The sequence below is a fragment of the Enterobacter cloacae complex sp. 2022EL-00981 genome, assembly GCF_028737495.1.
Classification (GTDB): domain Bacteria; phylum Pseudomonadota; class Gammaproteobacteria; order Enterobacterales; family Enterobacteriaceae; genus Enterobacter; species Enterobacter cloacae.
The window spans coordinates 1-42283 of the sequence record NZ_JAQZRK010000040.1 but is presented as its reverse complement, the minus strand read 5'-3'; the positions used below and the strand labels follow the sequence as shown (position 1 = coordinate 42283).

Genomic DNA, 42283 nt, shown 5'->3' with positions numbered 1-42283 from the left:
GATTACATCGAAATGTTTTATAACAGTAAGCGTCGGCATGGTTCTAGCGAACAGATGTCACCGACAGAATATGAAAACCAGTATTATCAACGGCTCGGAAGTGTCTAGATTATCCGTGGCGATTCACCGGGGCAAACAGGCCGATCAGGAACGACATAAGAAAGTTCTGTATTACCGACAGGTCAAGAAACTGAGCATAAGAGAAACTGCTGAAGCCACCAGTTACAGTACATCTCAGGTCTGCAGGGTTCAGGCCCTGTTCAGGCCTGAAAATTAAGCACATTTTCTGAGGCTGGAAATCAACTCATGCTGACAGCCTGAGCCTGTTGGCATGGTAAGCAATGTGCTCACCAATAAAGCTGGAAATGAAATAATAGCTGTGGTCGTATCCAGTATGATATCGGAACGACGCATTGAGGTTCATCTCATTGCATACTCTCTCAAGGATTTTGGTGCGCAGTTGCTCTTCATAAAAGGCGTCACTCAGCCCCTGATCAATGAAGATTTCTGGTAATTTTTCACCCTGTAAAATGAGGCTGACTGGATCGTAGGCTTCCCACGTTTTTCTGTTTTCACCCAGGTAAGCGCTAAATGCCTGTTGCCCCCATGGCACCTGAGAAGGCGATACTATCGGGGAAAATGCTGATACGCTCACATATTCACCAGGATTTCGCAGAGCCAGCACCAGAGCACCCAGCCCTCCCATAGAATGACCGGATATAGATTTTCTTGCCGTTGCAGGAAAATGATTCATGACGACATCCGGAAGCTCTCTGAGAATATAGTCATACATCCTGTAATGAACATTCCACGGCTGTTCCGTCGCGTTCAGATAAAAACCGGCCCCCTGGCCAAGATCGTAACTGTCGGCATCCGGGACATTATTACCCCGGGGACTGGTATCCGGGACAACAACGATGACGTTATGCCGGGCTGCATAATGCTGCATACCTGATTTGGTGATGAAATTCTGCTCAGTACAGGTCAGGCCCGACAACCAGTATAGTACCGGCAGTTTTTCTGTTACTGCTTTGGGAGGAAGATACACACCGAAATTCATTTCACAATTAAGGGATTGTGAATAATGCCGGTACACGTTTTGCCAGCCGCCAGAGCTGGCATGCTGCTCAATGAGTTCCATCAGCCGTTATCTCATGGTTATTTCCCCTGACCGAAGCCAGGGGAAGTATCTTTAAATCCGGACGTCAGATAAACGTATACGCCGTGATTTTGTTACCCGCCGGATCCCGCAGGTAGGCAGCATAGGCCCCGGGAAGGTGACCACGCGGGCCAGGTTGACCTTCATCAGCTCCACCGGCGGCAAGGCCGGCAGCATGGAAAGCATCAACCTCTTCCGGGGTGGCAGCAGCGAAGCCGACAGTCACCCCGTTAGCGGAAGGTGCTTCACCGTTGCCCGGACGGGCAATGATAAATGCCGGCTTTTCGCGGCCATAGAGTACCCAGCCGTTGCCAAACGGGCCGAGGTTATTGATACCAAGCGTGCCCAGGACGACATCGTAAAATGCGGAGGATTTCTCGACATCGGCTGCGCCAATGAACACATGAGAAAAGATGCCGTCACCAGAAATTACCGGAGTTGTCATTTTCCACTTCCTTCAGTTTGAGTTGATTAAAATTCTGATGGGATCAGTAATGAATCACTGTCCGGATAGATTTGCCTTCATGCATAAGCTCGAAGGCGTCATTGATTTCATCCAGTGTCATCGTATGGGTTACAAATGGCTCAAGGTCAATATCCCCCTTCATGGCATCCTCGACCATACCGGGGAGCTGAGTGCGGCCTTTTACTCCGCCAAACGCGGAACCTTTCCATACGCGCCCGGTGACCAGCTGGAAAGGACGGGTGGAAATCTCCTGTCCGGCCCCTGCGACACCAATGACAACGGACTGCCCCCACCCACGGTGAGCACTTTCCAGCGCTGCACGCATGACGTTAACGTTACCGATACATTCAAAGGTATGGTCAATACCCCACTTGTTGATATCCAGCAGAACATCTTTAATCGGTTTGTCATAATCATTCGGGTTAATGCAGTCAGTGGCCCCGAACTGACGGGCCAGGTCAAATTTTGTCGGATTAGTATCGATAGCGATAATACGTCCCGCTTTTGCCTGACGGGCCCCCTGTACCGCAGCCAGACCAATTGCCCCCAGACCAAAAATGGCAACTGAATCGCCCGGCTGCACTTTAGCCGTGTTATGGACGGCGCCAATACCGGTAGTCACGCCACAACCCAACAGGCAGACGTGTTCATGGTTCGCCTCCGGGTTAATTTTTGCCAGAGAAACCTCGGCCACAACGGTGTATTCACTGAATGTGGAACATCCCATGTAGTGGTAAAGAGGCTGACCGTTGTATGAAAAGCGAGTGGTCCCGTCAGGCATCAGTCCTTTGCCCTGAGTCTCGCGAACCGATACACAGAGGTTCGTTTTACCGGACTGGCAGAATTCACACTCCCCGCATTCAGCGGTGTAGAGCGGAATAACATGGTCACCCGGCTTCACACTGGTGACGCCTTCACCAACTTCAACGACGATACCGGCTCCCTCGTGGCCGAGAACCACCGGGAAAACGCCCTCAGGGTCATTCCCTGAGAGGGTAAAGGCATCGGTATGGCAGACACCTGTGTGGGTGTTTTTAATCAGCACCTCGCCTTTTTTAGGCGGAGCAACATCAATTTCAACAATCTCCAGGGGCTTCCCTGGTGCAAATGCAACAGCGGCACGTGATTTCATACGTAATATATCCTCAATGTAATAATGGCCTCACCTATTTAAGATAGGCACGAACCAGCTCAATCGTATCGTCAACTGATTTACTGACTTCATGACTGTAGCTGTCATTCTGGTCAAAGGTTTCCCGTATGTGGCTCTCCAGCACCTCTGCCATCAGTCCGTTAGCGGCGCCCCGGACGGCGGCGATTTGCTGGAGAACGGAACGGCATTCAGCGCCACTTTCAAGTGCTCTTTCCAGAGCATCAATCTGACCCCGGATACGGCGAACCCGGGTTAGGACCTTTTTTTTCTCTTCAGGAGTACTGGGCATTGCTTACCTCACTGCTCTGTATTTCTTATACTATAGGGGAGTATTACATTAAGATCAACACATACCCCACTATAGTATAATAAATATATCAGAGCACCGGTAATGACTCCAACTTACTGATAGTGTTTTATGTTCAGATAATGCCCGATGACTTTGTCATGCAGCTCCACCGATTTTGAGAAAGACAGTGACTTCCTGCCCAGCCTTGCCAGATGCTGCCTCAGATTCAGGTTATGCCGCTCAATGCGCTGCGTATATCGCTTGCTGATAACGTGCAGTTCTCCCTTCAGGCGTGATTCATAAAGCGGCCAGCCATCCGTCATCCATACCACGACCTCAAAGGCCGACAGCAGGCCCAGAAGACGCTCCAGCGTGACCAACGTGCGTTCACCGAATACGTGCGCCACAACCGTCCTCCGTATCCTGTCATACGCGTAAAACAACCAGCGCTGGCGTGATTTAGCGCCGACGTAACCCCACTGTTCGTCCATTTCCGCGCAAACAATAACGTCACTGCCCGGTTGTATGCGTGAGTTTACCGACTGCGGCCTGAGTTTTTTAAGTGTCGTAAAATCGTGTTGAGGCCAACGCCCATAATGCGTGCACTGGCGCGACATCCGACGCCATTCATGGCCATATCAATAATTTTCTGGTGTGTACCGGGCTGAGAGGCGATGTAAGTGAACTGTAGCTGCCATGTTTTACGGCAGTGAGAGCAGAGATAGCGCTGATGTCCGGCAGTACTTTTACCGTTACGCACCACGCCTTCAGTAGCTGAACAGGAGGGACAGCTGATAGAAACAGAAGCCACTGGAGCACCTCAAAAACACCATCATACACTAAATCAGTAAGTTGGCACCCTTACCCTGTATAGGTACTCTCTGTTTTTCGTGGCCTGCCTCGCCCACGAATTTCGCCAGTCATGACTTTGCTCCTGCATTTTATTAACGGAAAAGAATAAGTGATTTTGCGCGGAGGCTTCAATCAGTTTATCCCCGGCGGTGACGAGGTGGCCACCTATGCCGACTGGACAGGGGACTGACTATTGCCATAACGCCATCGCAGGTTGCTTCAGTAAACCTGCTAATCCCGTACAATGGCGAATTCGCTATATCCGCTTCTCGCACTTAGCTGCCATAAATCGGCCAGGCAATCACAGGTCATTTCTGTCTCGCAAAGAAGGTGCCGTTTCTGCTTTGCGTTGACACCCCTAAATATTAGAATTAAAAGGAGAGAGTTACTGGAAAAAGGCAGCGGAGGCAGTGACAATCGTGGCTTGAAGCCACTACTCGATGGATGCGGACATGTAGTTGGCGTCATTCGACAAAACTAGCAAACTTCTAATAGTCACCATTTCTCCCGTCTGGCGGGAGTGCTGTCAAATGCCCCCCTCATCTCTGTGTGGGAAATGAAGGGTGAAGGGGAAATAGATGACAGCGTTATTTCTACGCCCAGAATACTGAATACCTTGTACAGACGATCAATACTGGCGCTAGCAGGGTTTGCTTCCAGGCGGGCATAGGTTTGCTGCGTTACGCCAAGCCTCTCAGACACATCTTTTTGCGTGAAGCCCTTGATTTTGCGAAACCCGATTAGCACAGGTCTGAGCTGGTTCAGCGTTTTTATCGGGAACTGATTATTCATAAGTGACCTGCCTCGCAGACTGAGTAGGGAGTACCGCCCTGTAATACAGCAGGTAAGGTGTATTTTGTGTTATACAGACTATAGGCTGTAAAACCTTTATTGAAAAGATGCTGATGTTCCAGGGGCATGCCGAGCATGGACGATTTTCTGCGGGGCGGTATTTCGCTACGGGGGAGATTGCGTTCGGGCAATGTACCGGTGTAAAAAACGTCAATTTTTCAAAACCGCTGTTATCGGGATAAGCTGAAAACTCCGAAGGCAGACACAGCCACGAATAATGTCAGACTTAAGCTCTGTAGCTGTCTTCTTTTGCCTGTAAATAACGTCTAGTTTGACTCTGATGAAGGCTGTACCAGGCAGAGAACATGTCACTCTCGGGGCCGGATGATAAAATGTGTTCAACTGGCTGGGCAGGGTAATAGCGAAGAACGTTCTCTGAAATTCGATTCAGCTCAGCGTAACGTGCGCTGTAGGTATGTATAATCCATTGCATCAATTTTGCATCCGTATTATTCGCAGATTACACACAAGAAGCTTAACAATGGCTGAAAGAGTGAGCAGGGATATGTAACAAAAACAAGGGCTTCAAGATGAACTGGATAAAACCGGAGCAGAGCAAGCCCTGTTCCGGTTTGTCAGGCTTTGGAATTTCTTCCAGGCCCCTGCAGCTAGTCACAACAAACACATTAATGTTTTCATTGCTTCAATTCAATATTATTGTGTGAAAGGGATTCCATCGAAATCGGCTTATGCATGCTTAAAACTAAACTGCCCCGGCTGCAGTCATTTGGTTGCTGTGGGCTCTGTACTGTGTCTAATAGTGAAAGAATCTTACGTTATAACGAAGGAAATTGCTGAATGACTCTACGATTGCAGACGGAATCACCCGCTGACCAGGATATGTTTAGAGGCAGCAGTCATGAAAAAGTTGCAGAGAATGTGGCTCAGATCATCAGGACACCTGATGTCAATATTATTGGTCTGGAAGGTGAGCTGGGTTCAGGTAAGTCAACAATATTGAAGTTCCTGCAGAAAAAGCTTAAAGATGATTTTACGTTCATTAACTTTGATGCAGAACGTTACCATCATGGCTCAACTAAAAAAGCGCTTATCGATGTCATCCACCACGGGGTCAGCCTACAATGTCCGGGCTCCCGGGATGTGTTGGATAAGTATAAAAATCTGGCTCTGGGTAACATCGTTGAATACGACAAGAGGGTCAGCAGCAGGCTAAGCTGGTTGACCGTCGTTTTTATTTTACTGTCATTGCTTTCCGTGCAGATGCTTCGTTATGTGCTAACAGACCTTAATCAATATTTTACTAACAAGGAGTCATTATTAGGGTGGCTTTTTTATGTTGAGGTGGCCGCGTTTCTTTCTCCTGCCATTATGGTCGCAGGACTGGCATGCCTGCAGAACATGGAATGGTACAGAAAGAAAGGGTATTCGAGTATTGGTGATTTGTTCAAACGCAACAGTACTGACAGGATTGAAGAGACTTGGCTAGTTAATAAGGAGGTCGGAGCTATTGAGCCGGCTGAAGCTCTGCAGGGATTTACCTCCAAAGAGGTCATTTCCCATGGAGATCGCTTCATCCTTATCATTGATAATCTGGACCGAATCAGTGCAGACAAAGTGAAAGAGCTCTGGAGTGATATGGAGCTTATTGCCGGAGCCACTCATGAACACTTCAGGATAGTGGTGCCCTATTCGGCAAGACAGGTTTCAGCCTCACTTTCTGTGGCGGGTTTCAGCGGGCGTGAGTTTATTGCAAAGCGGATTCCTGTAAGTTTTCAGGTTCCTCCTCTTATTTCGGCAGGATGGCAGGAAGCGTTAAGGCAGTACTGGAAAGAAACAGTAAATGAGGATGCAGGGATAGCGTGCCGGGAAGCAACGGTGTTGCTTGAGCGCTGGAAACCCTCTGAGTATCCTCGTATCACACCGCGATTAATGAAGAAGTTTGTTAATGATATTCATATTCTGAACCTTACCGTTCCTGCAACAGAAGATCATCGCCATATTCTTATTGCTCTCTACTTACTGGTGGTCAGATACGGGGAGCGAGATATTAAAGTATTACTTCGCGATCCCAAAGCTAGTCAGACCGAACCCGGTATTGCTCCGGATGATTTTGACGAGATGCTCTCGCTAACTTATCAACAAATATCCCGAATTTTTAATAACGATACAGAAAGATGGAGCGAATTTCTGATGAGCATCCACTATCAGTCCACGGTGGAGCTTGCCAGGAGCGAGTTGCTTGATACGCCTCTTAAAGACGCGATTGGTGCTATAAATATCCCACGGCTTGAAGAACTGACGGCCTTGTGGGGTTTCGCTGAAGCATGGCAGCGAGTGGCACCACATATTCAGATGCGAGACTGGCTGGTTTCTTATAGCCGGATGGATGAGAAGTGTCAGGCTCTCGCCGAACCGCAACTCAAAGTCGCAGTGCAAATGCTGAATCAGAGTTATGCTGTTTCACTCAGAGAAAAGAATGATGAAGGTTTCGTATTGAGTCTGCAGAAACTGATGGCTGACGGGCGGATAAGCCTAGAGCCTTTCGTCGAAAGGCAAATATCGTTTATTGTGAGTAAACTTGATGAAATTCAGGATTCAGAAAAATTGGAGGCTGAATCCACGAAGACGTTGCTGCAGGAAGCTGATTCATACTCTGTTCTGGCCGGTGAATCACTACTGAATAAAATGGAGAATTTTGTAGATGGCGTATTTTATGTGGAATACCTTGTCAATAATGAAGAGACCTTGTCAAACCTGAAAATTGGCACACTAGATATCGGAAATCACGGTCGGGAGGAGATGTTACGCTATGGAGCTGAGCAACCTCAGATAGACCTTTTTAATCCGGGAATTATCCGGCATATCAATATTGCATCGAAGGCGGTACAGAACGTAATTGGAAAGAATGATGGTACAGGTGGGGCTCAGGTTAGCTCTGCAATAATGACGCTTAAAAATCGTCAGGTTGTTGAGGACGTTATCCATTTCAGAAAAATTGTTCTGAGCCCGGACTGGAATAATAATGTTTTAAATCAATATTATCTTAATAATACGGCGACGAGGAATCTCTTCCCTGCGGAATTTGCTGCACAGGCTGTTGCTCACATGGTGCTCCATGGTAACTATGCCGGTATCGAGTCGTACAGTGAACATATTGGTGAGGAACGGTTTGACCTGGCTTTGGCTGCATATCTTCGTTATCTACGTACTGCCGAGAGTATCTTTATAGCACTTAAGGATAAAAATGTTCTGCCGTACATCAAAAATGCTGTTGGCAGGATTGTTGATTTAGGTCTTCTGGTGAATATACCTGTCCTGAGCTTTGTTAAAGGTCAGTATGACGTCATCAAAGAAGCTACAAATGCAACCTCTCTTTTAATATTTGTGCGAGAGCGTCAAAAAGCACTGTCAGAGAAAATAATTGAGTCTGATGTGAATGCTATGGGTCCAGTATTTCTCCATGACGTATATCAGTCAGGTGAGCAGTTTGATATTTTGAAGAAAAAGCTGAACGCCCTGGCATGTGGAGTATTTAGTTCTTCTGAAAGGCTTATTGAGTGTTTTACGGTTCTTCCTGTGAACATGCGCTTTATCCTTGAACAAATGCAACTTCAGGGGCAGCATATCCGGATGGAAGGTAGTGTGGGTATCTTTGCATCATGGTTCCGTGATGCAGAGCCAGACGTTGTCACAAATGCCGAGAACATTCATTTTCTGTGGTCTTGCCTCGACGATACCCAGAGAGAGACTGTACTTGATGAGTTGCACGATGTCTTACTTGAAAGACATATTCGTATTGACAGCCGTATTGCGATTATTACCCGTTTTCATAATGAGTTGTCGTTTATTGAACCTGAGAAGGCCGTTGAACGCAGGGCTATTGCGGCGCTGTTTAGCGCTTCTGTTGATAATGTATTATTGTCTCAATGGCTTGACCGTCAGACGTTTTCATTTTCATCATGGTCTCCGGAGGACGCCCGTACGGCAACGAGTTGTATAATGAATAACTCGGAGATTTTTCCTCTCATCTGCAGGAATTCACAGTATATTAAAAACAGAATGTTACCAGAGAAAGCGGACGTTACAGAAGATAGTGATACGTTTCCGGACTGAGTTCGTTCTTTAAATCCTATACCTGAAGACCACAGCGGTGGTCTTTGGGAGTTTTTTTATTGCCTGATATACATTAAGCATGTTATATCTTGCTAAGAAATAATCATTCAGGGATTAATCATAACTACTGAAGTTATGTTGTGTTCTTTTCTTTTAAAAATAAATTATTCAGATTTATTTTCTATTGATTTAATGAGGTAGGGAATGACAGAAAGTGCTTTGCTTTTGCGAGAGGCATTTAATGAATCGGTTAACTATATGACATGGTCTTTTTATTCACTGATAACTGCTTACGTTTCGATGGCTTTTTATGATAGAGTTGAGGTTAAGACCCGAATAAATAATTATCTGAATAAGTTACTTTTCGTGATTGCTATGTCCGTTTTTATCCCAAATATGTACTTTGTTTCAATGGTGTTCAGTCAGAAGTTAGGCACCGCAGCTGGCGTTGCGTCATTCATTATTGGGCTACTTTTCATGATGTTAAACTCGGCACCTGTAATTACTGGTATCGTACAGCAGCGCAAAGATTGAGTTTTATGAGTATAGTCAGTTGGGTTTTCATCTGTTTTATCAGACTTAGAAAAATGAAATCTTTCAATTCATTGATTTTAAACGCAAAAAAATTTCTAAATGATCAGAATTATAGGGTGCTCGCTCTGCTCCATTACCGAGCACGAGGGGCGCATTATTCAGAGCCGTTCTGAAGATTCGATCATCAACGAGATCGAAGCCATTCGCGATACCGTGCCTGGCTTTACCGGGGTGATCTCCGACCTCGGCGGCCCAACGGCCAATATGTACATGCTGCGCTGTAAATCGCCGCGCGCGGAGCAAACCTGCCGCCGTCTCTCCTGTGTCTATCCAAGCATTTGCGAACATATGGACACCAACCACGAGCCGACGATCAACCTCTATCGCCGCGCGCGTGATTTGAAGGGCATCAAGAAAATCCTGATTGCCTCCGGGGTACGTTACGACATCGCTGTGGAAGATCCGCCCTACATCAAAGAGCTGGCGACGCACCACGTCGGTGGCTATCTGAAGATTGCGCCGGAGCACACCGAAGAAGGCCCGCTGTCGAAAATGATGAAGCCGGGGATGGGCAGCTACGATCGCTTTAAACAGCTGTTCGATACCTACTCAAAGCAGGCAGGGAAAGAGCAGTACCTGATCCCGTACTTCATCTCCGCCCACCCGGGTACGCGCGATGAAGACATGGTGAACCTGGCGCTGTGGCTGAAACAGCGTCGCTTCCGTCTGGATCAGGTGCAGAACTTCTATCCGTCACCGCTCGCCAACTCCACAACCATGTACTACACCGGCAAAAACCCGCTGAGTAAAATTGGTTACAAGAGTGAAGATGTGGTGGTGCCGAAAGGGGATAAACAGCGTCGTCTGCACAAAGCGCTGCTGCGCTACCACGATCCGGCTAACTGGCCGCTGATCCGCCAGGCGCTGGAAGAGATGGGGAAAAAGCATCTGATTGGCTCGCGTCGCGACTGTCTGGTGCCGGCACCAACGCTGGATGAGATGCGCGAAGCGCGTCGCCAGAACCGCCATACGCGCCCGGCGCTGACCAAGCATACGCCAATTGTGCATCAGCGTTCGAACGGTAGCGCGGGAACGAAAAAGAATGTGAAACGTAAGAGCGGCTAGTCTCATTGCCCGGTGGCGCTTCGCTTACCGGGCCTACAACTCAGATCGTAGGCCGGGTAAGGCGCAGCCGCCACCCGGCTTTTTACTACCCGCCAAACTGATCCGGATCGGGCCCTAAACGCTTGCCCTGATCCAGTTTCGCAATCTCGCCCAGCTCATCTTTATCCAGGCGGAAATCCCAGACGTCGAAGTTTTCGGCGATGCGCGATGGCGTGACCGATTTCGGGATCACCACCAGGCCGTTGTCCAGATGCCAGCGAATAACAATCTGCGCCGGAGTTTTGCCATATTTATCCGCCAGATCGCGAATAATTTTCTGGTCGAATACCCCTTCACCGCCCTGAGCCAGCGGGCTCCAGGACTCGGTCTGGATTTTGTGCGTGGCGTTCCAGGCGTGAAGCTGGCGCTGCTGCATCAGCGGGTGCAGTTCAATCTGATTAATCACCGGCACAACGCCCGTTTCGTCAATCAGACGCTGCAGGTGATGAACCTGGAAGTTACAGACGCCGATGCTTTTCACCAGCCCCTCTTTTTGCAGTTCAATCATCCCTTTCCAGGCATCAACATAATGGTCGATAGCCGGAACCGGCCAGTGCATCAGATACAGATCGACGAAATCGAGCTGGAGTTTATCCAGGCTCTCCTGCAGCGCTTCGCGCGGGCGCTTTTGGTCGTCGTTCCACAGTTTGGTGGTGATAAAAAGGTCGTCGCGGGACATACCGGCGCTGGCCAGTGCTTTCCCCACGCCGTCCTCGTTTTTGTAGGCGGCGGCGGTATCAATGGACCGATAGCCGACTTCCAGTGCTTTATGAATGGCGGAGACGACCTCGTCGTTACCGGCTTTCCATACACCTAGCCCCAACTGGGGCATCACGTTGCCGTCCTGCAGCTTGATTACGGTTTGGTTTGCCATTTTTCCTCCTTCAGGTGCGCATCGCCGGAGGGGGACTCCGGCGATGGGGTGTGCATTAAGTCTGGACGAAATGTCAAAAAACGAAAGGCAGGATGCCAAAAACGCTTAGCGCGCCGCCTCGTAGATACTACGGCTAACGTCCAGCGTAATGTCGCCGTGTTCGCCCAGCTGAGTCATGCCGTGTTCTTCAAGTTTAGCCAGCAGGGCAGGGATAGAGCTGCCATCCAGACCATAGCCGGACAGACGCGTCGGCACGCCCAGGCCTTCAAAGAAGTTGCGGGTCGCTTCGATTGCCGCATCGATACGCGCGTCGTCAGAACCTTCGGTGATGTTCCAGACGCGTTCCGCGTACTGCAGCAGTTTGGCGCGTTTGGTATCACGTTTTTCGTTCCACAGGGCCGGCAGAACCACCGCCAGCGTCTGGGCGTGATCCAGACCGTGCATCGCCGTCAGTTCATGGCCCAGCATGTGGGTTGCCCAGTCCTGCGGCACGCCTGCGCCAATCAGGCCGTTCAGCGCCTGCGTTGCAGCCCACATCACGTTGGCACGCACGTCGTAGTTTTCTGGCTCTTTCAGCGCCTTCGGACCCTCTTCGACCAGCGTCAGCAGAATGCCTTCCGCAAAACGATCCTGAATTTTGGCATCCACCGGATTAGTCACGTACTGCTCAACGGTGTGAACAAAGGCGTCGACCACGCCGTTCGCGACCTGACGCGCGGGCAGGGTGTAGGTGTACACCGGATCGAGGATCGCGAATACGGGCTGAACGTGCTCGTTCATAAAGGCCTGTTTGTCTCCGGTGGTTTTACGGGAGATCACCGCGCCTTTGTTGGATTCAGAACCGGTGGCTGGCAGGGTCAGCACGGAGCCCATCGGGATCGCGCTTTTAATGTCGCTGCCGCGGGTTTCCAGGATATGCCATGGGTCGATACCGTCGGCGTAGTGTGCTGCCGCGGCGATGAACTTCGTGCCGTCCAGCACGGAACCCCCGCCGACAGCCAGCAGGAAGGTGATGTTTTCTTCGCGGGCGATTTTCACCGCGTTCATCAGCGTTTCATAAGAAGGGTTTGGCTCGATACCGCCAAACTCGCGTACGTCCAGACCTTCCAGTGCGCTGTAAACCTGATCCAGCACGCCGGTTTTTTTCACGCTGCCGCCACCGTAGGTGATCAGCACGCGGGCGTCAGCGGGGATCTGTGCACGCAGATCGGCGATAGCGCCTTTACCAAACAGGATGCGGGTTGGGGTGTGGAGATTAAAATTATTCATGGCTCGTTCCCTATCGTGGGTGAAAAATCGTGGCGGCGCGGATGGCTACCTGATGCTGCACATTGTGGCTGCCCGGGGATATCCTCTCAATGCACATTCCTGCCGATGTCTTGCCCATTTCTACAGAGCACTGGAGAAACGTCAGGAAAATGCGCAGACTGTGAGGGTCGCAAACCGTACCCGGAGTAACGCTAAATGAACCGTGAAGCCATCTGTCTTCAGCTCACTTCGCAGATTAAGAGACTGATTGATAAGCAAAATAACCCAGGCGAACTGCTGCCGGATATTCGCCTGCTCTACGGGACGCAGCCGGGAACGCGGACGCCGGTGATGTATCAGCCGGGCATCGTTTTTCTCTTTTCCGGCCATAAAATTGGTTATATCAATGAACGCGTGTTCCGTTATGACACCAATGAATATCTGCTGCTGACAGTACCTTTACCCTTCGAATGTGAAACCTTCGCGACAGAGGAGGTACCGCTGGCGGGGATCCGCGTAAATGTCGATATTCTTCAGCTTCAGGAGCTGCTGATGGACATTGGCGAAGACGAGCTTTTCCAGCCGTCGATGGCGGCGAGCGGCATTAACTCAGCCACGCTGTCAGAGGAGATCCTCTGTGCCATTGAGCGTCTGCTGGACGTGATGGAGAGACCGCTGGATGCGCGTATTCTGGGTAAGCAAATCATCCGCGAAATTCTCTATCATGTGCTGCTGGGGCCGGGTGGCGGGGCACTATTGGCGCTGGTCAGTCGGCAGACCCACTTCAGCCTGATAAGCCGCGTACTCAAGCGCATCGAAAGCCAGTACACGGAAAACCTCAGCGTTGACCAGCTGGCGGCGGAAGCGAACATGAGCGTCTCGGCGTTTCACCACAACTTTAAGTCGGTGACCAGCACCTCGCCGCTGCAATACCTCAAAACCTACCGTCTGCATAAGGCGCGGATGCTGATGATCCACGACGGCATGAAGGCCAGCGCGGCGGCGATGCGGGTCGGATATGAGAGTGCGTCGCAGTTTAGTCGGGAGTTTAAGCGCTACTTCGGCGTCACGCCGGGGGAAGATGCGTCACGCATCCGAACCATGCAGGGAGTCTGACGGCAAACGTAGGCCGGGTAAGCGATAGCGCCACCCGGCTTTTATTTATGCACTGCAGTACTTCTTCTTAATCACCACCGCAATCGTTCCCACCAGTCCAGCCACCAGCAGGAACATCGGCAGCACCATCAGGAAGGTCATTACCTGGTCTTCATGGTGCTTCACAAACGGGATCATGTTCAGCGCATAGCCGAGAGTGGTAACGACACCCACCCATAACAACGCGCTCAGCCAGTTGAAGAACTGGAAGCGGCGGTTCGACAGGCCGGAAATGCCTGCCATGGTGGGCAGCAGGGTGCGAACAAAGGCCAGAAAACGCCCGGCCAGCAAGGCCAGCAGGCCATGCCTGTCAAACATGCAGGTCGCACGCTGATGGTATTTATGCGGTAGCTGCGCCAGCCAGCTCTTCACGACGCGCGTATTGCCGAGCCAGCGGCCCTGCAGATAGCTCAGCCAGCAGCCCAGGCTTGCCGCGGAGGTGAGGATCACCATGGTCGGCGCGAAGTCCATGACACCTTTACCGATTAACGCCCCCGCAAGCAAAAGGAGGCTATCACCGGGTAAAAATGAGGCTGGCAGTAATCCATTTTCCAGAAACAGGGTCGCGAACATCACGAAATAGACGATACCTACAACGTGAGGATCGGTCAGTGCGGCGAAGTCGTGTTGCCAGAGCGCCGCGATAATATCTTGAATAACAGCCATGGACTTTCCTGTGGAACAACAGATATAGCACTATTGTACTCCCTTATTTGCCCGATGGGGTTGATCGCGGGCGCAACTAATGCAGACTTTTCTGGTGGCGGTGTCCACAAAAGCATCCATGGAGTACATGTTTGCCAGCACTCTACACGATACGCGCAAACCCTGCTGCTAAATCGGCAATTAAATCGTCCGCGTTTTCTAAACCGATATGCAAGCGAATCAGGGTGCCGCTGAAGTCCACTTCACCGCCAGGGCGCAGGGCCGCAATCTGCTCCGGCTGATTAGGCAGGATCAGGGATTCAAACCCGCCCCAGGAGTAGGCCATGCTGAAGAGGGTAAAATTATCCAGATAGCTTGCCAGCTCGTCATTATTCAGCCGTTTTTTTAGAACGAATGAGAACAAACCGCTGCTGCCCGTAAAGTCTCGTTGCCAGAATTCATGCCCTTTACTGCCCGGCAGTGCCGGATGGTTGACGCGCTCAACCTGCGGGTGCTGCGCCAGCCACTCAGCTATCTTCAGGCTGCTTTCGTGATGCTGACGCAGGCGCACCCCCAGCGTGCGAATGCCGCGGCTGGTCATGTAGGCGGTATCGGCATCGACCATCTGCCCCATCAGGTAGGCATTTTCCCGCAGCTGATCCCAGCAGCGGGCGTTAGAAACGGCCGTGCCGATCATCCCGTCTGAGTGGCCAATCAGATATTTGGTCGCCGCCTGAATGGAGATATCAATGTCGAATTCCAGCGCTTTAAACAGCACGCCTGCCGCCCAGGTGTTGTCGATCATGATAATCGCCTCTGGCGCTTTGCTGCGCACGGCTTTCACGATGGCCGGCACGTCGTGTACTTCCATGGTGATCGAACCCGGAGATTCCAGGAACACGATGCGCGTGTTGGGCTGAATAAGCTCTGCGATGCCTTCGCCAATCAGCGGATCGAACCAGCCCGTGGTTACGCCGAGTCGGGAGAGGATTTTGGTGCAGAAATCCTGGCTCGGTTCATAGGCGGTGTTGGTCATCAGAATATGGTCGCCCTGTTCCACGAACGCCAGAATGGTGTTGGCGACTGCCGCCGCACCGCACGGAAACAGCGCGCAGCCTGCGCCGCCTTCCAGCTCGCACATGGCTTCCTGCAGTGAGAAGTGGGTTAGCGTGCCACGACGTCCGTAAAACAGTCCGCCTTTGGCGCGGTTACGCGTGGCGATTTTTTTGTCCTCTACGGTATCAAACACCAGCGAGGAGGCCCGTTGGATCACGCTGTTCACCGAACCCTGAGTATATTTCTTGCTGCGCCCGGCCTGTACCAGCGTGGTATCAAGATGCTTCTTGGTCATGTTCGCTAACCCTGTTTTTATACGTCTGGACGTCCAGACTACCACGAAAGTGAAAATCTACACCCGGATGCTTATCGAATAAGCAGAAAATATTAGCAAAAAACCGCATAAGAAATTTTTACTGCGTAAGCGCAAGGAATATGAGCGAAAATTGCGGCACTATGTAAATAGTAATGAGAACGACTATCAATTCGACGATGTTTTGATATTATTACGTTCAGATTTTGTGATTTGCGTCCTGGAGATACAGAGTGGGTAATAATTTGATGCAGACGGATCTCTCCGTTTGGGGCATGTATCATCATGCTGACATCGTGGTTAAGATTGTGATGATCGGCCTGATTCTGGCGTCCGTGATCACGTGGGCTATCTTCTTTGGCAAGAGCGCCGAGCTGATTTCTCAGAAGCGCCGCCTCAAGCGTGAGCAACAGCAGCTGGCTGAAGCCCGCTCTCTGGATCAGGCGTCTGATATGACCTCATCCTTCCACGCGAAAAGCCTGACCACCCTGTTAGTTAACGAAGCGCAAAACGAGCTGGAACTCTCCGCAGGCAGTGAAGATAACGAAGGTATTAAAGAACGTACCGGCTTCCGTCTGGAGCGTCGCGTCGCCGCCGTGGGCCGTCATATGGGCCGGGGCAATGGATATCTGGCGACCATCGGGGCCATCTCGCCGTTCGTGGGGCTGTTCGGTACGGTCTGGGGCATCATGAACAGCTTTATCGGGATTGCGCAAACCCAAACGACGAACCTGGCGGTAGTTGCACCGGGTATCGCCGAAGCGCTGCTGGCGACCGCTATCGGTCTGGTTGCGGCGATCCCTGCGGTGGTTATCTATAACGTCTTCGCGCGCATGATTGGTAGCTATAAAGCCACCCTCGGTGACGTCGCCGCGCAGGTTCTGCTGCTGCAAAGCCGCGATCTTGATCTGAATGCCAGTGCCGCTAAACCGGTGCACGCGGCCTCCAAACTGCGCGTAGGTTAATGAATTATGGCAATGCGTCTTAATGAAAATATGGACGATAACGGCGAAATGCATGAAATCAACGTGACGCCGTTTATCGACGTTATGCTGGTTCTGCTGATTATCTTCATGGTTGCTGCGCCGCTGGCGACGGTCGACGTGAAGGTAAACCTGCCGGCCTCGTCCAGCCAGCCGCAGCCGCGCCCGGAAAAGCCCATCTATCTGTCGGTGAAAGCAGATAAATCGATGTTCCTTGGGAACGACCCGGTGACGGCTGACTCTGTCATCCCGGCGCTGGATCAGCTCACTGGCGGTAAGAAAGACACGACGGTCTTCTTCCGTGCGGATAAAACCGTTGATTACGAGACCATGATGAAGGTCATGGATACGCTGCATCAGGCGGGTTATCTGAAGATTGGGCTGGTCGGCGAAGAGAAAGCGGCCGCGAAATAACGAAGAAGCTGGCGAAAGCCGGCTTTTTTTATGCCTGTCGGGTTATTCGTGTTTGTTATCCGTCGACGCGGGAGAGAGGGCTGCCAGCGCGTCCTCGTCAAGCGCGACGCTGGTGACGTTTGAGGTACGATACTCGCCGTCGGACAGTTTGCGCGTCAGGCGCAGGGTTGCGGTTTCTCTGGCCAGCAGATACTGATAATTGGCCTCCAGACGCCCCAGAAGCTTCTCTTTCAGCTCGGGCCGTTGTTCGATGATGGCATTCATCACGGCGCCGTAAATCTCTTCCTTGACCTGTAAGGGATAAATCTCGCGGCGGTTCTGCCATTTCAGGCGCACCAGCGTCGCCGGAATGGAAACCAGATCCTGGGTAATACGCGTCATCTCGGCGTTTTTGGTGTTACGCAAAGCCTCGAGATTTTGCTTTAAGATAAATTCGTCACTTTTTTTCTCATCTAAAGTCAAATAGACATCGTTATCTTTAACGTCTTTCACATTAATCTTCCCCCAGGTTATAAAAAATTGGGTTGTTTTTTTCTCGCGTAATTAGATTAAGCCAAATTTCATTGCCCGCTTCATTTATTTCTTTGGTCTTTTCGGCCATTATTTGACTTAGTTTCTGGGCATCTATTTCGCCTTCTGCCTGCAGGTCATTCAACAGGTGGACAAAGGCTTCAATTTTGATGGCGCGAAATAAGCGATCCTTTATATGACGATCGTGCTCTTCCAGCAACATATTACGTGATTTGCCGCTACGGGAAACACCAATTAATATGTCAGGCTCAAAATCAGCGAGCTTTCTTTTTCCCTGAGTGAAATTAGCCTCTTTTTCTGCTTCCGTCGGTTGCTGTTCCACAGGCGTGATGTGGTACTTAGCCGGGACGAGATAGTCGGGCAACATTTTTTAATTTCCTTTAATTTCAACAAGGTGGGGAAGGTAAAGGCGTGAGATTCGTTGACAATATCATGAGGCAATTTTAAAATCAAAAAAAATGGAGCCAACCCATGAACAGCATATTTTTTACGGTCATTACATTACTATTACTGACCGCTGGTGTTCTTTTATTGATGCAGGAGTTCAATAAAACGAAAGAGTCGAAAGACACCAGTGAAACCCCACAGCCTGAACTGATGACTAAAGAGGAAGGTGAAGACCATTTCTCTGTTTTGATGAACTCGGTGACGCCGGTTTGGTACTGGCGGGTGAACCATGAATATATCGACTTTTTGCACGCGACAATAAAGCGGATGAAAATGTCGGAAATTAATGACACGCCGGGCCTGTTTGAAGCGCAGCGTCGCTGCAGTGACCTGAATTCAGCGGTCTATAAATATTACGACAATATCAAAAAGCGCTGTCTGAATGGTGAGAAGGTCTCGTATTCCGATTTAGACGTATTAAACCTGCGTCAGTGCTTTCGCGAGTTCAGCCTGGAAGCCTATCCGGAACTGGTGGTGCTGGTCTGGCCGGAGTATGCGCGCCCTGAGGTGGATCCTGACAACGTGTAATGGTTAGTTGTTGCAAACAGTCAGCGCCGTTGCGATATACTGAGTGCTGGTTTCGTTTGCAGACAGGACTTTATGGAACGCTTCTTTGAAAACGCTATGTACGCCTCGCGCTGGATACTGGCACCCGTCTATTTTGGCCTTTCGCTGGCGCTGATTGCGCTCACGATTAAGTTCTTCCAGGAAATCTTGCATGTTCTGCCGAACATCTTTTCCATTGCCGAAGCAGATTTGATTCTGGTTCTGCTGTCACTGGTGGATATGACGCTGGTAGGGGGCTTACTGGTGATGGTGATGTTCTCTGGCTATGAGAATTTTGTCTCCCAGCTTGATATCGACGCGCGTAAAGAAAAGCTGAGCTGGCTGGGCAAAATGGATGCCACGTCGCTGAAGAATAAAGTGGCCGCCTCGATTGTGGCGATCTCCTCCATTCACCTGTTACGCGTGTTCATGGACGCAAAGAATGTCCCGGACAACAAACTGATGTGGTATGTCATTATCCATCTCACGTTTGTGCTTTCGGCGTTTGTGATGGGGTATCTGGATAAGATCAGCAAGAAGTAATTTCCTTCTTAACCACCCTCTCCCTGTGGGAGAGGGCAACAGACCGCACTATTTATCCGACGACGCCTGCCACAGATTCAACTCTCCATCCGCAACATGCTTATCAATGCGTATCAGCTCCTCTTCGCTAAAGCGCAGGTTTTTCAGCGCCTGAACGTTCTCTTCCAGCTGTTCCGGGCGGCTCGCGCCAATCAGCACGGACGTTACGCGCTCATCTTTCAGCAGCCAGCTTAGCGCCATCTGCGCCATTGTCTGACCACGTGCCTGTGCCATCTCATTGAGCAAGCGCAGACTGTTCAGATTGGCTTCGGTCAGCATCTTCTGCGTCAGCCCGCGCACTTTATTCCCCTCGCGCTGCATCCGCGAACCTTCAGGAATACCGTTGAGGTATTTTCCGGTCAGCAACCCCTGCGCCAGTGGGGTAAACGCAATACAGCCAGTACCGTTTTGCTTTAGCGTCTCCAGCAGGCCGGTTTTATCCACCCAGCGATTAAGCAGGTTGTACGACGGCTGATGGATGAGCAGTGGAATTTTCCATTCGCGAAGCAGGTCAGCCATTTTCTGCGTGCGCGCCGTTGAATAGGACGAAATTCCGACATACAGCGCTTTACCGCTCTGCACCGCATGGGCCAGCGCGGCAGCGGTCTCTTCCATCGGCGTGTTCTCATCCACGCGATGGGAATAGAAAATATCCACATATTCCAGACCCATACGCTTCAGGCTCTGGTCGAGGCTGGCGAGCAGATATTTGCGCGAGCCGCCCGAGCCATACGGTCCCGGCCACATGTCGTAACCCGCTTTGGTGGAGATAATCAGCTCGTCGCGACAGGCGGCAAAATCCTCCCGCAGCAGGCGACCAAAGTTCTCTTCCGCGCTCCCCGCAGGCGGGCCGTAGTTATTGGCAAGATCGAAATGGGTTATACCGAGGTCGAAGGCTTTACGCAGCAGCGCACGCTGGATGTCGAGCGGCTGAACGTGGCCGAAACTGTGCCAAAGGCCGAGCGACAGCGCAGGCAGGCGCAGCCCGCTTTTGCCACAGTAGCGGTACTGCATATTTTCATAACGGCCGGGGTTAGGGTGCCAGGACATGATGTCTCCTTTCTTATCGATGAATTTTCGAAACAGCGTTTTCATTCTTTGATTATCAAACCATAAATCTGCTCGTGAAGCGATGTCGCGGCGGGAAAGGCCTCTAAGCGTTAATCGGTGCTGTGGTACCTGTGAAGCCACGCTAACGAAAAATAGTTACAAAAGGTTATAATTTCCGCGGTTCCTGCCGATAACGAGAGTAGTACTCGCCTCTGGGCGAACTCACCCTCACGGCAAGGAACACTTATGAACATGCTCCGTAATTTCACGATCCGTTTCGTCATGCTGACGATCCTGGGGATCTTTTGTTTAATGTGGGCAGGCGTTGGACTCTACAGCACCTGGTCCCTCTCTCGCGTTTCGGATGGCAATGAAGTCGATCGCCAGCTGGTGAAACAGATGACCATACTCAGCCAGGGCAACGATCAGTATTTCCGCTTCGTTACCCGACTGAGCCGCGCGATGGAAGTCAAAGCCGCCGGCGGTACGCCGGATCTGGCCTCCGCCCAGCAGGCGCTGGATAACATGGGCAAAAAACTGGCCGAGATGAAAGCGATCTCTCCGGGTCCGATGGATGAACAGGTCTCCTCCCGGGTGATCGGCACCTGGCAGGCGCTGCTCGAGCAGGGCGTTACGCCACAAATGCAGCAGGCGAAGCTGGGCGCGCTGGATGGTTATCGCCAGCAGGCTAATAACGTCACGCCACAGCTGAGCCGTGCGTTTGGTGCGGCCGCTGAGGAGTTCAATAACGCCGCTGCGAAGACCCTCGACAGTACCCGCGTAGTGGTGGATGGCCTGACCAGCATGACCCGCACGGTGATTATTGCCGCCACCGTGATTGGTCTGCTGATCCTGCTCTTTAGCGACCGTTACCTGGTGGCGATGCTGGTGAAACCGCTGGACCGAATTCGTCAGCAGTTCCGCCAGATTGCGCAGGGCGATCTCAGCCAGCCCATTGAACCGTTTGGTCGTAACTGTGTGGGGCAGCTGGTGCCGTTGCTGAGTGCCATGCAGGACAGCCTGCGCGAGGCGGTCAGCACGATCCGCGCGGGCAGTGAAAATATCTGGCGCGGGGCGACCGAGATCTCCAGCGGTAACAACGATCTCTCCTCCCGTACCGAAGAGCAGGCTGCCGCGCTGGAAGAGACAGCAGCCAGCATGGAGCAACTCACTGCCACCGTGAAGCTGAACGCCGAAAGCGCACGTCAGGCAAGCCAGCTGGCGGATGTGGCATCGACCACGGCCAGCCGCGGTGGCTCGCTGGTGGAGGAGGTGGTGACCACCATGAGCGGTATTTCCGACAGCTCGAAGAAAATTGCTGAAATCACCACCGTGATTAACAGTATCGCCTTCCAGACCAATATTCTGGCGCTCAACGCAGCAGTGGAAGCGGCGCGAGCGGGTGAGCAAGGCCGTGGCTTTGCCGTGGTGGCAGGTGAGGTGCGTAATCTGGCCAGCCGCAGCGCCAACGCGGCGAAAGAGATTGAAGGGCTGATTGCCGATTCCGTCGCTCGCGTCGAGCAGGGGGCTCAACTGGTGAACGACACGGGGACCACCATGGAAGCGATTCTGCGCGATGTAACGGAAGTGACCACCATCATGAAGCAGATTGCGTCAGCCTCTGAGGAGCAAAGCAAAGGCATTTCCCAGGTCGGGGTTGCCATTACGCAGATGGACGGTGTAACCCAGCAAAATGCCTCGCTGGTGGAGCAGGTCTCCGCCGCGGCAGCGGCACTTGAGCGGCAGACCGAAGAGCTTCAGCGTTCGGTGCAGAAGTTCCGTCTCACGGCATAATGTTGCGGTTGGTTGCCTGACCAGAGAAAACAAGAAACCCAGCGTAAGCGCTGGGTTCAGGCTGCTGATATCGTGCGAGATGTGCCCCTCGCCCGGCGGCGCTACGCTTGCACGGGCCTACAACGAACAGTGCCAATTTATTGATATTGTTGTCGATTGTAGGCCGGGTCAGCGTAGCGCCACCCGGCAAAACAGGCGGTTCATTTTTTGATAGCGGGGTTTGTCATTAAACTCAACCTACCGGCTCGAAAAGCAGAACCACGGCGGTTATCAGTGCGTCGCTTCACCAATCAGCGCGCCTGAACCCGCACCGACAGCGGCACCTTTCAGCACGCTGTTGCCCGTCACGGCAGCGGCACCTGCACCAACAACAGCGCCCACGGCACCGCCTTTACGTGCGGCTTTACCTTTGTCACCGTTTTTGAACATCGCACCCGTGCCTGCACCCACGACCGCGCCGCCTACGGTGGATTTCAGATCTTTACCTGTGGCCGCCCCAATCGCCGCGCCTGCTACCGCACCGGCGGCGGTTTTATCCATCGCCATACCTGAGGTAGAAAAAAGGAGGATGCTGATCACCAGCGCTGTATTGATTGCTTTCATAACAAATCCTTTGTGACTGCTGTCGGTTGTAACGTCGCTTCTCGCCGTCTGGCTGGAGAAAAACGTCCGCATAGTGCCAGTAATACCGGCCCAACCCTTAAGCTAATCATGCCCTGGGCAAGGATTTGCCTGGCCGGGCGGTTACCCGCCCGGCCGTGCATCACGCCTGACGCTTGTCTTCGGTTTTGGTCTCGAAGTCGCTCGCCGCGTGGCGTTCGTGGAGTTGCTCGTTAAGCTCACCGTTGGTGCGATTCACAATCCGTCCGCGCTTCACGGCAGGGCGGTTCGCTACGTCTTTTGCCCAGCGCTGGACGTTGGTGTACTTCTCTGCGTCCAGGAACTCGGCGGCGTTGTAGACGCTGCCCAGCGCCACGCAGCCAAACCACGGCCAGACCGCCATATCGGCGATGGTGTATTCTTCACCCGCCACGTAACGGCCGCGGGCGAGCTGTTTATCCAGTACGTCGAACAGGCGCTTGGCTTCCATCGTGAAGCGGTCAATCGCGTACTCGATCTTCACCGGCGCATAGTTGTAGAAATGGCCGAAACCGCCACCGAGGAACGGGGCCGCGCCCTGCAGCCAGAACAGCCAGTTCAGGGTTTCCGTGCGGCCAGCCGGATCTTTGGGCAGGAAATGCCCGAACTTCTCTGCCAGATAGAGCAGGATGTTTCCGGATTCAAATACGCGCGTTGGCGGGGTGGTGGAGTGGTCACGAAGCGCCGGTATTTTCGAGTTCGGGTTCACCTCAACAAAGCCACTGGAGAACTGATCGCCTTCACCGATGCGGATCAGCCACGCGTCGTACTCCGCGCCCGTTACGCCCAGCGCCAGCAGCTCTTCGAGCATGATCGTCACTTTCTGGCCGTTCGGCGTGCCCAGGGAGTAAAGCTGCAGCGGGTGCGAACCGACGGGCAGATCTTTCTCATGTGTGGCACCAGAAACAGGACGGTTGATGTTGGCGAACGCCCCGCCGCCGTTCTTTTTCCATTCCCACACTTTGGGTGGCTGATAGGTATTTTCGTCTGACATGTTGGCCTGCCTTTTTTGTGATGTGTTGAGGCAGTGTAGCAGGAGATGAATAGACCGTTTAACGAACTGAGCGCAAAGGTCAGGGGAGGTGTATGATAACCCCACCTCTGTCAGGTTAATTACAACGTGCAGACGACGACAACCCTTCCAAAAAATTGCCGCCTGCCTGTTTTAGGTTGGATACATGCGTAAAGGAAAGTTAAGCAGTGATGCGCCATTCGGGACGTTGTTAGGCTATGCGCCCGGTGGCGTGGCGATTTACTCTTCAAATTACGGCAGTCTGGACCCGCGTAAGTACCCGCAAGACGCGGATTTCCGCAGCTATATCGGCAACGAATACATGGGCCACAAGTGGCAGTGTGTGGAGTTCGCCCGCCGTTTTCTGTTCCTCAACTATGGCTTTGTGTTTACCGATGTCGGGATGGCGTGGGAGATCTTCTCCCTGCGTTTTTTGCGCCAGGTGGTGAACGATAATATTCTGCCGTTACAGGCTTTTGCCAACGGCTCGAAACGCGCGCCGCAGGCCGGGGCGCTGCTCATCTGGCAAAAGGGCGGCGAGTTCCATGAAACCGGCCATGTCGCAGTAATCACCCAGCTTTTAGATGGCAAGGTCCGCATTGCCGAGCAGAATGTTATTCACTCCCCGCTTCCGCTCGGACAGCAGTGGACCCGCGAACTACCCATGACCGTTCAGAACGGCTGTTACACGCTTCATGACACCTTCAGCGATACCGAAATCCTTGGCTGGATGATCCAGACGGACGACACGGAGCATAGCATTCCCCAGCCCGAACCTGACGGCGAACTGCTGAAAATCAGCGGTGCGCGGTTGAAGAATAAACGTCAATACGACGGAAAATGGCTCAACGAAAATGACGCCCTGCAGCAGGCCTACATCCGCGCCAACGGCCACGTTATTAATAACGATCCCTGCCACTATTTCACGATTACCGAAAGCGCCGAGCAGGAGCTGATTAAAGCGACCAATGAACTGCATCTGATGTACCTGCATGCCACCGACAAAGTGCTGAAAGATGATAACTTACTGGCGCTTTTCGACATCCCTAAAATCCTCTGGCCGCGCCTGCGTCTCTCCTGGCAGTGGCGTCGCCACCATATGATCACCGGTCGTATGGATTTCTGTATGGATGAGCGCGGCATTAAGGTTTACGAGTACAACGCTGATTCCGCCTCCTGCCACACCGAGGGCGGCTTAATTCTGGAAGAGTGGGTCAAAAACGGTTATCGCGGCAATGGGCACAACCCGGCAGAAGGTCTGCTGGAGGAGTTGACCGGCGCGTGGAAACACAGCCATGCGCGTCCGTTTGTGCACATCATGCAGGACAATGATGTCGAAGAGGATTATCACGCGCTCTTCATTCAGCGCTCGCTGCTGCAGGCCGGGTTTGAGACCAAAATTCTGCACGGTCTGGGCGCGCTGAGCTGGGATGCTGCCGGGCAGTTAATCGACGACGAAGGTCGCCACGTCAACTGCGTATGGAAAACCTGGGCGTGGGAGACGGCAATCGAGCAGATTCGGGAGGTCAGCGAAACCGAATACGCTGCCGTGCCAATCCGCACCGGCCACCTGGCAGGCGAGGTGCGGCTGATTGACGTCCTGCTGCGCCCGGAAGTGCTGGTGTTTGAACCGCTGTGGACGGTGATCCCAGGCAATAAGGCGATCCTGCCGGTGCTGTGGCAGTTGTTCCCGAACCACCGCTACCTGCTCGATACCGATTTTGAGGTTAACGCGCTGCTGAAGCAGACCGGTTATGCCGTCAAACCCATTGCCGGCCGTTGCGGCAGTAATATCGATCTGATCAGCGCCCAGGATGAACTGCTGGATAAATCCAGCGGCAAGTTTGTCGATCGCAAGAATATCTACCAGCAGCTGTGGTGTTTGCCGAAGGTGGACGGCAAATATATTCAGGTCTGTACCTTTACCGTGGGCGGGAATTACGGCGGAACCTGCCTGCGTGGGGATGAAACGCTGGTGGTGAAAAAAGAGAGCGATATTGAACCGCTGATTGTGGTCAAGGATAAGTAACCGGGCAGTAACCGAGCCTTCGCAAGGATCGCTTGCGGAGGCTTTTCTTTGTCTCTCTCCACCCTCAGGTTCCTCCCTCAAATCCTGCCTCATGGAGGAAGATTTCTGGCTGCGGCCAGGCCAGGCTGATGATGACCCTCAACCTGATGGACAGCGTATGAACACTTTCACCCATGCCCGCCAGCAAGCCCAGCTCTCTTTTATTGACTCAGCAGAGAATATTGTCGTCGGTGACAGCCGCCATTGCCCGATGTCCCCTGAGAAATTAATGCAGCTTTCGTCTTCCGATCCCTGCGTCGTTGAATGCTTTGATGGCGGCCTTACCGCTCAGGTCCTGCATCTGTGTATTGATGGCAGACACTACACCCTCAAGCAGAAACGACACGAGGCGCTGGTACGAAATACCGATGGCCAGACCTCGTTCCTCAATGAAGTGCAGAGACGAGCTGATTTCACCCGGCTTAAAAACGATCCGTTGTGGGCGGGACGATTCGATCACATCGTACCGACGATTTATGCCAACTTTCGCCAGGGGATTATTCTCTCGCCCTGGTTGCCGGGCCACTCACCAGTAAAGGTCGATGAAGATCTTTTTGAACAGGTTTTATCAACGCTAATGGCATGCGAAGAGGCCGGTCTAATGGAGTGGGATCTGTGTCCCGGCAATCTTCTTATGGATAACGGACATCTCTGGTTATTCGATTTCGGGTATATGTATCCTTTCCAGCCACTGCACAGCTACAACAGCAATGGCCTGCAGGATCCCCTCTTTCACGCCTGCGAGCGTTTTGAAACCCGCTTTTTCTTCGGAAGGCTGCTCGAAGAAAATCAGCCTGAAGCAGTGCAACTGTCGCAGTATCGTGCCCTGAAAAAAGTGGCCCTGAAGCATTATCGCCATAAAAGAGAAAAACTGGCGTCGCAAGGCGCGGATGCGGCGGTACTCGTCTGGCTGGATGCGATTATTGCCAGCTGGCAACAGGCACTACGTGATAATCAAAGCCTGCAACGCGGTTTCACCATTGAGGCGTTTCGCTCACACGTTCTGGATGTCGAGGATGATTTACATGGGCAAAGCTGTACGCCACTGACCCTGAAAAGGATTGAGTACATTACTCAGTTGATCCTGGCGTGTTACGAGGTGTTTAACGAAGGCGGCGCGCTTTTTTACGATAATAAAGATAAAAGTCAGAGAGCGTTACTGGCGCAATATCAACGCAAACGTCAGCTCGCCTGTGACGCTATGCAGCCACCGTATAAGCGCTGAGAGTGACCCGCAGAAACAGCATCCGCAGGGAGAACCTGCGGATGCCTGAGGTTTATTCCTCGTCCTGCTGACTGATTTTCAAATCAATGATGCGACCGATCTGGTCATGATAGACCGTCAGCAAATTGTACTGGCTCATCTCTGAGATGATTTGCGGCGTCACGTTAAAGCTGCGGGCCAGCTCGTCGTGCTTAAGCGTTGCAGGGCGGCGATGTCGTCTTGCATGCGCGCGGCGGCGATTATATTGATACCACAGGATCAGCAGCCAGCCGTTTAGCGCGGCGATCAGTAAATAGATCAGCACCGTCTTAAAGGAGGCAATAATCACGCCCCAGCGGTAGTCGCTCTCGTTGGTTATCTGCATCCACAGGTTGGCATAGAGGAAAAAGAGAAATCCTCCCCAGGCCAGCAGGGTTAACGCTGCATCAAACAGCCGGGGCACCAGCCGATGTTCAGTCAGGATTAACGTGTTTTCGTTCATTGAATACTCCCTTTACCTCTGTCCGGACTGATCCAGCGCGCGCGTGAGCGCTGGCGTTTAAGCATGACCTTTGGGAAGGCGACGAGGGTAGTGAACAGGCCGATCATCCAGTACACCATCGGAAACCAGATGATCCAGAAAAGCGAACTCGCCACGTTACGTTCATAGCGTCGCTCGATATACAAACTGACGAGGAACTGCAGCAGGCACATCACCCCCAGCAGGAGCCCGGTGAATTCCGGCGGGAACAGGCTCGTGACGGTCAGGTTTGCCGGGAGCGGCGTGAGGGTGCTTATGATAAATAACAGCACCGTCACCGCATACGCGAACGCCCACAGCGTTGACAGGGCGTACTCTAAAAACAGCGGCCACATGCGATGATGCTCCCAGCGCACGATCTTGCGAAGATTGACCAGAAACACCTCCGCGCCGCCCTGAGCCCAGCGCAGGCGCTGTTTCCACAGCCCTTTTAGCGTCTCCGGCATCAGGATCCAGCACAGCGCGCGCGGCTCGAAAAAAATATCCCAGTGGCGAAGCTGAAGCTTCCAGCTGATGTCGATATCTTCGGTGATCATATCCGGGCTCCAGTATCCCACGTCCGCCAGCGCCTGACGGCGAAAGGCCGCGATGACGCCAGAGACGGTAAAGACCCGGCCATAGATCCGCTGCGTGCGTTTGATGAGTCCTATGATGGAGGAGAATTCGCCCACCTGAATGCGGCCAATCAACGTGGAGCGCGTGCGAATACGCGGGTTCCCGGTCACGGCGCCCACGTGGGGGTAGTGGATCAGCGGGGCAACCAGATAAGCGGCGGTATCGCGATCGAGCAGGGCATCGCCATCAATACAGACCAGAAGGTCTCCCCGGGCCGCCGCTGCGCCCGCTTTCAGCGCCACGGCTTTCCCCTGATTCTCCGCCAGATGAATGACGCGCAGACGCGGCTGCTCCTGCGCCAGCTGTTGCAGCACCTGCGCGGTGTTATCCGAAGAACCATCGTTGATGGCGATGACCTCGATATTCGGGTAACGCTGGGCCAGCGCGGCACCGATCGTCTCCCGGGCGTTGCGTTCCTCATTGAAACAGGGAATGAGGATCGAGATTAACGGATCGCCCTCTAACGTCGGGGCGGGCGTTTTTCTGTTCCATGACCAGTGTCGTTCAAGCTGAAACCAGAAATAGAGCCCCCCGGTGATCCAGAATACGGACATGAACAGGGGCCAGAAGAAGACAAAATCCAGAATCAGTTCGCCAGTAAAGAGGGCGGCCACGCCTAATGGCAACCCAAATACCAGGCATAAAATTGAGAAGGCGATAAGGCGATCAGTCATTGTCAGGATACCAGTACGAAGAGAATTCAGGCCTGATACGGGAAAGATCAGGTTGGTTATGGATGAAATCGTCGGGGTAGTAACCGTAATGTTTGCTGCCGTTAAGCTGGAGCACGCGCATCCACTCCGCCAGACGACTGTCGGGTACGGCGCGTTGCGGTGTCTGCGCCCAGTCACGGGTCTGCAGCTCAAAAATGGTTTTATTCAGTGCACCCGGGCGTTCGGCGACGGTCTTAACCAGACGCGTTAGCCAGGCGTTGCTCTCGTCAGTCGGGACGGACTCCATCAGCGGCATGGCCATTGGCACCGTCCAGTCATACTCCGCCAGGAAGTCATCAAGATTCTGCGCAAACCACGCCTCGCTCGCCGGGTCGAGGATCGGCAGGGCGAACATATTGCGCGCGGTTTTTATCTGCGGACCGCGGATATGCTTCACCGCCAGGCTCAGGGCGTGGGTAAACCCGATTAGCGTCTGGCTTTTCTGGCGCGTTGTCTGCTGCCCGGCATCATCCTGATCCGTCAGCACCGCATCGTCATGGAACAAGATCCCATTGAAGCTGGCATAGCGGGCCAGATCTTCATAGATTTCGGTCACCTGCTGTCGAACCTGCGGATCCCACGGCGAAAGCCGGGTATAGGGCTCGGTGGCGACGCGTACCTGGCCCGTTTGCCGATCCCGACGCTGCACGCGCGGCAGTGCAGGGGAGAGATCGAACGAGAGAACCGGCATCCACGCGTAGACTTTTACGCCCGCGCGGGTTTGCAGTTGCCAGGCGACAAAGTTAAAGAGATCGGCACGCACGGGCAGCCGACGGTTGGGGAAGTAGAGCGCGTTAATCGTACCGTTGCCGAGGGGATCGGAAAATGCCTGCAGGAAAACATGGCTGATTTTCATGTCGTAGACCCGCTGGATCAGCGTGTTGATGTTTTTGGTCTGCTGAGCCGGGTCGGGGTCATAAACGTAATCCAGATCGACATGCATCACGCGCACAGGGTCGGTCTCCTGAATCTGCGCGATGCTGCTGGCAAAGGCTTTAAGCGAGGGATTCCCGGAGATTAACAGGCGCGGGATGTTGTCCAGGTGACGCACATCTGCCAGCCCGTCCTCAAGGGTAAAGGCCAGCTGATAACCCTGCTGTCTGGCAATGGCGAGCGACGTGCCGTTGGCTGCACCGTAGGGCCACACCCAGGCACGCGGCGCTTTGCCCGTCACCTGCGCGATTTTTTCGGTGACTTTCCGCACGTCATCGCCGATGCGCTGGCTGAACTGCTGGTCAGTTTCGTAACGCCCTGTCGCGTTATCGTAAAAGCGGCTGGCAATAGCCGGTTCGCGGCTTCCCTGTGGATTGGCCGGTATACCGTAATGCGAAGCCCAGGTATGCGAGCCGATCTCAATCAGCGGGGACTGGCTTAACTCGCGCACCATATCCCACGTCGCGAAACGGTCCCGGGGTGTCATCAAACCGCCAAAATTCACGTTTTGATGTGCTGGCGTATCCACCCAACTGCCTACCGGGGCCCACAGCGCGGGCACATTCCAGGCCTGGATCAACGGCCAGACGCGGGTATAAAAGCTGCTGTAGCCGTCATCAAAACTGAGCAGAAAGGCCTTTGGCGGCAGCGTTTTTTTACCGTCGTGGGCATCCAGAATATCCTGCACGCTGATGGCGTTATACCCGTTATGCACAAGCCAGCTTATCTGCTCGTTTAAGGCGCTGGTCCGCACGGAGAGATAGCGCTGATCGGCGGCGTCATCTTCCACATCGTGATAGGCCAGCACGAGAAAGTGATTCTTCGGCCAGGGTTTACTGGCTTCCGGCTGAGGTCTCTCGTTGGGCGAAATAAACGAAATGGCCTGGGCGCAGACGCTCGCGCTGAGGCATAACCAGCCGATGATGAGCAGGCCCACAGGAAAACGAATGGTCAACATATTCATCCTTAAAACCGTAAAGTCGCATCGAAAGTGACGGCGAGATTGCTTTCTCGTTTGCCGTCGTAAGGGCGCTTATCCCAGTTCAACATCACGCCGGTATCCACGACGTTGTTCCATTGAACGCGTTGCCCGTAGCCGAGCAGGGTGATGGCGCCATCAGACTGATTTTTCTGCCAGTATCCTCCGGCTCCGGCGACCAGTTGCTGGCTCCAGAGGGTGTCGTAATAGCGGTACAGCTGATGATCGACGGACAACGCAGCCGTCGCGGACAGATCCCGCTCGGGGTTGTAATAGAGCGTATCCCGCTGGCTATTCGCGCTGGCGGAGATGCCTGGTTCAAGATCCAGCGTCAGGGTCGGCGTTTGCCAGAGCCGCTCCTTGCCGGTGAGGGTGTACTCCTGTCGGCGGTTATGGTCGGAAAAATGGCTGATGGCGGCGCTGAGCTGGTACTTACGACGTTCGTTCTGATACCAGCGCACCCAGCCTTCTGCGCGGTCTGCACGGATCCCATTGCGTAATGCCCGCAACGGCGTGGTGCGTGACAGACGTTCAAGGCTGCCGCCAGATTGCCAGCGATCGTTCAGGCTGTACTGACCGGAGAGGCGAGCGCCAGGCGTGTGGGTGCCGTGATAACGGTTGCCGGAGAGCTCCGCTTCAAGCCAGATATCCCGGGACCGCCATTCGACGCCGCCGACCAGATGGCGGCTGGTGCCTTTGCCTTCGTCAAAATTGCCCTCGGCAAAGCGGGTGCCGCCAAACAGTCGCCAGTTATCAGCGACTGGTGGGCCATAGAGCGTGGCGTCCCAGTTCAGATCGTGAGTCCCGCTGACCGGGTTGTCGGAGTGCAATCCCTTGCCTGCATTCAGACGCAGTTCAGACATATGATGCACATTTCTGAGCCTGTCCAGGCGCTGGACGCTGCGGTCACGTGGCGCACGGGCGAGCACGTCGTCGGTCAGGAGTTCCATTTGTCGCCACTCCTGCAGATCCATCGCGACGTAAGCCTGCTGCTGCTCCAGCTCTGTATTTGACGGCTCCAGTACCTCCGCCATTTTGAGCTTTTGCTCTGCCGCCCGTGGCAGGCCACGAGCCTGAAGCAGGGCGGCATAATCAATCTGTAGCCCCTGGTTGCCGGGTGCCGTGGCAGCCAGACGGTGCGCCACGGCTTCTGCTTGCGGCAGGGCATGGGTTGCCAGCAAATACTGAAACGTGAGCGACTGGCCGATAAGCCATTGATCGTTGGGCTGGGCGGTTGGCGAGCCGTAATCGTAGCGAGCCCAGGGAACGTTGCGGGTCATCTGCGCAAGATAGTGACGGGCGGCCTGATACTGTCCGGTGTCCAGATATGCATAGAAAAGCTGATGTTCTTCATCCTGTGGGTTACGCGCATAGTCAGGATACTTTTGCAGGAGTGCCAGGGCTGCATCGGCGTTTTGCTCCTGAAGATACGCAGAGATCACCCAGCCGATTGCCCAGCCCGGCACCGGATGGTGAGCTGACGTCAGCGCACGATATTCAGCGATCGCCTGCGGGTAATCACCATGCGCATATAGCGCGCCAAGACGGTCGACGCGGGCGCGAATGATATCTTCTGCCGCCTGCGGTTCGTGTTGCCAGCGGGCAAGCAGGGCGTCATAGCGATTCAGTGCGGCTTGCGCGAGACGCAGGCGCTCTTTTTCCGTCCGCCCAGGCGCATCGGCAAGGCGTACCTGTTCGGCGGCGGCGTTAAGTTCAAGCTGGCGCCGTTGTGCGGGCGGCAGAGAAATCCCCTGTGACAGCCGCAGGGCAGGCGTACTGACCCGGTTATCGTTCAGGGCGTCGACGAGCGCCCTGAGCAGTACGTGATTCTCGGGGGCGCTCTTCAGGGCGCGGGTGTCCGCTAATAGACGATCCCAGCTTTTCCCCTGGCGTAAGTACACATAGGCGAGCGTCTCAAGGTTTATCTGGCTGGGGTGGGTTGTTACCCGTTTTTGCGCTTCCTGCAGGGCCAGCCGATCCATGCGGGCATCGGCAAGGGTTTTGATATACCCGATACGGTAGTCGTCATTCTCCGGTGCAAGGCTACAGGCCTGCTTCCAGAGTGCGAGCGCAGGTTGCCACTGCTTTTGATTTCTCCTGGATTGCGCGGCTGCGGCCACTCCCCGGGCGGGCAGGGGCATATAAACGTGATAGCGCAACCACACCTCAATAACCTCATCATCGCGTCCCGCCCAGGAGGCAACCTGCAACCAGTCTGCCACTTGTTCTGGCGTCAGAGCATGCTGTTGTTGATAACGCTGCAGGTAATGGAGAAACGAAGTGTAATTACCATTACGCGCCTGCTGAATCTGTTGTTCATATACGGATTCGGCAGCCTGAACCAGAATGGGAAACAGTAATAGCAGACACAATAATTTTGGAACGCGGTAAAAGAATAAAGTATTGAAGCGAAGTGATCTTTCCATATCTATTTGCCATTTGTTTATCATAAATCCATTGCGCAACACGGCCGCCTTTATACGTAGCGTTAAAGGCCATAAATGAGAGCGTAAAATGTGAATGCAGTTACGTTATGAGGTACTTACTTAAAGGTAATTATGGATCCTTATCGTTATGGACCGGTGAAAGGTAATGTACACCTGATATGTTGACGGATAAATATGTTGAAAAGCTGGGTTGTTGTTTTGAGATAATTCTGTATCCGGGTGATTTTTATGATTATTTTTAACGGAGCCTATATTTGTAATGCGTTGATATATAATGTATTTATTTTTATTGTGACGTTTTTGTTTATATTTTTAATGCGGCTTTGGTGCATAAATTAAAGTACTTTCTGGTGCATGTTTGGGAAGTTTCGTGACAAAAATTCTTAATATCTTGAGAGGTGACTTTTCTGCGATTGTTTTTTACTTATAATTAATAGCAGACATTGAGTGATAGTCTATGGGAAGTCTTACAAATCAATGTGCGTGTCGAGGGATGATCAAAGCCAGAATACATTTATCGTTCATGTAAAAGCGCTATAAAACGAAGGCGTCTTCTTTCTGAAGGGTCGTTCTTGCTTTAATCTAAAAGGGATGGTTAGTGGCAACTTCAATAGTGTTAGTGACACAGGATCGCTACCTCGTCAGAGGAATGAGGATATTTTTTCCGGATATTATCCTGCTGGACTCGATTGACAGAAAGATATTTGATAACAGTGCAGATGAATATTCTGTGCTGATTGATAGCCGTTCACCGCTCCGTCTGTATGATTATCTGATACGCCATCCGGCCAGAACGAGAAAAACAATCGGCTGCGTCATGCTCGATATGCGGCACCGGGAGGAGAATCAGCTCAGCATGAGGATGTTTATGAATACTGCGCTTCCGGTGGCTGACATGGCGTCGTTGTTTAATCTGGTGCTGAATATGAAAGGCAGGCGCCTGACGACCAAATGGCTGCTTAACTTACGGTTGAGTACCCATGAAGCGATTATGCTGCGGTTGCTCAGGGCGGGCATGTCGATGGAAGAGGTGGCGGAGGAACTGGACACCTCGATTAAAAGTCTTTACCGGACGCGAACGGCACTCTCTGAACGACTGGGGGCGGAGAATTTTAACGAGGCATGTTTGTTTATCTTTAAAAACAAACTGCTGGATGGAGATGGGAACGATCCCTGATTGGGTTATAAACCAAAAGAAAAAACCGCCACGAAGGCCGGGTCGACGTAGCGCAACCCGGCACTTCAGCATTGATATCAATCAGAACGACCAGCGCAGATTAGCGTTAACCGAGTTGACGCGGGTATCGGCACCATATTGCCCCTGATAGCCCACATCCAGCGTCGCTGCACGCGACAGTTGTACGCTCACGCCGATATCACCCACCATCACGTCCTCATCCACGGCCTGACCCTGGGTAATGAACGCGTCGCTGCCCGCAAATGCCATACGCGAAGAGGTATTCTTATCGCCATAGGCGTGCTGCCAGCCCAACGAACCGTAGAGGTTAACGTTCTTCGGCAATCCGGTCACACCACGCACCCCGAGCGTGGAATAGAAGGTGTTCATGGTTTCATTGTGAACGCTCAGCGCGGCGGCACCGCCGTCTTCCCTGAAACTGTCGGTATGCAGTCGAATCCAGGAGAGGTTAACAAAGGGCTCGACATTCATCTCTGGCTGGCCGAAACGGTAACCCGCTTCGGTGAACGCCAGCAGCGAGTTGGCGTCGTAATCAGACTTCAGCCGATCCGAGAAGCCGCTGAAATCAACATTGCGCTCGCCTTCGATCTTGTGCCAGGTGTAACCCAGTGCGCCGCGAAGGGAGAACGCATCCTGTTGACCCGCTGCATACAGGCCGAGGTGATAGTTGTCGGTATCTGTTGAGGAACGACGGCTGTCGACGTCGTAATCACCGCGGCTGTAGCCGAAGTAACCACCGACACGTACGTTATGATCCGCCAGCTTACGATCTGCCCCCAGCAGGAAACCGGTGGTGTTGCCGTCCAGCTTGCCCACGTTACCGTCGCCGCTGTTTCGGCTCCAGGAGCTGAAGGTCTGGCCCCAGACGCCATTGTTTTGCGGCTCCGGCTGCTGCACCAGCGACATCGCTAACGGTGGTATCGGCAGGCTGTCGTTATCAAACGCGCGCTGCATACGCTGGTTTAACACGTTAAACACCTGCGTGCTGCCGGCTATCAGGTTGGATTGCATTGACGGATAAACTTCTCCGGACAGCTGGTTAAACGCCTCGCGCGCTTCCGGTGCGCTCAGCACCAGTAGCGAGTTATACAGCGCCAGCGACGGGCCGCTTTGCGTCAGCGTGGAGAGCGCCCCGGCGGTATTCCACTGGTTGCTGCTCCTGGCCACGGTCTGGAAAATCCCTGGCTTGCCGCTGCCAGGATTTTCTCCGCCGGGGTTTTCACCGCCCGGATTCTCACCGCCCGGGTTTTCGCCTCCAGGGTTTTCTCCTCCTGGATTCTCACCGCCCGGGTTTTCGCCGCCGGTCTCTTTCTGCGCGATGGTCAGATCGACGGCGTTAGTGCTCTGCTTGAGCGCCACGTCCAGGAAGGCGGATTTGGATATTGCTCCGGCGAACTGACCGTCAATGCCCCCGTCGGAAGTTAAAATGCGATAGCTTTGTCCCGTTTTATAGCTGGTTTGCGGATCCAGCGCGGTGACCTGTACTTTAGCCAGATCGCTGATGGTGGTTTTGCCCGATACCAGCAGTTGGTCGCTGCGGCCATCTCCCGCGATATCAACGTCATAAAAAGACTCGCCCACAAAATTCAGATAGCGTTTCAGCGTCAGCGTGCCGATATCGCCATCCCCTGGTGAGATATGCCCACCGGACAGGATCTCGGTCTGGCCCAGCGTACCGTTGCCGCCCAGCGTTCCGCCGGCCTTGATTGACGCGGCGCTGCTGTAACCCAGCCCATTGCTGACGTCTGAACCCGCCGTCGCGTTGAGGATCAGCGTACCGCCGTTCTCGGCGCTAAGGGTCTGAATCTCAAAAATATCGTCTTCTGGCTGGGTGTTGATGTTGCTGGCAATAATGACTTTGCCACCGCGTGCGGTCACGTTCGCCTGAAGCGCTGAAAGATCGCCGTTCAGCGTTGTCTGCCCGGAGGTATTGATCACCTCACCTTCGCCACTCATCTTGTTGCTGAAGACGTAGTTTTCGTCGGTATGGTTGAAGTAGACATAGCTGCCGAACAGCCCGCCGCGCAGGCTGATTGCTGTCTTCGCATCGAGGGTACCCGCGCCGCCTGCCGTACCAAGCGTTGGCTCAGTGATACCCGTGCCGGTGTCCATGTTGCCGCGGCTGCCGATGATGAGCGCCCCCCGGTTCGAACCGGAGCCCGATGTCCCTACAATCAGCGCATTGCTGCCTGCGGAAAATGAACCGCCGTCAATAACCGACAGCACGCCATTGCCATAATCGCCCACGCTAACGCTGCTGTCGCTGGTAAAGCGCGAGTCTTTGCCCGCAATAACCAGCTCGGCGGTTTTCCCTGCCCCGGAGACGCCCGCCACCTGCACGCCGCCCACGTTAACCGCTCCGCCGTTCAGCACGTCCAGGTCGCCATTCAGCGTCAGCGTACGGCCAACATTCCACTGTGAGCCGCTCCCCGTGACGGTGGCTTTTGGGATCAGCGTGTCGGTTTCATCCGGCCCGGTACCATTGCCGATGCGTGCATCGTAGGTGGTATTGAGCGCGGCGCCGTCCTCAATCGCCAGCGTGGAGCGTGCGCCCAGATCGGTACCTACGCTAAGGAAATTACTGGTTACGCGAGATCCGGCGCCCGTGGCGATAAGGTGGCTGTCGTAGCCGCGGGTGGTGCCGACAACGATCTCTTTTGCGCTCGCCAGCGCGCCCTCTTCGACTCGCAGGGTGCCGAGCCCAAGATTCAGGTCGCCGCGCAGGACGTACTGATCGTTCACCGCGTTAAGCTCAGCGTTTGGCCCACGGACTGTGACCACGCTTTCATAAATTTGGCCGTCGAACAGCCGACCGATATTGATGTTATAGGCGGTGATTTTGCCATTATCGATCAGCAGGTTTCCGCGTTGATTGCGTCCAACGTAAACGTCTCCGGTGTAACCCAGCGTTTCGGTAATACGTGAGTCGCCATCAAAAATGGCATCGGCTGCACGCGCGAAATCGGCAGGTGAAAGCAGTAACAGCGGCGCGGAAAATAGAGCGAGGTAAAGCCTGGAAAGCGGCGTCTTTACCGCTAAAGAATGCGATGTAGAGTTATTCACAGGGTATCTCCGTACTCATTAGCGTGATGTCTGGAAAATCGGTTTTATATGAAAAATGCGATACGACAGAAAAAGTAAAAGGCGTAATATGTGTACGCCTTTTGATGTGAAGTTAATTATTTATGGGTGACCACAGGTGTACAGGTTGGCGCGCTCAGCGTCGGGGCGGATCCTAAAATCCCTGGCATCATCATCGATGAGCAATCGAAAATACGCCCTTTTTCCGTCGTAGCGCGATAAGACAGCTTTTGCCCTCCCAGTGCATCCGGTTGGGCGCCATTAACATTGGTCACGGTTATTTCATCCGATGAGCCCAGCCCCAGCATTTTAGCGGTTTCCGCCTGCAGAAGTGGAATGGCCTGATCGGTTTTTAGCGTAGAACAACCGGCTAGCATCAACGTAACGGTTAAAAAGAGTAGTGGTTTTTTCATAAATTATCCTTTATATCCAATCAGTTAATTTCGCTGATTGTATTTATGTTTTCTATTACTCAAATCTGCGAATAATATATTTCCCTTTCCTAATCGAAAAAACCCTCCTAAAGTAGGGTGGGTAGATAATAATTCATCCGTACTCTCTAATATGCGAAGGTAAAAGGAGGATCCTTTGGGGCAGAATTATGCGTTGGTCGTTGATGACCATCCATTGGTAGCAAGCGGTATCGCCAATTTTCTGATTACACATTGCCGATTTAAGCAGGCGAGTGTGGTGACGAATGAGGATGATTGCTACCGTCAAATTAGGGATAATGGCCCGCCACGTTTGCTGGTAATCGATTTTTGGCTCTCGTCCGGTACCGCGTTGAAATTACTCAAAGAAGTAAAACAACTTTACCCACAGGTAAGGCTCCTGGTGGTTAGTGGGGATGACAATAACGATATCTGGCAGAAAGTTCACGCCGCCGGGGGGCACGGTTTCGTATTGAAAAGCGAGCCACCTGAAATGTTTTCACGGGCCGTTTTTGCCCTCACTGATAATCTCACCTGGTTTCCTGAGGGAAACGAATTTTCCGTTGAGTCGAATAATGAGAAGTTAAGTAAATTTAACTTAACGCCGCGACAAATAGACGTGTTAAATATGATTATGCGTGGCCTGCCAAATAAAAGAATTGCCGCGCAACTTTCTATTTCTGAGCCTACAGTCAAAGAGCACATCAGCAATATATTGAAAAAGATAGGCGTTAACAGTCGGGTCGAAGCCATCACGCTTCTGCATGGCAAACGGGAACCATCGGAATGAGATTTTTACAGAGCTTACAGAACGCTGGCATCTCTCCTCCCGCGCAGATCCGTTTGCTAAATAATACCTTTTTGCGGCTGGTGTTCAGTTTCAGCGCTGTCCCTTTCGTCGGTATTCCTTTCGCCATCTGGATTAATTTGCTGGGCGATGAACTCGGCCCAACCATTACCTGGATAATTATTTACCTGCTATGTGCCGTGGCGATCCGAATATTGCACCGACGCTACCAGCGCGAAGCGAAAGAGCATGATGAAGCGGACGTCCTGCGCCGCTGGCTGCCGCGTATAAATAAGATCGCTTTTATTCACGGGCTGGGGATTTCATCTCTCTATTTAATTACGCCGCAGACGCAGAACTTTGACTTTTTCCTGCTCCTCAATATCAGTATTGCCGCCATCGTTGCCGCCAATGCGACGCATCTGACGCCGGTCATCAGCACCTTTACATGCTTTTTCTTCGCCTCCTGGGGGGTACTGAATCTTGGCATTATCTGGCGGCTGGACGATCTGATGTTCATTGTGCTGATGTTGAACCTGCTGTACGGCTTCGCCATTTACCGCCATGCATTAACATCGCACGCGTTCTTTATTCAGCAGGCGCTGCTTGAGGAAAAAAGCTCACGCCTGGCAGAACAGTTTCGCCAGGCCAAAGAGGAAGCTGAGCAGGCGCTGCTGGATAAAAATCAGTTCCTGACGACCGCCAGCCACGACCTGCGCCAACCGGTACACGCCATGGGGTTTCTGATCGAAGCGATTATCCACCGAAACCAGGACGACAGCCTCACGCCCCAGCTTCTTGATCTGCAGCAGAGCGTCCGCTCGGTGCATTTGATGTTCAATTCCCTCCTTGACCTCAGCAAGATTGAATCCGGGAATGTGCTTACTGCCCCTGCCAGAGTGGACATCGGCGCGCTGCTCGACTCGGTGATCACGCTGTTTCGCGAAGAGGCCAACAGCCGTGCACTCAGGCTGCGCACCTGGCGGCCTAAACGCCGCATCTACGTGATGGGCGATCCGCTGCTGGTGCGACAATCGCTGATTAACCTGATTCAAAATGCCCTCCGCTACACGTTACAGGGCGGCGTGCTGGTCGCCATCCGACCACGTGGTGACAGGTGTATGGTGGAGGTGTGGGACACAGGTGTCGGTATTGCCGATGACGAGAAAGGTAAAATCTTCTCACCTTACTATCGCCCCGAACTGGCCTGGAAGATCGACAGTGCAGGACACGGGCTGGGTCTGGCCGTCGTTGCCCGCTGTGCCAAGCTGATGAAGGTGAAGTACGGGATGCAATCCATTGAAGGTAAAGGTTCACGCTTCTGGATGTGCTTTACCCAATATGCTGGCGAAGAGATCGCGCCGGAGATGCCACCCGCCTATGACAACATCGCCACGCCGGTACGCTATGCGCCGCTGCACGGTTCCTGTCTGGTGGTTGATGACGACCCGCTGGTGACGTCTGCCTGGGAGAGCCTGATGAGCATCTGGGGAATCAACGTGCGCTGTGCGGCCTCCGCTGAAGAAGCGTTTGCTATCATCGACGATGGCTTCACGCCGTTCGCCGTGCTGTGCGACCAGCGTCTGCGATCCGGCGAAAGCGGCTTCGACATCCTGAAAGCGCTATTTGAACGTCTGCCGGACATGAGTGGCGCGATGGTCAGCGGCGAATTTAATTCGCCGGTTCTGCTGGAGGCGGAGCAGGAAGGGTACATGGTGCTACGTAAGCCTCTGGAGCCGGCTAAACTGCATGCGTTGCTGACACAGTGGTCGGGGAGTCGTGGATAGGGGAATAGACAGCAGCGTTGAGCTTCACTGCCTGCTCCCGGTCGCCAGGCTGTAAGGCCAGCTAGCTCGCGGTGTCCTGCACGTTTCTTGTACCAGGTAGATGTCAGTTTTCGAGCGTATACTCTAAGATATGTTCAACTAGTTGATATAAATATAAATTTGACGAATATCGTCAGGTAGCGATTTATCCGTCAAATTAAGTTAAACTTCGTCCCAGGTTCAGTGAGTTATGGGACTGATAACAGAATGACCAGCGAAGAAGCACTTTTAAAATCAGGTTTTAGCAAACGAGATCTTCAAAAGCTAAAAAACAATATTGAGAATTACGGTGGTTCGTTTGATAGCGTAACTCATGATCTGGCCAATCGTTTTAAGGCAATGAAGTGGATAACTATTATTGCCTTCATCATACTGGCTTTAACTCTTTTACTTGCATCTAAGGATACAAGTCTGACACTTGCGCTCACGTTATTGATTGTACTACCTTTTATCTGGTATATAACGCCAGCAAAACTTGGCTACAAATCCTGGCGTTATCGTAAAATGCAGACTAATTCTGGGACGGATCGCTGACGGACAACAGATCAAAAACAATCTTAGCTTTCACGCCATAACCCGCTATTTTCATTGTTAGCTGCGGGCGGCTCAGTGTGCTTACCTTTCGGTAATAGTCAGCAGGCAGATATCGAAACAGTCGCCAGGTACCAGGTCGCCGTAACAAGCCAAAAATGGTGTACGCATTAGCGGCCAGTGAGATTGATTTGTAGACGCCTAACCCATTCTCACGACTAAAGCCCATAAACTCAGCTGTAGACATCGCGGCATTCGCGACCAGCCCTTCACTGGTAGTGTTGTGAGTTGCGTAGCGAGCCACTTCTTTACTGATGCTGTTTGCCCCGTCAGTAACCAGTATCGCACCAGCAAGAACCCCGAGAGGGGTCATAGTGCCAATGAGGGTAAGCCCCGCAGCTATTTCAGCACCGGCCAGCACAACACTAACTGCCGAGATCACATATCCAACAATTTTGTTATTCTCTCGGATGAACTCGACTTTAGCGTAAAGTTTGGCTGCCCTCGTTCGTAATAAACGAGCTTGTTCCAGGAGGTTACAGTTTTCTTCTCTCAGAACTTTAACGCATTCCATGCATTCTTCATCTGATTTAGCCCGACGAGCTAATGTAAACTGTTGTTCTATGAGGTCACGAATTTCCTGAATAAATTTCATTCGAGTCAGACTATCGCTGAGATGAAAAGCCGACAGAGTGTTGGCTGTATTTACCAGCTTCCTGGCTTCCATATTCACCATAGTTTCCGCCCAGGCTTTATTTCTTCCACCTGAGTGCATCATGTTAAGTAATGCTGCATCCATTGTAATTTCTCTCCATTGCTTTACCGGCCACTGCTTAAACTGATAAACGACTCCCCATGACAGCCATGCGTACCAACGCACCATATAGTAGCAATGTGGTTACGTGGTCTGAAGCAGAAGTCACTTCACGCATACGTGACGCCATTCTGTCGGGCTTTGTGGGGTTGATATGTGAATCGCCACGGATAATCTAGACACTTCCGAGCCGTTGATAATACTGGTTTTCATATTCTGTCGGTGACATCTGTTCGCTAGAACCATGCCGACGCTTACTGTTATAAAACATTTCGATGTAATC

38 protein-coding genes and 2 pseudogenes are annotated in these 42283 nt (G+C 52.7%); 17 read left to right on the top strand and 23 right to left on the bottom strand.

Going from position 1 to position 42283, the window contains the following annotated elements:
- Positions 1 to 108 (top strand): IS3 family transposase (locus PUZ33_RS22955; protein WP_131729156.1); only part of this gene is annotated, 108 nt, incomplete at its 5' end.
- A gap of 16 nt (positions 109 to 124) precedes the next feature.
- Positions 125 to 277: pseudogene (locus tag PUZ33_RS22950) on the top strand (recombinase family protein); the annotation flags it as partial.
- A gap of 27 nt (positions 278 to 304) precedes the next feature.
- Here PUZ33_RS22950 and fghA read toward each other — a convergent pair.
- From fghA to PUZ33_RS22920, 6 genes are all read right to left on the bottom strand, one after another.
- Positions 305 to 1141: an S-formylglutathione hydrolase gene (fghA, locus tag PUZ33_RS22945; protein ID WP_012561110.1), complete on the bottom strand. Its 837-nt coding sequence runs from the start codon at positions 1139 to 1141 to the stop codon at positions 305 to 307.
- Between the two features lie 64 nt (positions 1142 to 1205).
- Complete coding sequence (locus PUZ33_RS22940; protein WP_012561111.1) at positions 1206 to 1604, bottom strand: VOC family protein; 399 nt, start codon at positions 1602 to 1604, stop codon at positions 1206 to 1208.
- A gap of 43 nt (positions 1605 to 1647) precedes the next feature.
- Positions 1648 to 2757 carry an S-(hydroxymethyl)glutathione dehydrogenase gene (gene frmA, locus PUZ33_RS22935; protein WP_017384070.1) on the bottom strand — a complete coding sequence of 370 codons (1110 nt, stop codon included), beginning with the start codon at positions 2755 to 2757 and terminating at the stop codon, positions 1648 to 1650.
- A 34-nt stretch (positions 2758 to 2791) separates the two neighbouring features.
- On the bottom strand, positions 2792 to 3067 hold the full coding sequence (gene frmR / locus PUZ33_RS22930; protein WP_017384071.1) for a formaldehyde-responsive transcriptional repressor FrmR: 276 nt from the start codon (positions 3065 to 3067) through the stop codon (positions 2792 to 2794).
- Between the two features lie 113 nt (positions 3068 to 3180).
- A protein-coding gene (locus tag PUZ33_RS22925) for an IS1 family transposase (protein WP_223479951.1) occupies positions 3181 to 3878 on the bottom strand; the annotation gives its coding sequence in 2 pieces (ribosomal slippage) (positions 3181 to 3629 and positions 3629 to 3878; 699 coding nt in all).
- 536 nt (positions 3879 to 4414) lie between these two features.
- On the bottom strand, positions 4415 to 4711 hold the full coding sequence (locus PUZ33_RS22920) for a helix-turn-helix transcriptional regulator (protein ID WP_017384073.1): 297 nt from the start codon (positions 4709 to 4711) through the stop codon (positions 4415 to 4417).
- 858 nt (positions 4712 to 5569) lie between these two features.
- On the opposite strand from PUZ33_RS22920, the gene PUZ33_RS22915 reads away from it, so the two are divergent.
- From PUZ33_RS22915 to PUZ33_RS22905, 3 genes and pseudogenes are all read left to right on the top strand, one after another.
- The gene (locus PUZ33_RS22915) at positions 5570 to 8845 is read left to right on the top strand and encodes a P-loop NTPase fold protein (protein WP_274205372.1); all 3276 of its coding nucleotides are present in this window, start codon (positions 5570 to 5572) and stop codon (positions 8843 to 8845) included.
- 204 nt (positions 8846 to 9049) lie between these two features.
- Positions 9050 to 9379, top strand: a complete 330-nt coding sequence (locus PUZ33_RS22910) for a hypothetical protein (protein ID WP_000140246.1) — start codon at positions 9050 to 9052, stop codon at positions 9377 to 9379.
- Positions 9380 to 9493: 114 nt separating this feature from the next.
- Positions 9494 to 10504, top strand: a pseudogene (locus tag PUZ33_RS22905) (DUF3362 domain-containing protein); the annotation flags it as partial.
- 85 nt (positions 10505 to 10589) lie between these two features.
- On the opposite strand, the gene dkgA reads toward PUZ33_RS22905, so the two are convergent.
- Both dkgA and yqhD read right to left on the bottom strand, forming a co-directional pair.
- Complete coding sequence (gene dkgA, locus PUZ33_RS22900) at positions 10590 to 11417, bottom strand: 2,5-didehydrogluconate reductase DkgA (protein ID WP_058681062.1); 828 nt, start codon at positions 11415 to 11417, stop codon at positions 10590 to 10592.
- A gap of 105 nt (positions 11418 to 11522) precedes the next feature.
- Entirely contained in the window at positions 11523 to 12686 is a 1164-nt protein-coding gene (gene yqhD / locus PUZ33_RS22895; protein WP_058681063.1) for an alcohol dehydrogenase, read from the bottom strand.
- Positions 12687 to 12881: 195 nt separating this feature from the next.
- Between yqhD and PUZ33_RS22890 the strand changes: the two genes are divergently transcribed.
- Entirely contained in the window at positions 12882 to 13781 is a 900-nt protein-coding gene (locus PUZ33_RS22890) for an AraC family transcriptional regulator (protein WP_023619917.1), read from the top strand.
- 45 nt (positions 13782 to 13826) lie between these two features.
- Here PUZ33_RS22890 and yghB read toward each other — a convergent pair whose 3' ends face one another.
- Together yghB and metC are read right to left on the bottom strand one after the other, a co-directional pair.
- Complete coding sequence (gene yghB / locus PUZ33_RS22885) at positions 13827 to 14486, bottom strand: DedA family general envelope maintenance protein YghB (protein WP_058681064.1); 660 nt, start codon at positions 14484 to 14486, stop codon at positions 13827 to 13829.
- A gap of 142 nt (positions 14487 to 14628) precedes the next feature.
- A complete protein-coding gene (gene metC, locus PUZ33_RS22880) occupies positions 14629 to 15816 on the bottom strand; it encodes a cystathionine beta-lyase (RefSeq protein ID WP_013098713.1) in 1188 nt (395 codons plus the stop codon).
- Positions 15817 to 16067: 251 nt separating this feature from the next.
- Here metC and exbB point away from each other — a divergent pair, with 251 nt between their 5' ends.
- A complete protein-coding gene (exbB, locus tag PUZ33_RS22875) occupies positions 16068 to 16799 on the top strand; it encodes a tol-pal system-associated acyl-CoA thioesterase (RefSeq protein WP_013098712.1) in 732 nt (243 codons plus the stop codon).
- A 6-nt stretch (positions 16800 to 16805) separates the two neighbouring features.
- Positions 16806 to 17231 carry a TonB system transport protein ExbD gene (gene exbD / locus PUZ33_RS22870; RefSeq protein ID WP_048971479.1) on the top strand — a complete coding sequence of 142 codons (426 nt, stop codon included), beginning with the start codon at positions 16806 to 16808 and terminating at the stop codon, positions 17229 to 17231.
- Positions 17232 to 17273: 42 nt separating this feature from the next.
- Here exbD and PUZ33_RS22865 read toward each other — a convergent pair whose 3' ends face one another.
- Both PUZ33_RS22865 and PUZ33_RS22860 read right to left on the bottom strand, forming a co-directional pair.
- The gene (locus PUZ33_RS22865; protein ID WP_029883022.1) at positions 17274 to 17723 is read right to left on the bottom strand and encodes a hypothetical protein; all 450 of its coding nucleotides are present in this window, start codon (positions 17721 to 17723) and stop codon (positions 17274 to 17276) included.
- A 1-nt stretch (position 17724) separates the two neighbouring features.
- Positions 17725 to 18129: a hypothetical protein gene (locus PUZ33_RS22860; protein ID WP_013098709.1), complete on the bottom strand. Its 405-nt coding sequence runs from the start codon at positions 18127 to 18129 to the stop codon at positions 17725 to 17727.
- Positions 18130 to 18233: 104 nt separating this feature from the next.
- Between PUZ33_RS22860 and PUZ33_RS22855 the strand changes: the two genes are divergently transcribed.
- Both PUZ33_RS22855 and PUZ33_RS22850 read left to right on the top strand, forming a co-directional pair.
- Positions 18234 to 18737 (top strand): ESA_00282 family adhesion-associated protein, encoded by a 504-nt coding sequence (locus PUZ33_RS22855; RefSeq protein WP_013098708.1) that lies wholly within the window; start codon positions 18234 to 18236, stop codon positions 18735 to 18737.
- A 72-nt stretch (positions 18738 to 18809) separates the two neighbouring features.
- Complete coding sequence (locus PUZ33_RS22850) at positions 18810 to 19298, top strand: TIGR00645 family protein (protein ID WP_013098707.1); 489 nt, start codon at positions 18810 to 18812, stop codon at positions 19296 to 19298.
- A gap of 48 nt (positions 19299 to 19346) precedes the next feature.
- Here the strand turns inward: PUZ33_RS22850 and PUZ33_RS22845 are convergent, their stop codons facing one another.
- Positions 19347 to 20387, bottom strand: coding sequence for an aldo/keto reductase (locus tag PUZ33_RS22845; RefSeq protein ID WP_058681065.1), 1041 nt, complete (start codon positions 20385 to 20387; stop codon positions 19347 to 19349).
- 246 nt (positions 20388 to 20633) lie between these two features.
- Between PUZ33_RS22845 and PUZ33_RS22840 the strand changes: the two genes are divergently transcribed.
- Complete coding sequence (locus PUZ33_RS22840) at positions 20634 to 22181, top strand: methyl-accepting chemotaxis protein (RefSeq protein ID WP_029882958.1); 1548 nt, start codon at positions 20634 to 20636, stop codon at positions 22179 to 22181.
- Between the two features lie 270 nt (positions 22182 to 22451).
- Here PUZ33_RS22840 and PUZ33_RS22835 read toward each other — a convergent pair whose 3' ends face one another.
- Together PUZ33_RS22835 and yghU are read right to left on the bottom strand one after the other, a co-directional pair.
- On the bottom strand, positions 22452 to 22784 hold the full coding sequence (locus tag PUZ33_RS22835) for a glycine zipper domain-containing protein (RefSeq protein ID WP_048971475.1): 333 nt from the start codon (positions 22782 to 22784) through the stop codon (positions 22452 to 22454).
- Between the two features lie 160 nt (positions 22785 to 22944).
- Positions 22945 to 23814, bottom strand: coding sequence for a glutathione-dependent disulfide-bond oxidoreductase (gene yghU, locus PUZ33_RS22830; protein ID WP_013098701.1), 870 nt, complete (start codon positions 23812 to 23814; stop codon positions 22945 to 22947).
- Positions 23815 to 23998: 184 nt separating this feature from the next.
- Here yghU and gss point away from each other — a divergent pair, with 184 nt between their 5' ends.
- Both gss and PUZ33_RS22820 read left to right on the top strand, forming a co-directional pair.
- Positions 23999 to 25861 (top strand): bifunctional glutathionylspermidine amidase/synthase, encoded by a 1863-nt coding sequence (gene gss / locus PUZ33_RS22825; RefSeq protein ID WP_058681066.1) that lies wholly within the window; start codon positions 23999 to 24001, stop codon positions 25859 to 25861.
- Between the two features lie 157 nt (positions 25862 to 26018).
- Positions 26019 to 27125, top strand: coding sequence for a hypothetical protein (locus tag PUZ33_RS22820; protein ID WP_058681071.1), 1107 nt, complete (start codon positions 26019 to 26021; stop codon positions 27123 to 27125).
- Between the two features lie 52 nt (positions 27126 to 27177).
- On the opposite strand, the gene pgaD is transcribed toward PUZ33_RS22820, so the two are convergent.
- From pgaD to pgaA, 4 genes are read right to left on the bottom strand one after another with little or no spacing between them, the layout of a single operon-like run.
- Positions 27178 to 27606 (bottom strand): poly-beta-1,6-N-acetyl-D-glucosamine biosynthesis protein PgaD, encoded by a 429-nt coding sequence (pgaD, locus tag PUZ33_RS22815; protein ID WP_013098699.1) that lies wholly within the window; start codon positions 27604 to 27606, stop codon positions 27178 to 27180.
- Entirely contained in the window at positions 27603 to 28934 is a 1332-nt protein-coding gene (pgaC, locus tag PUZ33_RS22810) for a poly-beta-1,6-N-acetyl-D-glucosamine synthase (protein ID WP_058681067.1), read from the bottom strand. Before pgaC ends, pgaD begins: the two co-directional genes overlap by 4 nt.
- Positions 28927 to 30864, bottom strand: coding sequence for a poly-beta-1,6-N-acetyl-D-glucosamine N-deacetylase PgaB (gene pgaB, locus PUZ33_RS22805; RefSeq protein WP_058681068.1), 1938 nt, complete (start codon positions 30862 to 30864; stop codon positions 28927 to 28929). The genes pgaC and pgaB overlap by 8 nt, the downstream gene beginning before the upstream one ends.
- Before the next feature lie 8 nt (positions 30865 to 30872).
- Positions 30873 to 33311, bottom strand: a complete 2439-nt coding sequence (pgaA, locus tag PUZ33_RS22800; RefSeq protein ID WP_058681069.1) for a poly-beta-1,6 N-acetyl-D-glucosamine export porin PgaA — start codon at positions 33309 to 33311, stop codon at positions 30873 to 30875.
- A gap of 670 nt (positions 33312 to 33981) precedes the next feature.
- Between pgaA and PUZ33_RS22795 the strand changes: the two genes are divergently transcribed.
- Positions 33982 to 34509 (top strand): LuxR C-terminal-related transcriptional regulator, encoded by a 528-nt coding sequence (locus PUZ33_RS22795; RefSeq protein ID WP_050491987.1) that lies wholly within the window; start codon positions 33982 to 33984, stop codon positions 34507 to 34509.
- 81 nt (positions 34510 to 34590) lie between these two features.
- Here PUZ33_RS22795 and PUZ33_RS22790 read toward each other — a convergent pair whose 3' ends face one another.
- Positions 34591 to 37593 (bottom strand): autotransporter outer membrane beta-barrel domain-containing protein, encoded by a 3003-nt coding sequence (locus tag PUZ33_RS22790; protein ID WP_058681070.1) that lies wholly within the window; start codon positions 37591 to 37593, stop codon positions 34591 to 34593.
- A gap of 116 nt (positions 37594 to 37709) precedes the next feature.
- A complete protein-coding gene (locus tag PUZ33_RS22785) occupies positions 37710 to 38024 on the bottom strand; it encodes a lipoprotein (protein ID WP_013098694.1) in 315 nt (104 codons plus the stop codon).
- 175 nt (positions 38025 to 38199) lie between these two features.
- Here PUZ33_RS22785 and PUZ33_RS22780 point away from each other — a divergent pair, with 175 nt between their 5' ends.
- From PUZ33_RS22780 to PUZ33_RS22770, 3 genes are all read left to right on the top strand, one after another.
- Positions 38200 to 38832 carry a response regulator transcription factor gene (locus PUZ33_RS22780; RefSeq protein ID WP_013098693.1) on the top strand — a complete coding sequence of 211 codons (633 nt, stop codon included), beginning with the start codon at positions 38200 to 38202 and terminating at the stop codon, positions 38830 to 38832.
- Positions 38829 to 40616: a hybrid sensor histidine kinase/response regulator gene (locus PUZ33_RS22775; RefSeq protein ID WP_029882965.1), complete on the top strand. Its 1788-nt coding sequence runs from the start codon at positions 38829 to 38831 to the stop codon at positions 40614 to 40616. The genes PUZ33_RS22780 and PUZ33_RS22775 overlap by 4 nt, the downstream gene beginning before the upstream one ends.
- Before the next feature lie 246 nt (positions 40617 to 40862).
- Positions 40863 to 41189: a hypothetical protein gene (locus PUZ33_RS22770; RefSeq protein ID WP_038983510.1), complete on the top strand. Its 327-nt coding sequence runs from the start codon at positions 40863 to 40865 to the stop codon at positions 41187 to 41189.
- On the opposite strand, the gene PUZ33_RS22765 is transcribed toward PUZ33_RS22770, so the two are convergent.
- On the bottom strand, positions 41167 to 41985 hold the full coding sequence (locus tag PUZ33_RS22765; RefSeq protein WP_014833243.1) for a DUF4225 domain-containing protein: 819 nt from the start codon (positions 41983 to 41985) through the stop codon (positions 41167 to 41169). The genes PUZ33_RS22770 and PUZ33_RS22765 overlap by 23 nt on opposite strands.
- A 190-nt stretch (positions 41986 to 42175) precedes the next feature.
- Positions 42176 to 42283 (bottom strand): IS3 family transposase (locus tag PUZ33_RS22760; protein WP_131729156.1); only part of this gene is annotated, 108 nt, incomplete at its 5' end.

Coding starts and splice junctions, on each gene's coding strand:
- fghA (WP_012561110.1), bottom strand. CDS start 1,141: ATGGAACTCATTGAGCAGCATGCCAGCTCTGGCGGCTGGCAAAACGTG.
- PUZ33_RS22940 (WP_012561111.1), bottom strand. CDS start 1,604: ATGACAACTCCGGTAATTTCTGGTGACGGCATCTTTTCTCATGTGTTC.
- frmA (WP_017384070.1), bottom strand. CDS start 2,757: ATGAAATCACGTGCCGCTGTTGCATTTGCACCAGGGAAGCCCCTGGAG.
- frmR (WP_017384071.1), bottom strand. CDS start 3,067: ATGCCCAGTACTCCTGAAGAGAAAAAAAAGGTCCTAACCCGGGTTCGC.
- PUZ33_RS22920 (WP_017384073.1), bottom strand. CDS start 4,711: ATGAATAATCAGTTCCCGATAAAAACGCTGAACCAGCTCAGACCTGTG.
- PUZ33_RS22915 (WP_274205372.1), top strand. CDS start 5,570: ATGACTCTACGATTGCAGACGGAATCACCCGCTGACCAGGATATGTTT.
- PUZ33_RS22910 (WP_000140246.1), top strand. CDS start 9,050: ATGACAGAAAGTGCTTTGCTTTTGCGAGAGGCATTTAATGAATCGGTT.
- dkgA (WP_058681062.1), bottom strand. CDS start 11,417: ATGGCAAACCAAACCGTAATCAAGCTGCAGGACGGCAACGTGATGCCC.
- yqhD (WP_058681063.1), bottom strand. CDS start 12,686: ATGAATAATTTTAATCTCCACACCCCAACCCGCATCCTGTTTGGTAAA.
- PUZ33_RS22890 (WP_023619917.1), top strand. CDS start 12,882: ATGAACCGTGAAGCCATCTGTCTTCAGCTCACTTCGCAGATTAAGAGA.
- yghB (WP_058681064.1), bottom strand. CDS start 14,486: ATGGCTGTTATTCAAGATATTATCGCGGCGCTCTGGCAACACGACTTC.
- metC (WP_013098713.1), bottom strand. CDS start 15,816: ATGACCAAGAAGCATCTTGATACCACGCTGGTACAGGCCGGGCGCAGC.
- exbD (WP_048971479.1), top strand. CDS start 16,806: ATGGCAATGCGTCTTAATGAAAATATGGACGATAACGGCGAAATGCAT.
- PUZ33_RS22860 (WP_013098709.1), bottom strand. CDS start 18,129: ATGTTGCCCGACTATCTCGTCCCGGCTAAGTACCACATCACGCCTGTG.
- PUZ33_RS22855 (WP_013098708.1), top strand. CDS start 18,234: ATGAACAGCATATTTTTTACGGTCATTACATTACTATTACTGACCGCT.
- PUZ33_RS22850 (WP_013098707.1), top strand. CDS start 18,810: ATGGAACGCTTCTTTGAAAACGCTATGTACGCCTCGCGCTGGATACTG.
- PUZ33_RS22845 (WP_058681065.1), bottom strand. CDS start 20,387: ATGTCCTGGCACCCTAACCCCGGCCGTTATGAAAATATGCAGTACCGC.
- PUZ33_RS22840 (WP_029882958.1), top strand. CDS start 20,634: ATGAACATGCTCCGTAATTTCACGATCCGTTTCGTCATGCTGACGATC.
- PUZ33_RS22835 (WP_048971475.1), bottom strand. CDS start 22,784: ATGAAAGCAATCAATACAGCGCTGGTGATCAGCATCCTCCTTTTTTCT.
- yghU (WP_013098701.1), bottom strand. CDS start 23,814: ATGTCAGACGAAAATACCTATCAGCCACCCAAAGTGTGGGAATGGAAA.
- gss (WP_058681066.1), top strand. CDS start 23,999: ATGCGTAAAGGAAAGTTAAGCAGTGATGCGCCATTCGGGACGTTGTTA.
- PUZ33_RS22820 (WP_058681071.1), top strand. CDS start 26,019: ATGAACACTTTCACCCATGCCCGCCAGCAAGCCCAGCTCTCTTTTATT.
- pgaD (WP_013098699.1), bottom strand. CDS start 27,606: ATGAACGAAAACACGTTAATCCTGACTGAACATCGGCTGGTGCCCCGG.
- pgaC (WP_058681067.1), bottom strand. CDS start 28,934: ATGACTGATCGCCTTATCGCCTTCTCAATTTTATGCCTGGTATTTGGG.
- pgaB (WP_058681068.1), bottom strand. CDS start 30,864: ATGTTGACCATTCGTTTTCCTGTGGGCCTGCTCATCATCGGCTGGTTA.
- pgaA (WP_058681069.1), bottom strand. CDS start 33,311: ATGGAAAGATCACTTCGCTTCAATACTTTATTCTTTTACCGCGTTCCA.
- PUZ33_RS22795 (WP_050491987.1), top strand. CDS start 33,982: ATGAGGATATTTTTTCCGGATATTATCCTGCTGGACTCGATTGACAGA.
- PUZ33_RS22785 (WP_013098694.1), bottom strand. CDS start 38,024: ATGAAAAAACCACTACTCTTTTTAACCGTTACGTTGATGCTAGCCGGT.
- PUZ33_RS22775 (WP_029882965.1), top strand. CDS start 38,829: ATGAGATTTTTACAGAGCTTACAGAACGCTGGCATCTCTCCTCCCGCG.
- PUZ33_RS22770 (WP_038983510.1), top strand. CDS start 40,863: ATGACCAGCGAAGAAGCACTTTTAAAATCAGGTTTTAGCAAACGAGAT.
- PUZ33_RS22765 (WP_014833243.1), bottom strand. CDS start 41,985: ATGGATGCAGCATTACTTAACATGATGCACTCAGGTGGAAGAAATAAA.